This is a genomic window from Rhizobium sp. WSM1274 (assembly GCF_025200775.1).
GTDB classification, from domain to species: domain Bacteria; phylum Pseudomonadota; class Alphaproteobacteria; order Rhizobiales; family Rhizobiaceae; genus Rhizobium; species Rhizobium leguminosarum_I.
On record NZ_CP104139.1, the window covers coordinates 400927 to 458597 of the forward strand.

General features: G+C 60.1%; 27 protein-coding genes and 4 pseudogenes (2 of these 31 only partly in view). 12 read left to right on the top strand and 19 right to left on the bottom strand.

Going from position 1 to position 57671, the window contains the following annotated elements; translation table 11 throughout:
• The 7 genes and pseudogenes from N2600_RS26130 to ligD form a co-directional block, all read right to left on the bottom strand.
• On the bottom strand, positions 1–115 hold the 5' end (the start) of the coding sequence (locus N2600_RS26130) for an efflux RND transporter periplasmic adaptor subunit (RefSeq protein ID WP_260299341.1). It extends 1427 nt beyond the left edge of the window; 115 of the gene's 1542 nt are visible here — the first part of the coding sequence; it begins with the start codon at positions 113–115; the stop codon falls past the left edge of the window.
• Positions 116–531: 416 nt separating this feature from the next.
• A complete protein-coding gene (locus N2600_RS26135) occupies positions 532–1455 on the bottom strand; it encodes an efflux RND transporter periplasmic adaptor subunit (protein ID WP_260299342.1) in 924 nt (307 codons plus the stop codon).
• Entirely contained in the window at positions 1439–1819 is a 381-nt protein-coding gene (locus tag N2600_RS26140; protein WP_260299343.1) for a DUF3467 domain-containing protein, read from the bottom strand. Before N2600_RS26140 ends, N2600_RS26135 begins: the two co-directional genes overlap by 17 nt.
• A complete protein-coding gene (locus N2600_RS26145; RefSeq protein WP_260299344.1) occupies positions 1816–32040 on the bottom strand; it encodes an Ig-like domain-containing protein in 30225 nt (10074 codons plus the stop codon). Before N2600_RS26145 ends, N2600_RS26140 begins: the two co-directional genes overlap by 4 nt.
• Positions 32041–32169: 129 nt before the next feature.
• Positions 32170–32343, bottom strand: a pseudogene (locus N2600_RS34660) (LEPR-XLL domain-containing protein); the annotation flags it as partial.
• A 197-nt stretch (positions 32344–32540) separates the two neighbouring features.
• Positions 32541–33313 (bottom strand): annotated as a pseudogene (locus tag N2600_RS26150) (SOS response-associated peptidase family protein).
• A 63-nt stretch (positions 33314–33376) separates the two neighbouring features.
• Positions 33377–34441, bottom strand: a complete 1065-nt coding sequence (gene ligD, locus N2600_RS26155) for a non-homologous end-joining DNA ligase (RefSeq protein ID WP_260299345.1) — start codon at positions 34439–34441, stop codon at positions 33377–33379.
• Between ligD and N2600_RS26160 the strand changes: the two genes are divergently transcribed.
• The 4 genes from N2600_RS26160 to N2600_RS26175 all read left to right on the top strand — a co-directional run bounded on the left by N2600_RS26160 (position 34440) and on the right by N2600_RS26175 (position 40198).
• Entirely contained in the window at positions 34440–34631 is a 192-nt protein-coding gene (locus N2600_RS26160; protein WP_260299346.1) for a hypothetical protein, read from the top strand. The two genes, ligD and N2600_RS26160, sit on opposite strands and share 2 nt — an antisense overlap.
• A 92-nt stretch (positions 34632–34723) precedes the next feature.
• Positions 34724–35476, top strand: a complete 753-nt coding sequence (locus N2600_RS26165) for an ImuA family protein (RefSeq protein ID WP_260298940.1) — start codon at positions 34724–34726, stop codon at positions 35474–35476.
• Positions 35397–36908 (top strand): Y-family DNA polymerase, encoded by a 1512-nt coding sequence (locus N2600_RS26170; protein ID WP_260298941.1) that lies wholly within the window; start codon positions 35397–35399, stop codon positions 36906–36908. Before N2600_RS26165 ends, N2600_RS26170 begins: the two co-directional genes overlap by 80 nt.
• Positions 36905–40198, top strand: a complete 3294-nt coding sequence (locus N2600_RS26175) for an error-prone DNA polymerase (protein ID WP_260299347.1) — start codon at positions 36905–36907, stop codon at positions 40196–40198. The genes N2600_RS26170 and N2600_RS26175 overlap by 4 nt, the downstream gene beginning before the upstream one ends.
• 1060 nt (positions 40199–41258) lie before the next feature.
• On the opposite strand, the pseudogene N2600_RS26180 reads toward N2600_RS26175, so the two are convergent.
• From N2600_RS26180 to N2600_RS26190, 3 genes and pseudogenes are all read right to left on the bottom strand, one after another.
• Positions 41259–41422: pseudogene (locus tag N2600_RS26180) on the bottom strand (OmpA family protein); the annotation flags it as partial.
• Between the two features lie 3 nt (positions 41423–41425).
• The gene (locus N2600_RS26185) at positions 41426–42943 is read right to left on the bottom strand and encodes a DUF1254 domain-containing protein (protein WP_260299348.1); all 1518 of its coding nucleotides are present in this window, start codon (positions 42941–42943) and stop codon (positions 41426–41428) included.
• Between the two features lie 63 nt (positions 42944–43006).
• On the bottom strand, positions 43007–44437 hold the full coding sequence (locus N2600_RS26190; RefSeq protein ID WP_260299488.1) for a DUF1254 domain-containing protein: 1431 nt from the start codon (positions 44435–44437) through the stop codon (positions 43007–43009).
• Between the two features lie 178 nt (positions 44438–44615).
• Here N2600_RS26190 and N2600_RS26195 point away from each other — a divergent pair.
• A pseudogene (locus N2600_RS26195) lies at positions 44616–45179 on the top strand (hypothetical protein); the annotation flags it as partial.
• Positions 45180–45312: 133 nt separating this feature from the next.
• Here N2600_RS26195 and N2600_RS26200 read toward each other — a convergent pair.
• On the bottom strand, positions 45313–45579 hold the full coding sequence (locus N2600_RS26200; RefSeq protein ID WP_260299349.1) for a DUF982 domain-containing protein: 267 nt from the start codon (positions 45577–45579) through the stop codon (positions 45313–45315).
• A 237-nt stretch (positions 45580–45816) separates the two neighbouring features.
• On the bottom strand, positions 45817–46542 hold the full coding sequence (locus N2600_RS26205) for a DUF2726 domain-containing protein (RefSeq protein ID WP_260299350.1): 726 nt from the start codon (positions 46540–46542) through the stop codon (positions 45817–45819).
• A gap of 497 nt (positions 46543–47039) precedes the next feature.
• Here N2600_RS26205 and N2600_RS26210 point away from each other — a divergent pair, with 497 nt between their 5' ends.
• A complete protein-coding gene (locus tag N2600_RS26210) occupies positions 47040–47714 on the top strand; it encodes a transcriptional regulator (RefSeq protein ID WP_260299351.1) in 675 nt (224 codons plus the stop codon).
• A gap of 126 nt (positions 47715–47840) precedes the next feature.
• Complete coding sequence (locus N2600_RS26215; RefSeq protein ID WP_260299352.1) at positions 47841–48407, top strand: hypothetical protein; 567 nt, start codon at positions 47841–47843, stop codon at positions 48405–48407.
• Positions 48408–48646: 239 nt separating this feature from the next.
• Here N2600_RS26215 and N2600_RS26220 read toward each other — a convergent pair whose 3' ends face one another.
• Positions 48647–49828, bottom strand: a complete 1182-nt coding sequence (locus N2600_RS26220; RefSeq protein WP_260299353.1) for an FAD-binding domain — start codon at positions 49826–49828, stop codon at positions 48647–48649.
• A 256-nt stretch (positions 49829–50084) separates the two neighbouring features.
• Between N2600_RS26220 and N2600_RS26225 the strand changes: the two genes are divergently transcribed.
• Positions 50085–50342, top strand: a complete 258-nt coding sequence (locus N2600_RS26225; protein WP_260299354.1) for a DUF982 domain-containing protein — start codon at positions 50085–50087, stop codon at positions 50340–50342.
• Positions 50343–51035: 693 nt separating this feature from the next.
• Positions 51036–51515: a hypothetical protein gene (locus tag N2600_RS26230; RefSeq protein WP_260299355.1), complete on the top strand. Its 480-nt coding sequence runs from the start codon at positions 51036–51038 to the stop codon at positions 51513–51515.
• A gap of 232 nt (positions 51516–51747) precedes the next feature.
• Here the strand turns inward: N2600_RS26230 and N2600_RS26235 are convergent, their stop codons facing one another.
• Positions 51748–51957, bottom strand: coding sequence for a VanZ family protein (locus N2600_RS26235; RefSeq protein ID WP_260299356.1), 210 nt, complete (start codon positions 51955–51957; stop codon positions 51748–51750).
• A 560-nt stretch (positions 51958–52517) separates the two neighbouring features.
• Here N2600_RS26235 and N2600_RS26240 point away from each other — a divergent pair.
• Complete coding sequence (locus tag N2600_RS26240) at positions 52518–53006, top strand: invasion associated locus B family protein (RefSeq protein ID WP_260299357.1); 489 nt, start codon at positions 52518–52520, stop codon at positions 53004–53006.
• 239 nt (positions 53007–53245) lie between these two features.
• On the opposite strand, the gene N2600_RS26245 is transcribed toward N2600_RS26240, so the two are convergent.
• The gene (locus tag N2600_RS26245; protein WP_260299358.1) at positions 53246–53959 is read right to left on the bottom strand and encodes a glutaredoxin; all 714 of its coding nucleotides are present in this window, start codon (positions 53957–53959) and stop codon (positions 53246–53248) included.
• Between the two features lie 234 nt (positions 53960–54193).
• The gene (locus tag N2600_RS26250) at positions 54194–54322 is read right to left on the bottom strand and encodes a hypothetical protein (protein WP_260299359.1); all 129 of its coding nucleotides are present in this window, start codon (positions 54320–54322) and stop codon (positions 54194–54196) included.
• A 90-nt stretch (positions 54323–54412) separates the two neighbouring features.
• Between N2600_RS26250 and N2600_RS26255 the strand changes: the two genes are divergently transcribed.
• Entirely contained in the window at positions 54413–54814 is a 402-nt protein-coding gene (locus N2600_RS26255) for a response regulator (protein ID WP_260299360.1), read from the top strand.
• 21 nt (positions 54815–54835) lie between these two features.
• Complete coding sequence (locus N2600_RS26260; protein WP_260299361.1) at positions 54836–55144, top strand: hypothetical protein; 309 nt, start codon at positions 54836–54838, stop codon at positions 55142–55144.
• 72 nt (positions 55145–55216) lie between these two features.
• On the opposite strand, the gene N2600_RS26265 is transcribed toward N2600_RS26260, so the two are convergent.
• From N2600_RS26265 to N2600_RS26275, 3 genes are all read right to left on the bottom strand, one after another.
• Complete coding sequence (locus N2600_RS26265; RefSeq protein WP_260299362.1) at positions 55217–55633, bottom strand: hypothetical protein; 417 nt, start codon at positions 55631–55633, stop codon at positions 55217–55219.
• Between the two features lie 87 nt (positions 55634–55720).
• Entirely contained in the window at positions 55721–56086 is a 366-nt protein-coding gene (locus N2600_RS26270; RefSeq protein WP_260299363.1) for a MarR family winged helix-turn-helix transcriptional regulator, read from the bottom strand.
• Between the two features lie 573 nt (positions 56087–56659).
• Positions 56660–57671, bottom strand: the 3' portion of a protein-coding gene (locus tag N2600_RS26275; protein ID WP_260299364.1) for a chloride channel protein. 332 nt of this gene lie beyond the right edge of the window; 1012 of the gene's 1344 nt are visible here — the last part of the coding sequence; its start codon lies beyond the right edge, outside the window — the gene reads right to left on this strand; its stop codon occupies positions 56660–56662.

The following is a 57671-nucleotide window of genomic DNA, read 5'->3' on the forward strand; positions in this document are numbered from 1 at the left end:
CCCACTGCAATTGGCGAAACACTGCCTGCAGATCAAGCCCGGCATTGGAGGCGATATCGACGGCAACGACGCCGATGACACTCCCTTGGACGGCGATAGGAAAGGCGACGTGCATGCGCGCGGCTGCGCCGGTGCTTGCCAGGATAGAGCGGACTACGCCACGACCGTCGCAGACCGCTTGTTCCGCTCCCGGTGTCAGATAGGTAACATCGCTTTCGGCATCAGGCCAGATCGCAGCCGGCCGATAGGATCCGTCAGGGCTTTGGAGAAGCAGGAGCCCGGTGCTGCTGAATGGGATCTGACTGCATTGCAGGGCAAGCCAGGATGAACAGAACGCTCCTATACTGTCGGCGGTCGCAAACGACGCCCAAAGCGCAGCGTTGTCTGAGGTTGCCCCGACGCTGAAGTCTGGTGCACGTTTCCGCGCTGCCTTTGTTTCGGTTTGCTCGACGGAATCCATCGCTACTCTCACACCTGCATGCCATTGAGTGCGCCCGTCTTAAGGGGCGGCTGTATGAAATTACGCACCTGTCATTCCATCGTTTCTCGCATCACATTGACATAGGCGGCGCTATTGCCCTGCGACCCCTCGCCGGCAGGGCGGGCATGAAACTTCACGGTGCATTGAAGACCGGCCGGGATCTTTCCATCGGGGTTATCGAGCTTCAACCTGACGCCGAAGGTCGCGCTCGCTGCATCGATGAAGGGGTCGACCAGCAAGACGCTGGCAACGAACTGTCCAGCCACTTCTTTCGGAGCTACCTCAGCGAGATCGCCGAGCTGCACGTGGCCGAAGTGCTCCAGCGGCAGATAGACTTCCACGTAAAGCGGATCCACGCGAAGAATGCTGAGGACATGCGCCTGATCGTGAAGATACTCGCCAGGCGATAGCGACCGTTCAACGACAATCCCGTCGAAGGGGCTGCGAATGATGCGCTGCTCGACCAGCGTTTCGGACCGCGCGGCCTCAAGCTGCGCCATGTGGAGGTTAAGTTCGGCCTCGCGCACCGCCTGCACCGAAAGCTTGAGGTCCGTATCGGTTTCGTCGCGGCTCTCCTCCGGCGCTGCGGCTGCCTTGGCAAGCCGGGTCAGGCGTTTTGTCTTCCTGGAGAGAAATTCGAGCCGGGACGTGGTGGAGCGGATTTCGTGGTCGTTTTCGGCGCGGGCACGGGCGACAGCAAGCGCTGCGCGCTCGACGTCGGCATCAAGCTCGGCAACGATCTGACCGGTTTTCACTTGGCTGCCGCGGTCGACATAGACGTTTTTGACAAGTCCCGATACCGAGGCGCCGAGCTTGGCCTGCGCGCTCGCCTCGATGAGACACGACGCGTTGAAGGGGGCTTCGTCCTGCGCCAGAGCTGGGCCTGGCACAACATCAACGGCGGGCAGCGCCAGCGATGCCGCCATCGCCAAGCCGGAAATGCGCGAAGATCTGTATCTAGTGCAATTCTCCATAGCGCCTCTCGTGCTCGTCGATGAGTTTCGCCATGAGGTCCCTGAGGCGCTTGGCGGCGAACGGGCTCAAGACGATCCGGTGGTGCAGCTCGATTTCGAGATCCCGCCGGGGGCGATCCCAATTGTGATTTGCCCCGAAATTGAGAACGACCTCCTCTCGCGTGCTCGTCGCGTTGCAAACGTTGCAGTAAGTGCTTTTGAGGTTCGCCGTGTTCAAATGCACGGGCGGCGGCGCTTCCCCGGGTGTTGCTTGAGATTGCGCATGCGCTGCATTTCCTCTGCCTGCCGCCATCGTGACTTTCCCCATTTCCACGTCTGCAGCCTCGTTCGATAAAGGTTCCGGATTCTTCGCCAGACTGTTCATATTCGCCTCCTGTCCTGTTCCGAGGTCGACGCAATTCGGATCCCCGCGTTCGGGTTGTGAGCCGCAAGCGCGTTCACAACGAAAGGAAAGGCCCATTTCGGATCTGCCACGGGCGGCGTGCTTCCGGGTGCTGGTGCCGACATCGGGGCATTCAGCTCGATTTGCGGGCCACCTGCATCTGACGAGGGCGAGCCTCCGCCGCCAAACAGGCTCCAGCCGGGCATCGCGCCTGCGGCATCCGGGAGCGAAAGCTCGTCGGTATGCGGCGATGCCGCCTTGATGGCAGAACTGACCTCGGTGCCGACGGGCGCAACCGATTGTTGCGGGGGTGTTGAAGCGACGATCCCGACCGCACTGAGTTGCCCCGATGGGCTGGCATCTGTCACTGTGGGTGCGGAAATCTTGCCTGAAACATCGCTTCGGGCCAAGCCTTGTTCCACGGATGTCAGTCGTATCGTGTCGACGCTCGGAAACTGCACCTTCACCTTGCCGGGGATTGCCGGAATCTCGCGCTGATCACAGCCATCGATCTCAAGCTGCAGCGTATTCGCATCAGATTTCGTAATCGCGCCGCTGAGATCGAAATCGGCGATGGTCAGCGGATTGATCAATGGCCAGGCGGCAAATCCGCGCCCTCGGTTTGCTGCTTCGCCCGAGATGAGCTTCACGTCGGCTTTGGTGTAGGTCGCATCCCTGTTTGCGTCGCCGATATAGCCTACGACCTGCAGTGCGTCGTCGCCAATCACCTTGCCCTGCGAGCTGTTGACGCTTTCGACCGTCACATGCAGGAGCTGCGCTTCTCCGTAGAAGGCTGTGACCGGCACGTAGGCCGTCAGCGAGACGATCTCAAGCGAACCGCTCTTGAGAGCCTTTGTCGTCGAGATCGTGACACGGGCCTGCATCGTTCCATCCGCCTTCGGCTGGTCGCTAAAAGTAAGTTTCGAGCCCTTCGGCAGGTCGGTTCCAGAGGTGGCACCGGTGATCGTCAACAGCGCCGGATCGTAGTCGATCGCGAAAACGAGGGATTTCACGCCGCCGACACTGCTGAACGTGACCGGTAGGCCCATTTTGCGTCCTAGGATGTCGATGATCTGACCCGGACCGCGCATGAAGTCGCTGAGGCTGATGAAGCCGGTCGCCTTTTCCCGCTTGACTTCGAAGGTAGCGATGAAGCTGTCGCCGGGCGTACCGTCATGATTGCCGTCGAGGTTGCCGTAGCCGTCGTGCAAGGCGTTGGCGCCGCTGCGCAGCACGACGCGATAGCAATCTTCCTGCAATGGCCCGGATGGGTCGCAGGAGTAATCCAGGCCGCCGGTCTGGATGAAAACAAAGCCCGCGCCGTCCGCATCGACGACGATGGAGCCATCGATGGGCCCAGACCTTTGCCCAATCAGTTGGACATCGGCGGGACCAAGCGTCTTGCCTTCTCCGGGATAGAGGTTGAACGTCGACAGGTCGAAGGCATGGTTGAAGCGCACCTCAAATCCGGAGATGGTCGGCGTGAAGCGTTCGACCATCAGCCAGTCCGCCTCTGTCGTGACCTTCAGCACCGTTGGCGCCTTGAACGTTCCGTCTTCGTTGACGACACTGGCGCCAACCGAGAAGGTGCCGGCCCTGCGATAGACATGCGTCGCATTGGACGGGCTTTCATTCAGCGTTTCGATGAGGCCGTCACCCCAGTCGATCGTCCAGGAACGGATCGTGTCTTGCCCGGGATCAGATGCGGCAAGCGCGATCGTATACTGCTCACCGACGATCGCGCGGGCCGGGCCCGCAATCGTGATAACGGGCGCGACGTCGGCGACTTGGATGGAGAAGCTTTTCTCACTGGCAGCGCCCTTCGAGTCGATAACCCGAAGCGTGACGGCATGGGTGGCGTTGCCGTCGCGCGCCGCCCAGCGGAATGCGCCAGTCACGGCGTCGACCGTGGCGCCGTCCGGCCCGGTAACCAGCGAATAGGCGAACCTCTCTCCATGGTCGGGGTCGCTCACCGTCGGCATGAAGGCAATCGTATCGCCCTCCTTGACGCTGAGGTCTGGAAGGGGCCCGAATATCGGCCCGTCGTTCAGCCCATTGATCGTGATCGTCACGAGTGCGGTCGACATCGTGCCGGAGCGATCCTTGACTGAATAGGTGAAGCTGTCGGTCGCGATTTCGCCGGCGGCAAGGGCGGCAAAGGCGCCATTCGGATCGTAGGCATAGCTGCCATCGGCTGCCATGGTCAGCCGCGCCCCTGAGACCAGGACGATCGTCTGGCCGACGGCCTGGCCGGAACCATTGACGGCCACGACGGTCAGCGCATCGCCAATGTCGGTGTCCTTGTCATTGGAGAGAACCCCGTTTTGGGCTGACACTGCGAGGGCGGTGTTCTGGTCCGTCGAAGCACCGTCATCGGCGGCTTGAGGAGCATCGTTGCGGCCGTTGATCGTTACCGTCGCCATTGCGGTGGAGGCGGCACCTACGGCATCGCGGACGGTGTATCTGAAGACGTCCTGTGCCTTTGCACCCTCTGCAAGATGTTCGAAGGCACGGTTCGGGTCATAGCCGAAGGTCCCGTCGGCATTCAGCGTGACCATTCCTTTCGTTCCAGTCGTATCGATGTTGACGACGAGGCTCTCGCCGGGATCGACATCGGAATAGGAGGGCGTCAGCAGGACGGGCGGGCCATCTTCCGATACCTCGCCGGAGAGAGCCTGCACGACGGGCGCGTCGTTCACCGGTGTGATAGTGAGCCTGAATACGTCGAAGGCTGAGAACTCGCCGTCGCTTGCCGTCACCCTGATGTCCAGGAACCCGTTGAAATTAAGGGGCGGTAGGCCCGAGAAGGCCCTGGTAACGGGGTCAAATGAAAGCCAGGCCGGGAGCGAGTCTCCATTTGAAAGCGATGCCGCAAAGCTGAGAGCATCGCCGTCCGGGTCACTGAACACAGATGCAGGAAGGGCGAAGGTCCACGCGGTGTCTTCCGGCGAGGACTGGTCGGCGATCGCGGCCGCAACGACCGGCGCGCCGTTTGTCGACGTGACGTCGATGCGGACGGTCGCAATGTTGCTGACAGCCGTTCCGTCGCTGACGCGGTAGGTGAAACTGTCGTTTCCTGTGAAATTCGCGGACGCGGTATAGGTTACGGTGCCATCCGGATTGACAATCACCGTTCCCGAGGCGGGCCCGCTCATGATCGTGACTGCGAGCGCCGAACCTTCGGCGTCGCTATCGTTGGCGAGGATGGCAATGACCTTCGATCCGTTTTTCGCAACCGTTGCCGCGTCGTCGGCTGCAACCGGCGCGTCGTTGCGGCCGCGGACCGTGATCGTGACCTGTGCCGTCGATTGGGCACTGGCGGCATCCGCCATCGTATAGGCGAAGCTGTCGATTGCGGACTGGCCATCGCCGAGGACCTCGAAAGCATCATTGGGATCATAGGTAAAGCTGCCGTCGGCATTCAGGGTGAGTTTGGCGCCCGAGGTCAGCGTGACCGGCTGGCCGACTGCGGCGGCAATGCCGTTGACGGCGACGACGGCCTTGCCGTCGCCGGTATCGACGTCGAGATCATTGGCAAGCACACTGTCCGGCAGGGTGACCGAGAGAATACTATCCTCGTCAATCTCCGCGATATCGTTGACCGCGAGCGGCGAGTCATTCTGCCCGGTTATCGCGATCGTCACCACTCGGGTCGAGGAGAGGCCGCCTTGGTCGGTGACCGTATAGTGGAAGCTGTCGGTGGCGACGGCGCCCGTCTTGAGCGTTTCGAAGGCTTCGTTCGGATCATAGGTGAAGGTGCCGTCAGCGTTGAGAGAGACGCTGCCCTTCGTGCTGGCTGTACCAAGGCTGAGAGTGTGGACATCACCCGCATCGATATCGGTGAAGACCGGCGCCACGATTACCGCCGGGCCGTCCTCCATCGCATGTGCGCTCACATCTTCGGCGACCGGCGCATCGTTGACCGGCGTGACGGTCAGCGTCACGGTTGCAACGTTGCTCACGGCAATCCCGTCGCTAACCCGATAGGTGAAGCTTTCGGCGCCGAAGAAGTTTGCCTTCGGCACATAGGTGAAGGTGCCGTCTGCACCGAGTGTTAGTGTCCCGTTCGCCGGCCCTGTGACGAGCAACGGCGTCAGGCTGTTGCCGTCTGCATCCGTGTCGTTGACAAGAACCGGGATCGCAATACTGCTATCTTCAGCCACGGTAGCCGCGTCGTCTGTCGCAACAGGGGAGTGGTTTTCCGGGGCGTTGTCAGTGACGAACTCGACGTCGTCAATGACGATCTCACTGCCGACCGCCCCGAAACCGATCAGGTCGAAGTAGAGTTTCAGGGGGGTGTCTGTCGCGATTCCCGTGAGGTCGAACTCGACCGTGACGGGGCCGTCGGCAGGCACTCGACCATTCTGGTCAACGCCGGTCAAACGAATGCGCGAGGAGGCAAAGACGGTCCCGTCAGACTGGATGTTGAGGCTCGCATCGCTCTTCGAGAGGCTGTTGGCCGAAATGGGTTTTCCATCGGCGCCGATCAGGGCAAACTCAAAGGCGTCGCCAGGGTTGGCCTGGTTTGCGGTGAAGCTAGCGCTTTTCAGCGTGAAACGCAACGCCCGTGCATTTTGGGGAAGGGTAAACTCCTCTGTCGCCCGCGAACCTGTGCGATCGCCCTCCGTCAGTGTCAGTGCGCCTGACTGAATTGCTGCCGAGCCTGTGAGCGCCCAGCCAAAATCAGGCAGGGCAGCATTTGCTTCGGCGAACGACCCATTGACGAGGGCTTTGGGTTCCGCGTTGGCCGGGCCAACCAGCTCGGCGAGAAGCGTACTGAGATGATATTCGGCCCCGATCGCGTTGGCGATCACTTGCGGAGCGGCGGCGACTGCGGCCTTGAGTGCTGCTATGTCCGACGCCGACGGGAGGCGTCTGACGCCGATGGGAAGGATTGCTGCCATCACACTGTCGGGCGCCGACGAGTGGCCGAGGCCAAGAACGTGGCCGATTTCATGGATCGCAACGGTCAGTAGATCGATGTGCTTGGCTGCATCAGTTCCGGGTTTGGCTTGGAAGATGTTTGGATCAGCTGTTGCCTCGTACTCGCTGTTGTCCTCGGGGGTCTGATCCACGAACCAGCCGAGACCGCTAGCATTACCATCGAAGCTGATTGCGCCACCGAATGATTGTGCAAGACGGCCGGGCGCGAGATCTAGGACGTCAATATTGAGGCCTGCGCGAGGATCGGTGCGTGCCCAGGCGCGTTCTCCATTCGCGATGAGGTCGACCGCCCCAGCCACTGTGAGCACTGGCTGCTTATCGAGGTCCTGATTAGTATATTCCGAAGTCTGTACCGCGGAGCCACCCTCGATCGGCGGAGCACTTACCACGGTTCCTAGTTGAGGCGCGCTCAACGTCACGTGAATGTGGTCTTCGTGGTTTTTCAATTGATGATGACCGGCTGGCGACAGGGTGGAACCTGAATATCCGTAACCGATCTTCTCAAGTGCATCGTGTACTCTCCACAATGACTTAGAGTTAGGATCGTCCTTTGGACCTAAAACGTTACTTCCGAAATACAGCTGAACAACAGCGATTTTTCCACTCGCTTCATATACCGATAATACCTCTACAAGTAGCTGACGTTCCGATTTGGTTAGAAACCCGGATTTGAACTGATTAAGCTCCGTAAGGCCAAGGAAATTCTCAGGGTGCAAAAAATATTCAATCTTCTGAGCGTAGGAAGTGGGGACGTTATTCGGAATATACAATGCCGAATTTCGTCCATTGCTTAGCGTTATTAACTTGAGTTCATTCTGTATTTTTTGCCAGGGAATTCTGATATCTAGAGTCATCCCCGCGGTGTGTTCAGCATGAAGCGACGGTAACGTATCGCTAAACTTGTCACTCGCCGAGGTAATCTGAATTCCCTGTACCAAAGGCACAAAATCGGCATTGAACCGCGAATAATCTGGATCTGACGCTCTCGTGGATTTGCGGTACTCCTCGGCCAGCTGATTGTGTCTTTCCGCAACAGACCTTAGATACTCGACGCTCCAAGAAGTTGCATAATGCTCTGAACCGATTGTTCCCTCCGCTAGCCGTATTTTATCATCTTGTTCAGCCACACGCTCCAAATCCAACCATCTTGGAGCATTCGAAGCTCGTAGTCTCTGGTAGCTCTGATCGCCAATTGATAGGTCTGTAAAAATGACGCCAGAGTACTTTTCCATTGGGTGCCCAGCTGACGGATAAATTTTTCCAACTACCATCCGTGCGTACTTCGTATTGTATATATCAGCGTCTTTTGTATCGGCGAGGCGCTGATTGAATATGCTCGCCTGGAAAAGTCGAATGCTTTCAACTAACGATGATTCATAGTTGCGACCGGTAGTTGGGTCGACATTGCGAGGCACCGGATTTACCAACAATGTCCCACTCGCCCTTGGATTAATTGCGACTACAGGGCCTCGATTCTGAATAGCTCCGCTGACGATTAACTCAACTGCCGAAGCACTCGGACCTTTCGTTCCACTCTTGCTTTCGACGCTCCAGAAACTACCTCCCCATCCGGGATAGCCAAGGTATTTGAGACGTTGCGACACTTTGTATACATCAAGCGGATTGTTCTTGGCTCTTGCTGGGTCGCCTACACTTCCTGAGAGAATTAGATCATTGGTGGCGCCGCTATCAGATATGGCTATAGGCAGGACATACTTGACCCATTCATACCTGCCATTTACTATTTCCAGTGCGGCGAACCGTATCTCATCGAGATCGGTGAGGGCCTGTTTTCCTGATCTAAGCCGAACCAAATCACTGTTGTCATCTATTTTCGGAGCGTAATAAAGTTTATTGTTGGGAAGATAATTGTCGCCAAATTTTGTTTTAAGTACGTCTAGTGTCACCGAATCGTCGACGTATATCCTGGCTGATTTTCCGTCAATGCTTCTTTTAACCTGAGCAATACTTGTATTGTCTGTAATGATAAATATCTTTTCTGCATTCGGTACTATATTCCTGAAGTCGATGAGTTTGACGTCTCCCAACATAGTACTAAAAACTGGCAGAAGCTTGTCGCCTGGCTGGCCAAAAGGCGTACCACTCATTGCGGACTTTTTTGTCACAGCACTTCCAAGAAGTTGAGGAGCCTGCTGAGAGCCGGTCGTCGAAGCCAGAGGAATGCTTCGTACCGCCAGTACATCAATCGGTGTAGATGCGCGATCCGATGCTATGGATGCCTCGGCTGTCCCTATCAACTGGTCGACGTCGTACTCCCAGGTCTCGCCAGTTCCCCGCAGCTCTACAAACAGCGTCTTGCCGTCCGCGGATAGGGCCAGCGTGTTGGCGAAGCTGTCCTCGATCGCCTCCGTCGCGCCGAGATAGATCGGGTTAGGTCCGAACGGATCCTTGATGATGCCGATCTTCGAGCCGGCGATGCGTGTGTTCTCGTGGCCGGGGATGAAGACCGCGCCCGAGCCCGGCGAGAGGCCGCCGAAGGGATCGAGATTGGCGTCTGTACCTGGGTCTATCGTACCCGGCGTGCTGGCGCTCTGGTCAAGTGCCTGGATCGGCAGGTGCCAGTCGCTGACAAAGGCATAGGCACCGTCGTCGGAAATAACGATGCCGCGGGAATTGCGGATCATCAGGTCATAATGTTGGGTGTTAGTGCCGAGGCTGAGGCTGACGGCGGCATTCTTGATCGTCGCCTTGAAATTCAGGGGATCGTCGTTCGTGACTTCGATCGTGCCGAAGCCGCGGTTGATGTCGAGGAAATTGGTAAACGCCATCCGCTTCGGATCACCGGCGGCAACGATCGTGTTCGGCTGGATGCCGGCATCGAGTTCGCCGATCACCTGGTGCCATTTGCGTGGGTTGGCCTTGGTGACGTCGAAAGGCTCGTCGAACGGGTCGACATTGATGACGGCGATGCGGCCGGGTGTGCGCTCGCCGGCGAAATAGCCGCCGTACGTGGTCGTCTGCGGCTCGGCGACATAGAGCCGGGTGCCGTCGGAATTGACTGCCATGCCGAGCACACCCTTGGTGGCGTTCGGCAACTCGATCGTCGAGACGACCATGTCGAACGTCTTCGAGGTCGGGTTGACATCGATGACGTAGAGCTTGTTTGCCACCCCGCCGGCATAGAGATAATAGCCGTTAACGGCGACCGACGTGATGAGCGGCATCTCTCCACGGTCGACCGGCTTGCCGTCCTTGTCGAAGGCAATGATGCGGGTCAGGCGGTCAATCTCTGCCGTCGCCGGATTGAGGTCGACCTCGTGCAGGCCGACCGTGTCGATCACGGCCACGCCGCCGGTTGCGAGCGCCACAAAGGCGCGCGTTCCGTCTTCGGTGAGGGCGACGGGGTTCGGTGCTGCGGTCGTCAGGGCGCCGGCAAGCTCAATGCGCTTGACGATTTCCTGCTTTGCGGTGTCGTAGACGACGAAATGTACCGTGCCTCCCGTCGGATCGATCGAATACACGCGGTTCTGCGCGGTTTCGGCGAAGGTCGAGCCGCTCTCCAGTTCGATCGGCTCCGATCGGTCGATGCCGGCGGCATCGAATGCGAAGCCGTCGACCTTGCGCACGAGCGAGATGTCGGCAAGGCCGAGGATCACATTGCCCGGGACATCAGCTTTCGCAGTCCCGCCGGAAATTGTGGCCAGCACGTCGATCGGCTCGGCGTCTCCCATCACATAGCGGACATAGAGCTTGCCCGGTCCGTCGAGTTTTTCGGCGGTAACGACGACCTTGTCGTCGATGAACTGGACAGGGGTTGCGCCCATGACCGGCGTCTGCCCGTCGCCGAGTGGCGTAGGCGGTGTGACCGTAAGGGAGGCAGCGTTGGCGCCGGGCAGGGTTGTCAGCTCGGCGCTCTGAACGGAAATCGCCCCGCCATTATAGGTGATGATGTCGATTGGCCGGGCGCTGCCCGGATCGACGGGCATGGCAAGCGGCACGTCGCCCAAGAGCCGCATGCCGTAGGACGTGCCGCCGTCGTTGAAGATGGCGAAGGAGGCTGCATCCGAGCTCGACGTCAGCGACACGATGCTGTTCTGCGCTCCGCGCACCACAATATAGGTGCCGCCGAGAACGAGACCCGGATAGGGAGGCGAGTTGGTGCGGATAAAGCCATCCTCACCCACGGTGCCGAATTCGGCAAGCAGCCATAGAGACTTCGTGCCTCCATCCGGCAGCGGCAGCTGCGCATTGCGGAAGAAATAGACGGTCTCACCGGCGGTCGCCCCGCCAGGTGCCTGGACGGCGACCTGGACCGGCTCGTCGAGCGTGGCACTGCCGAGATCAAGGTTGAAGCCCGCCAGGAGGTTGAGCGCCGGTGGTACCGCCATCGGCAGGTTCGCAGCGGCGACGGCGTTGATCGATACCGTCCGCGGTTCGGACAACAGGCCTGGTCCAACGGTGACGAATGTTCCGCCTGATCCCGCGACGACCCCGCCTGCAGCCCCGACTGTCGTGGCGCCGCTCGTCGGCTCTTGCACGACGACGGGTATGTCGGTCTGGCCGCCCGCATTGATGATGCTGATGGTCGCCACGCCCACGGCTCTGCTTTGGACGAGGCCGTTCGTATCGACCGCGACGACATTGGCATTGCTCGTGAAATAAAGTGTTCCGTCTTCAGCCTGCGTAATGTCAAGGCCGTCTCCATCCCAGGCTTGCAACTGCCTGATGCCGGTCCCCGGCATGAACGCGATCGAGGCCGGGTAGGTGAGAATGGTCGGGACCTCGACGCCCTCATCCTCGCTGAGCGTCGGATCGAACACATTTGCTGCCCGCACGGCCGAGATGCCGTGGCTTACTGCGGCAATGACACTCCAGCCGTCCGAGACGCCGACGACGGTTCCCGACGCATCGACGGAGACGACTGAAGGATCGAGCGAGGTGAAGTTCAAGTATGAGGCATCGAGCCTGACACCCGTCTCGTCCGCGAAATCGCCGGTGATCTGCAGCTTTTGCCGAAGACCGGGCAGGAGCTCGATCGATGGAAGGTTGATGCGCACGAGCTTCGCGTCGGAAATATTGACGGTGAGCGTCGCAATGCCCGAAGAATTGTAGCCATCGTCCGCAATGATCTGGAAACTTGCCGAGCCGGTATAACCCGCCTCGGGTGTGAAGAGCACCGAGCGGCCGTCTGCCATCATCCGGGCGGTGCCGTGGGTTGCTCCCACGATCCGGTAGAAGGTCTGGTCGCCCTCTGGATCGGAGGCGACCGCGCCGACATCGGCCGCAAGCGTCAGATCCTGGTGGGTCTTGAAGGAGCCTACGGAAACGACCGGCCCCTGGTTCGGGCGGTATCCGAGGTTCTGGAAGAGCAGCTGGGTATCGGCGCTGTCGATCCTGCCGTCCTGGTTGGCGTCGGCGCTCGCGACATAGCCTGCCTGTCCGGCCGTCGTCCCCTTGGCTGCGAAGGCGAGGGCGGCATCGGTTCCGTCGACCTTGCCGTCGCGGTTGGTATCGCCGGCAACGAAGAGTTCCAGGCTGTAGGCATCCGCGCTTTGGGCATTCGCACCGCGTATGCTGAGAAGTTTGAGGCCGGCCTGGTCGATCTTGTAGAGCGCGAAGGCGCCGGCGGCATCGGTGCGGCTGGCGACCAAAGTGGCCCCCTGCAGCTCCGGCAGGGCGAATGCAGCTCCGCCGCCGGCGCTCGGTTTCAGGAGGACGCCGAGATAGAGGGAGCCGCCGTCGGTCGCATCGAGTTCGGACGGACGGATGTTGAAGGTCAGCCTGTCCGTGCCGCCTGGCGCGAGAACGCCGGAATGGGCGCCGGCAAGATAGCCGGTCGCAACACCGAGGTCGGCGGTGACGGGAAGGGACGTTCCTGATGCGTCGATCACGACGCCGGGGGTGCCGGTGCCGCCGATCAGCGCAAGCCGATGATCGCCATCGTAGCCATAGGTTCTCGACGTCGCCCCGATCAGGTCACGGACGAGCGTCAGGTTGCCCTCGCCATCGTAAAGATAGGCAAACGAGCGCCCGTCGGTCGTGACCGCACGCGTAATCCCGTGTTCGCCGCCGGTGAAGGCGATGCCCTGGCCGTCGGCGGCAAAGATGCCGCTATCGGCGACGTTCAGTCGCATGCCATCCGCGAACTCGATCGAGGTCACGCCCGCGGCACCATCGACGGCGTAGACCGTTCCGTCGGGGCCGGTGAGTTCAAAGTCGTCGCGACCGTCGAGTCCGGATGGGTTGAAAGGCCGCCCGCTTGCCAAATCATAGAAGCGGTCACCGACCCGCGAGAGTTCGCTGTTGGCCACCCGCAGGCTAAAAGCCACGCCGGCATCGGCGCGGAACGATGGCGTATAATATGTGAGGCCGGGGATGCGATGCTCCTCGGCCTCGAAGGTGAAGCCCACGCGTTCGCCGGTCGGCAGCGTGACATAGACGCGCGTTCCGTTGCGGAACGCGGCGGCAGGACCGGGACTCTGCTGGCTTGCAGGCGCCACGTCGGTATCGACGCGTACGTCCTTCAGTGCGAGATGCCAGCCATTCCCGAAACTGCCGGCCTCGTTGCGTCCCAGCGGATCATAGACGCGCGTCAGCGCGACCTGGTGGCCGGACAGCGTGATGGTGAGGTCGGTCTCGGCTCGGGGCAACGGTTTGACGCTGTTGATTTCGATCTGCGTTTCGACGCGCGCGGTGCGGCCGGCCATGTCGACCGCGGTGAGCCTCAGGCTGTAGGTGCCATTTGAAAACTGTGCAGGATCGAGCTGGGCAAGCGCGGAATTGGCAAGCGGGCCGCTTCCATCCGCGATGCTTCGCCAGTTGGCGGTCCCGAATTCTGCGATCTCGAGGCGCCAGCTGTCGAGGTTCGTATCGACGATGGAACCGAGAATATCTGCCTCGCTGTCAAACCGCTTGCCGGCGATCGTGGCGCCGAACGAAACCTGGGGCGCAACCATGTCAGCCGGATCGCGCACTCGAAGAATGGACGTGCGGGTCCCAACGAGGCCGTCGGCGTCAGTCGCGGTTGCGACGATCTCGCTCTGCCCAGGCAAGCCTGCCGTGATACGCGCACGCCCCTGGCTGTCGATCGCGAGCAGTTGTCCGTTGTGACGCAGCTCGAGCTTGGTGATGTCGGCAAATCCGGTGGCGATCACATGCACGAGGATGTCCTGGCCCGGAAGGGCCGGGAAGCTCGGCGTCTGTTCGATGACGATATGAGGCAGGTCTGGCATCGTCGTTGCGCGCAGGACAACCGGCTCCATCACGCTCGTCTGAGCGTCGGACAGGCTTGCAAGCACGAGATAGTCGCCGGCCTGGCCGGGTCCCGGCGTCCAGCGGATCTCGCCGGTCGCCGCATTGAGGGTTGCGCCTTCGGGGAGACCGGACGCGGCATAGGTCAGCGTGTTCTGGCTGTCCGGATCGGAACCCGAAAGATGGAAGACGAGTTCGCTGCCGAGCACGACCTGGTGGTCGGAGACCTTGAGCACCGGCGGGCGGTTAGTGTCTGCAATGCTGATCTCGACATCAAGGGTCGAAAGCGCGCCCGACGGGTCGGTGGCGCCGAAGCGGATCGTGTAGTCTCCGGCCTGGCTGTAACCCGGCGTCCAGGTGAACTTGCCGGTCTTGCGATCGAAGCGGGCGCCTTGCGGCAGGGGAGACAGGACGGAATAGACAGCCGGATCCTGGTCGATATCGCCCGACAGAATTGAAAACGCCATCTCGGCGCCTTCGCGGCCGGCCTGCGGGAACATTGGCACCAGTTCAGGCGCACGATTGACGTTTTCGACCTTGAACGTGATCGTCTCCGAACTCGATTTGTTGCCGTCGAAGGCGGTGATCACAATCCCCGCATAGTCACCGGCGGCAAGATAGTTCGGGGTCCATAACAGGAGGCCTGTCTTGGCGTCGAACGATGCTCCGCCCGGCAGATTGGTCACGGAGAAGGTGATCGCGTCATTATCCGGATCGATGGCCTTGAGTTGCAGGCTGAAGGCGCTGCCTTCGGTCAGTGATTGGCTCCCGACGGGCAGCAGCACGGGGGCGGCATTGGCGCTGCGCACGACGAGCCGGATCGCCTGCTCATCAAACAGTGGCGCATAGGCGCCGCCATTGCCGTCGTCGGTGATCCGGAACGTGACTGTGCGCTCGCCGATGTCGCCGGCCGACGGCGTCCAGTCGACCCTGGCGGTGCCGTAGGTGGCAAGGGGCGTGATCGACATGCCAGCGGGCATGTTGGCGCCGGAGAAGATCAGGCCTGCCTGATCGGGATCGCGCGCCCTGATCACGAAGCTGAGCGTCTGGCCGGCGACGGCGACCTTGTCGCCGATGACGTCGAACAATGGTCTCTCGTTGGGTGCGACGACGGAGGTTATGAAACTTGCCACTGTTGTTCGGATATCGGCCTTGCCCTCGACGCCGCCGTCGTCGGTTGCCCGAATAGTGACGAGATAGTTGCCGCGGTCGTGGTCGCCGGGCGCAAAGCGGATGACACCGTGGTTTCCCGCGGTCTTGACGAAGGTTGCCAGGCCTCCGACTGCCGTCAGTTCCACCGGGGTCGTATCGACTGCCGGTCCGCCTGCCGTCGGCTGGCGGCTGAGATAGACCGACCAGGTCAACGGGTCTCCGTCGGGGTCCGATACGTCGATCGGGATTTCGAGAATATCGCCGCGATTGACGCTCTGGTTGATCGGCGTCGGCACGACCGGTGCACGATTGGCATTGACGACATCGACAATGATATTGCGCACGGAGATAGCCGGCGCCAGGCCATCGCCGGTGTCGGTCGCCGTCAGACGTAAGGTGTAGCGCCCGGCCTGGGCATAACCGGGTGTCCAGCTGAAGAGACCGGTCACCGCATCGAAGCTTGCGCCTTGCGGCAGACCCTCGATGGCGTAGCTGACGGTCGGTGCGGTTCCGTCGAGAGGCGTCAGGCTGCCGTCGGTCTTGCGATCCTGCGGCACGAATCCCGGATTGTCCGGATCGAAGGCGAAGGCGCGGAAGGCCAGCGGTTGATTTTCGAGCAGGCGGAACGGTCCGAGCTCGTCAAAGACGGGGGCTCCATTGGCATTGACAACGGTAAAGGTCGTGGTGATCTCGGTGGTGTTCGTCCCGTCGCTGATGCTGAACGGTATGATATAGGTGCCGGCCTGCGTGAAGCTCGGCGTCCATTCGAAGGCGCCGGTCGCCGGATCGAGGAAGGCGCCGCCAGGGAGAAGGGCGCTGGAGAAGGTCAGCGCGTCGCCCTCTGCATCGTCGGCACGCAGGCGAATGCGGATCGGATCGCCTTCGCGCATAGTGCGGTCGGCGACCGGAGCGATGCTCGGCGCCTGGTTGCCCGGCTCGACCAGCAGTGTGAAACTGCGCAAGACGGTATTGACGCCATCGGTCACGCCGAAGACCACGCCGTCATAGGTGCCGGCCTGGTTCCAGCCCGGCGTCCATTGCAAAAGGCCCGTCTCAGCATTCAGCACCGCGCCCGGAGGAAGCCGGTCTGCAAAATAGTGCAGGCCGTCACCATCCGGATCAAACGCGTTCAGAGCCAGGGCAAAAGCCTCGCCTTCGCGAAGACGGATTTCGCCTGGAAGCTCCTGCACGACCGGCGCCTGATTGCCGCCGGCGACCTGGATCGCAAAGGCCTGCGTTGCATAGCTGCCGCGATTGTCATAGGCGCGCAGCACGACGCTGACCTGCGCGGGGCTGGCTGCCGTTGGCGACCAGGTCAGCAGGCCGGCGCTGTTCAGGCTCATTCCGTCCGGTCCGTCGAGGAGCAGATAGGTGACGGGATTTGCATCGGGATCGGCTGCTGCCAGTTGATAGGAATAGGCCTCACCGGCGGTCGCTGTCGTCACCGGCACCGAGGAGATGACGGGGGCGCGGTTGGCGGCGGGCATCGCAAAGACGCCGTGCCCGATCGACAGATGCTGCAGCTGGGCGTTGCCGATCGTGACCGTCTGGACCGTGGTCGACGCGCCGGGAGGCAGGCGCCCATTTGCCAGGGCCTCGCCGAGATTGATGAACCAGAGCCCGCCAGCCTGGGGCGAAGCGCCGATCGGCTGGCCCTGGAAATATTGCGATGGATCAAGGACGAGCGTGAGCGGCGCCAGGATGTCCGCATCACTAATATTGGTGATCCTGACGTCGTAGGAGACCGTGCCGTCAGCCCGGCTGGATCTGACCGTACCAAACTCGATCGACAGCAGTGCCGACAGGTCGCTGATGGCGGTGAACTCGCTTTCGAAGGCGGTGCCGAGTTCGCTACCTTGAATGCTCCTTACGTGCACGCCGACGCTCAGCGCGTAATCCCCGAAGTCGAGAGGGTTGATCGAGAGATGAACGGTGCGTGTGGCGACATCGTAGCCTGCACTCTTGATCACGACGGTGCCGCCCAGCGCTTTCGTCAAAGTATAGTTGGCAAGATTGAGGACGGAACCGGCGTCCGTGCCGTCTCCTGCCAACATGTCCTGGTCGAAGGTGACCGCAATCTCCGCAAAAGGCAGGGGGACAGCGGAGCCGTCCGCCGGGTTCGTGAACACCACTTTGGGCGCGACGATCGGGCTGATGACGTCGATCTGGTGGGATTGGGCGACGAGAATCCGGCCGTCGGAGGTGGTGGCGACTGTCTCGCCCCAGCTGCCGTTCAACGCGATCGTGACCTGCTGCAACGTGGCCAGATCGACCGCAATCAGCCTCGAACCGGATGTCTGGCCGTCGGCGAGATTGTTCGAAATGAATAGAAGCCCTTCGAGCGTCGTTCCCGTCTTGCCAAAGGCAATCGAATCCACTTCGGTTGAACGAGACAGGATCCGGGTGGCGCGTCCCTTCTGATTGAAAGTAACGACGTCGCCGCGGTCTGGCCAGGTGGTGCCCCAAAGCTTGCCGTCCGGCCCGAAGGCGAGATCGTCGACACGCACCGCGCTGAACGCCGTGAACGTGTGCTTGACGGGATCGAAGATTTCGATCCCGCGTCCCGACGAGACATAGATCTTGCCGGTCGCCGGGTCGATTGCCAGTGCCTGGGTGATGCCGTCGCCGAAGCGAGCCTGGATGGCTCCCGTCGAAGCATCGAGGAGCAGCAGCGCGCCGCCGCCAGTCGTTGCCCAGAGCTGGCCCTCTTCATCGAAGGCGAGGTCGAAGACCGGTTCATTGAGGATTGCAATCGGCTGCCCGGCCTCGCCCCCCGTGCGGCTGAACTTGTAGATAGAGCCTCGATTTGCGCCCCCGCTTGCAAAGATGCTTCCGTCCGGGGCAACGACGATGGCGAGCGCGCCTATGCCGGCGTGGCTTTGCGGGATGTTCGATGCAAAGACCTGCGCACTGAAGGGCCGGATTGCTGTCCCGAATTCGGAGGGATTTGCAATCGGCGGCGGCGCCGGAATGGCCTGCTGGGCCTGCAGGAAGAGCGGGTTCGTCGACGGGGTCGGGGACGGTGCCGGCGCCTCGCCGAGATCCTCGCTTGTGTTCCCGACGTCAGGCAGAGCACCAAGGTCGGGTCCGGACCCGTCGTCGGGCGCCAGCACGCCAAGCGGCGGCTTTTCGGTATTGCCGGCATTGTCGGTCGCTAGTGCGAGGAACTCGTACGCGTGGCCTACACGCCCCTGGAATATCGCGAACGACCCCGTCGTCTGGCGCTGCCAGATCTGGAAGTCCCCGCCATCTTCAGCGACATAGACGGTGACGTGCTTGACGCCGGACCCGCCGGCCTCGTCACTTGCGCTCCAGCGCACCTCGTAATTGGCTCCTTGGATGAGCTTTGCCGTCAGCGCCGTCTGTGGACCGGCGGCATCCAGGGTCTGGACAAGCTTCACCGTCTCCTGCGGCGCCATCGTGTTGAACAGAACCCGGGCCTGGGCCGCAATCGTCGTGCCGGTCGCCAGATCGTCCTTGGGGCGGACGGAATAGCTGACCGAGCCCAGTCCCGCGCCCTGCGCATTGTTGGCGGGCAGGAGCCCGCGCGACATATCCTGGATCACCTCTCCGGTTTCGGGGTCGATCGCCTGCAGCACCCATTTCGCCGTCGCAGCGCCGATATCGATGCCTGCGGAGACCCGCAAGATGAAACCCTTCGAACGGGTGAAGTCGAAATCTCCCTGGAAGAGGGATCGGTTGTCCGGGATATGGACGCTGATATCGCCGATCTTCAGGTCGCCGAGGCGGAACGAGTAGGGATCGAGATTGGGATCGAGTTTGGTGACGATGGTGATCTCGCCGGGATGGGCCGCGGCGTTCTGCGGATTTTCGAAGCGGATCGAATAGGGAAGGGCCGCGTCCGCCGGCAGAAACTGCTTGTCGCCGACCCCTTGCGGGCCGACAATAGTCGCCAGTTCGCCGACGGCTGCCGCCTGTTGGTAATAGCGAGAAAAATCAAGCGGTGTCAGTTCGTTCAAACCGGCCACCGAGCCGAAGTCCGGTAAGGCGATCGTGCTACCGCCTGCGCCCCGCTGCTCAAACCTTATCCACGGCACGAAGACGTTGAAGTTGTCGAAATAGGTCCTTTGGGAAAGGCCAAGGTCGAAGTCGGAATAGTTCGACAGCGCCGGAACCGGAACCTCGAGCGAGTAGACTTCGTTCTGGCGCAGCTCCCAGTGGTCGATTGGGGCAAGCGTGCCTGGCTTGTCGCCGTACCAGGTATGGACCTGCTCAAAAAATGAGACGAGATTGCCGTCGCTGCGGATTTCGTTGCCGGCCGCGCCAAACAGAACGCCGGTGGACAAGAGCGACAGCAGGCTCTGGACGGTCGGATCCTGGACGATCGCCGGAGCCTTATCGACAGGACCGAGGATGCCGGCAAGCTCGAGCGCCGCAAGGTAACCCGTCTCCCACGCCTTTGCGTCGCCAGCGAGATTGAGCAGGGCCGCATTGGCGGTTCGATCGGCAAGGATCTTCGTTCTAAGATCCGCCGCATCATACTTCTGCTGCGCGATGAATTCTTCCCGCGTCATCGGTGTTGCCGCGGCCACGACATTGAAGCGGAATGGAATGAACAACTCGCGAAGTTCGTCCGGAATGGAACCGAGCTTCGCATAGAGGTCGTAGAGCCCCTGATAGAGTTCATCGAGCGCCTGGGGACCGGCGTCGAGCTTTCCTTTCAATTCGGGCATCGTGGCGTAGATGCGCTCCTTGAATTCCTCCCATGCGCGGTCATGCATTTCGCGCAATCCCGGATAGGTCGCCACATTGAAGCTCAAGCCGGTGAAGGACCCGGCTGGCATGTTGTAGACATAGCCGGGCGCCAGGATCGAACCCGTGACGTTGGCCTGCGACTCCAGGTTTGCCCATGGCACGTCCTCGCCATTGCCGGGCTGGGTGCCGCCGCGCAGGTTGGTCTGGAACGCCACATAGGGAAGATTGTATATAACGGCATTCGTCTGCAGTTCCGGAATGCCATAGGTGAAGTACACATAGGGAGTGTCGACATTGGTCAGTGACTGGAACGAGATCCCGTAGGTACCCGTATCGCCTGCCAGTAGCACGCGGGGCCCACCGAGCCCGATGGTGACGTCCGGTTCCAGAGCCCGCTCGATCAGATAGCGATAGGGCTCGATCGCCGTTGATCCGTCGGGATTGATGATCTTGACGTCGTAGAGGCCATGTGGAGCTGCGGTGAAATCGAAGGTCGCCCTGATATGGGTTGAATCGATGATCTCATAGCGCGCGGGTTCGAATTCGGCGATGCCGGGCCGAACCAATTTTACGATGGCGTCCTTTGAGAATTTGGCGCCGTAGACGTCAAAGGTGACCCAGCGGCTGTCACCGCCTCTGTCGACCTCGACGCGGCTGATCGCGAAGGGTGCGATCTCGGCGAGCAGCGTGACCGCCGTGTCATTCTGCGGCTCGCTATGGCCACGAACCACGACATAGTATTCGCCGGCTTTGGTCGACGCGATGACTGCCGTCTGGTCGGCACGCAACGGATCCTGGTACATGGCATCGAAGAGGCTGCCGGTCGGCACGTCGCCGTAGCGAATGAACAGTTCGTTCGACGCGTTAGGATCGGATCCGGTCAATCGGACCTTCAGGGTTTCTCCCTGCGGAACGACGACGCGGAAGACGCGCACCTGATCTGTGCTGAGCGTCGTCTGCAAAGGCACGCCGACATGCATTTCATCAACGGTGACGGACAATGCATCGAGGGAGGGTGCGGTGTTGTTCTTCTCGGCGGCTGCGTTGAAGGGCCCTTCATACACTTCGTTGTAGATGTCCGTGCGGACGATCAGCCGGTATTGCCCGACCTTGCTTGCGGGCAATGCAGCCGTAAGGCTGGACGTATAGGTATCGTTCGTTAGAAGCGATCCCGTGAATGTCACGCGCCCGAGAAGCCGGTCGTTGATATCCCATACCCCATCCTCGGACAGATAGACGGCGTCTGTCCAGGATCCTTGCGCCGGATTGGAGCCCTGGTTGCGAACGCGCCAGCTGATCTCCAGTGCATCTCCCGCCTTCGCGGCCGACGGTGTCGCGACATTGCTGTCGACGACCAGATCCGATGGCGGCGGCAGCTCGAAGATGACCGGCTGGGCACTGGCCCTTGCATTGTTGGTTTCAAGCTTGCCCTCGAATACCGCGCTTCGACCCGTGGTGCTCGTCGGGTCGGTGACGACAAACACATAATATGGGCCCTCGAGACCGGCCGGTGCCTTGAGTTCTTTCGAAAGCGTGTAGCGCTGGCCGGCAGGCAGGCCGCCGGAATGGTCAAAAGCTGCGACAAAAAGATCGCTCTCCAGGTCCAGATGCTGGTCGCGGGAAAGATAGACGAGGTCCGACCACTGACCCTGGGAGGCACGCACGTCGCCGCGGCCGGCGTTTTCGACCGTGAAGGTCACCGTGAAGGACTGTCCGACGGTGACATGTTCAGGAGCTGAAACCGCCGAGACCGTCAGGTCGGGCGGATCTCGAAGATCGATCAGGAGCGGCTTTCCGGTGGCGTTATTGCCTTCGCCCTGAAACTCGGGGACGGACCCGCCGACCGGCACGAGACCTGGCAGGTCGGGTGCGATGGTGCTTGGAAATGCGTGTGAAAGATCCTGCGTGGACCGGGCGTCGGTTTCGACGATGATGTGGAAACTGCCCTCGATGAACTCCGGCAGGTCAACGTCCAGGAACGCGCTGTAACTGGCGCCGATGCTAAGCTTGCCTCTCCGCGCGAACGAGCCCAGCTCATAGTCACCAGTGTCGAGCGAGCCGTCGCGTGACAGGAAAACACGATCGATCCATTCACCCTCCCGGGTTTCGCGCGTCCCGGCATTTTCGACCTGCCAGGAAATTCTGATCGTATCGCCTGAGATCGCCGAAGCAGGGATCAAGAGGTTGCTGACCTTCAGGTCCGGTTCGCGATAGGTGACGGCAATGTCCTGCCGCGCAATGTTATTGGTGTTATTTGTCCCTTCGAAGACCGATTCGAGATAATGGACCCGCACCTGGTCATCACCGCCCTTTGCCTCATCGAACTCTTGACTAATTGCTGTTCCTGCAGGCGCCGCATCTGTCAACACATAGATATAGTAGGGTCCCTCTGTGCCGGGCGGCAGGACAACCTCCGCACTTTCAGTGTAGCTTGCACCCGAACGCAACCCGCTTACGTTGCTGTGGACATAGGTCGTCAGCAACTCTGCGCGCGGCGGTGTATTGGCGCCGGAGCTATCCTGGAGGGTCGGGTTCCAGACCGGATCGCGCGAAAACCAGACGGAATCAACCCAGTAGGCGGTATCCGGCCAGACATCTGCGCCCTCATTCGTGACGGTCCACTTGATGGTCGTCTTTTCTCCCGAGAAGTTCTCTGCCGGCACTTCGATCCGCGTGACCTTCAGATCGGCTGGATTGCGCGTGATCGTTGAGGAGGTGACGGCGCTGTTGTTGAGTTCGTTTGTCTCTGTGATGCGGCCGGTGCCGTCGGGATAACGGGCATCGACGTCGACGATCAGATACATGCCCTGGACGGCGGGAGACAGATTGTAGGTGCGTTCGGACGTTGCCGTTGCGCCGACCGCCAGTCCTCCGCTGCGCTCGAACGTTTCCAGCAGCCATTCCTTGGCGCCCGTCTCGCCGAGCGTCGGGCGGTCCGAAATCCAGACCCGCTCGCTCCAGCTCACTTCGCCGGTATCGCCCGGACCGGCGTTCCCGACCGTCCATTTGACGGTATACTGGCCGCCGGCATCGATCTGCGCCGGTCCTTCGAGCGATATCACTTTGAGGTCGGGCCGCTTCGCAACCGTCTCGGGGCCGAAGACCTGGATCTGGCGTGCCTTGTAATTGTTGTTGTCGAATTCGAAGGGATCGTCGGGATTGGTGTTGTTGGCGAGCGTATCCTCGAGGACAACGTCGTAGGCATCGCTCCAGGGCGTGATGAAGTAGAGGCCGGATGCAAGATCATCGGGGAGCTTGACCTTGATGATCTGATCGTAGCCTTGTCCGACGGGCAGCGCGCCCGTATGCGCCACCGTGCCCAGCAGGATGCCGCCATTCTTCGACGGGTTCGGGCGGGTGCGATCCTTGGTCAGCCAAACCGTATCGAACCAGCTGGCCTTGTCGGTCGTTGCCGAGCCATTGTTGGTGACTGTGAATCGCACCTCGATTTCCGAACCGGCGACGGCCTGGACCGGAGCGACAACGCCACCTGTCACGAGGTCCGAAAGCGGCTTTGGTTCGACAAAAAACGCAAAGGCGCGCTCATTGTTTGCGTCGTTCGGATATTCGTCGACTAGGTCCGTCGCATCGGTACGGACGATCAAATAGGCGTCGCGCCGGAATCGAATCGGTATTTCGATCGGTCCTGTGCTTGTCGTGTAGCGGCCGCCCGGATCAAGCGCCAACCCGTTGTCATAGGTGCCGACCAGCGTGTCGCCGGCGTCGATCTTGTTGTCCAGGGATAGATAGACCTGATCCTTCCATCGGCCCGCCGTCGGCACAGTCCCCTGGTTGACGATGGTGAATTGAATGGAGGCTGTTCCCCCCGCCGGCACGCGCGCTGGAACGATCGCAGCATCCACCTGCAGGTCGGCCCTCGGCTTGAGCTGAACCCTGATGGTGCCATCGTCGCCCGTGCTGTTGTTCGTCGCAGCCGCGCCGTTTTCGTAGAGGAAATAGGTTGGTTCGGGGATGGTTGCATCAGTGGGGACCAGCGCGTTGGTCACGACGAAGGCGCGGTAGCTGCCTTCGATCTTGTCCGGCAGGCGGAAACGCTCCGTTCGCGTGTAGGACTGACCAGCGCCAAGTTCACCGCTATAGGCAAACGTTCCAACCTGGATGTCAGGCAGGTTTGTGGCCGATAGCGGACGCAACACGATGCGGTCGCTCCAGGTGCCTTTGGCCACCCCCGGGCCAGTATTGGAAACCGTCCAGGAGATATCGATCATGTCGCCTTCGACAGCGAGTTCCGGGACCTTGACCTCGGTAATCGTCAGGTCTGGGCTCGGAGAAAGCGCGATATCGACGATATTGGATGTCTTCTCGTTGTTTGCGGTGTAGATGAATTCGTAGACACCGCCCGTCCGGGCAACGACCCTGTAGGGTCCAGAAAGCCCGTTTGGCAGGACGATCTCCGCCGACCTCGGGTAGCTGGCATCCTTCGCAAGGACACCGAGATGGACGAAGCGTGCCTCGGCGATCTCGTTGCCCGTATTATCAATCAATGTGATCGTGTCGACCCACTGGTCGTTGTCCGTGACGCCGATGCCCTGGTTCTTGACAGTCCAGCTGACCTTGAGCCTGCCTCCGCTTGTTGCCGTCGGCTCAACTTCCACGTCCGTGACGGTCAGGTCGGCATAGGGAATGGGCACGATGTCGACGGGATGTCCGGGCGTGGCTGCATTGTCGGCTTCCGATCCGTTCTCGAACACCGCTGAGCGGGCGTCGGTGCGCACAAACAACGTATAGCGTTGCGAAAGGTCGCCAGGCAGGACGATCACCTCGCTGCGGGCATAGTGATCACCGACCGTAAGTGCTCCGTCATGCTCGAACTCGGCCAGAACCACATCATCGCCGTTGCCGAGAACAGCATCCTGCGACGCGACGATCGCGTCATGCCAAGACAGCATCTGTCCGATGCCTGTACCATGGTTGGTGACCGTCCAACCGACCGTGATGCGCGCCGGATCACCGACTGTCAGGGTTGGCGCCGTGACATTGCTGACCGAAAGGTCGGCAAATGGCGCGAGCGTGACACTGAGCGGGCTGCTCGCGCTGTTATTGCCCTCGGCCTCGGGTTCACGCACGAGATTCTGCAGATCCGTGACCACCACCAGTCGGTAGGTGCCTGCAGCGGAAAGCGGCACCAGGACTGTGGCTTCACCGTCATACTGCTGCGAGATGCCCAGCCCGCCGGCATGGCTTATCTCGGCAAGCTTGATCGCATCCGCATTCAAGGTCTCGCCAGAGGAGAGATAGAGAGTGTCGGTCCAATTGCCGAGTGCCGGTCCAGTGCCGGCATTGCGCACATTCCAGCGGACCTGGATTATACTTCCCGAAACGATCGCGGCAGGGGCCTGAACGTTTGAAACAACAAGGTCAGGATGGGTGAGCGTGAATGCGGAGCTGCCCGCATTGTTGTCCTCCCTGTCGATCTCGTAGACCTCGCGCCCAGCGTCCGCGACGACCAGAATGCGATAGCCGCCATCTGTGGCATCGGGAAGGGTCGCCTCGATCGATGCAGTGTAGCTTGCGCCGCGGGCGAGATCGAAAGTGCGCCGCAGCTCGCCGATCAAGATGGCGTCCGACAAGGTTCCGGTCTTGGAAATATAGACCTGGTCGGTCCATGGCGAACGAGCATCGCCTTCACCATCATTGCGAACGGTCCATTCGATCTTCTGCCGCTCGCCCGGCACGCCCGCTGCCGGCGCGCTGACGCTTGTCACGGCGAGGTCGGCCACCGGCGTTGACGAGACGGCAATCGTCGATAGCGATCGGCCAATATTGTTTTCGGTCGCCTCGCGTTCATAGACTTGCGCCTGCGCGTCCGTGACGACGAACAAAAAGAAACTTCCCTGGATGCCGTCGGGCAGGCGCACGCTTGCCCGTCCTGCATAGGTGCCGTCTTTGGCGATTGCGCCGGTATGGGCTACATTGGCGAGGATACGATCGGAAGCATCGAGTGTGTCGTCAGCCGACAAGATGATCCGGTCGGTCCAGGCCGTCACATCGGTGGCATTTTCGCCCTGGTTGCGCACTCTCCACGAGATATCGATCAATTCGCCGCTGCGACCGGTGACCGGGGCGGATACCGCCTCGACGACGAGATCCGAGGCAGGGGACTGCAAATCAATCGAAACGGGAACGCCAGTGTTGTTGCTCAGCGTGTCAGGTTCGATGTTCGCGCCTGCGGTGTCAGTGCGCACCGTCAGGAGGTAGCCGCCGTCGCGGCGTGAAGGAAGCGTGATCGTCTCCTTGCGCGAATATTCTCCCTCGGGAGCGAGTCCTCCCGCCCTGTCAAAGCTTGCAATTACGGTGTCATCGTCATTTCCCCATATCGCATCGCGGCTGAGGATGACCGTGTCCTTCCAGGCCGTCGCGCCCGTGGCGACCGGTCCCTTGTTGGCTACGGTCCATTCCACCTCGATCTCTTGCCCTCCAATCCCGATAGCGGGGGCCGAAAGGCTGGTGACCGCGAGGTCGGGATAGAGCCTCGACTGCGACAACACTTCCACGAAAGCGTTGTTATTTGTCTCCGCGTTGGCCCCATCGGCTGCTTCGATGATACCACCGCTACCGTCCTGATTACGATCCGCCGTGACAGTGATGACGAGCGTGCCGGCGCCCTTTGATCCGTGCGGTAGTTGTATGCTCTGGCTGCGCAGTCGGCTCTGTCCGCTTGCCAGCGGGCCATTCCCTGCCGCGGCCGGATCGTAATATGCAAAAGTCGTCGACACCGTCTCGCCGGTCGCGGCATTGACCACAGCAATCTGCGTATACCAGCCTGTCGACACAGCGAGCGCGCCGCTGTTTATATCCTTCCATTCGATCGTGACCGCCCCGCCGGCCTGGACATCCGTGGTGATGACACGGAGATCGGCAATCCTCAGGTCCGGCGCCGATGCGATCGTCAGCTGCGCCAGGTTGTTGGCTTCGGCCGTTCCGGTCGAATTGGTCTCGGCAACCTGGTTGCCGGCATCCGCCGTGATCTCGAAGGAAAACTCGCCTGCGCTTGCCAATCCGGAGGGCCATGTCAGGCTGTGATGGCGCGTCTGGCTGGCACCGGCCGCAAGGCCGGCCTGGCTCTCGAACGCGACATTTTCGACAAGGACAGTCTGTCCTGTGGAGAGATTGCGAATGCGGATCTGATCTGCCCAAGCGTTGCCGGCGGGCAGATTGCCGGTGTTGCGGACGGTCCAGGTGAGATTGACCGTATCACCTGGACGCCAACCCGTAGGCGGATTGACCCCGATATCGTCAACGACGAGGTCCGCGCCGGGGCCGTCTCCTGATGAAGGAATGGGAGCAGGCGTCGTGTCGACGACCTTCTGGATGGCGAAGGTGACGTCGAGGGGACTGTCGGGATTGGAGACATAGCCTTCGACGGCAAGCGTATAGGTTCCCGACAGGGCAAGCGTCTCGACGTCGCGATCGCCGAAGCCTTGCGACCAGACGTCTCTGCCGAAGGGGTCGATGAGGCGCCAGTTGGCGGCGTTTGTGCCATTCCTCCAGTCGAAGAAGAAGCGCTCTCCGGCGGCAGCATCGAAACGGTAGAGCAGGGTCTCGCGGCCGGTCGCAAGATTGCCCTCGACCAGTTGGCCCGACGTGATCGGATTTGCGGCGGCAAGGTCAAGCAGGCGGAAATCGTAGGAGCCGGTGGCGTCGTAGTCGGCGTCGACGATGAGCGTGTAGGATCCGGCCAGCAGTTCCAGGATCGGGTTAGAAGGGCTGCCTGCATCCGAATTGGCGAGGGAGCGGGGGATGTCGAACTCCAGACCGCGTGGCCCGACGAGGCGCCATTGCAGGCTCGGAGCTTCCGTCAGGCTGTCGAAATAGAAGCGGCCAGCGGCTGCAAGGGAGAAGGTGAAGCGGTTCTGCTGACCGGCATGGGTGATCTCGCCGCTTGCCGGGGCACCGATCGCCATCGGCACGCTCGTATCGGTGACCTTCTGGATGGCGAAGGCGAGGTCGAGGGGACTGTCGGCATTGGAGACATAGCCTTCGACGGCAAGCGTATAGGTTCCCGACAGGGCAAGCGTCTCGACGTCGCGATCGCCGAAGCCTTGCGACCAGACCTCTTTGCCGAAGGGATCGATGAGGCGCCAGTTGATGGAGCCGGTGCCGTCCCGCCAGTCGAAGAAGAAGCGCTCTCCGGCGGCAGCATCGAAACGGTAGAGCAGGGTCTCGCGGCCGGTCGCAAGATTGCCCTCGACCAGTTGGCCCGACGTGATCGGATTTGCGGCGGCAAGATCGAGCAGGCGGAACGCGTAGGAGCCAACCGAGGGGCCATTGCCCTGCACCCGCAATCGATAGATGCCCGGTACCTTGAGCAGGAGGGTGGCATCACTTCCAATCGTCCATGCATCGGAATTGGCGAAGGAGCGGGAGGAGACTATGTCGCCTTGTGGACCGACAAGATCCCAGACCAGGTCGGGCGTGTTGCTCAGAGCATCGAAGAGGATTTGTTTTGGCTGGGTGACGTTGAAGACATAGTCGTCCTGTTCGCCCTCTGCGGTGATCTCTCCTTGTTTGGTCTCACCCAGGACGAGGTCTGCGCCGGTTGGCGCCGGCAGCTCGACATGGCCTTGCGAGCTGACGTTGAAAGTATATTGCAGCGCCCCGGTGGCATCGACCTGCCCTTCGAACAGAAGCGTATAGACACCGGTCAGAGGAAGGGTAAGGGTCGGGCTATCGTTGAAAGAGCCACCATAGACCTGGCCGCCATAGGGGTCGATCAAGCGCCAGTACGGATTGCCGGCGGTGAGGGCCTGCCGATTGAGCAGGATCTGGTCGCCGGCCTGAGCGCTGAAGCTGTAGATCGCTGTCTCGTTTCCCGAGGCGAGCGTCCCAGGAACCGGCTCGCCCCGGATAATCGGATTTGCGGCAGCAAGATCGAGCAGGCGGAAATCGTAGGAGCCGGTGGCGTCGGTCGATGCATCGACGATGAGCGTGTAGGATCCGGCCAAGAGTTCCAGCACCGGACTGCCGGAAAGGCTGGCGGCGTCCGAATTGGTGAAGGGACGGGCGTCGATCTCCACACCGCGCGGGCCGATGAGGCGCCATTGCAGGTTCGGATCATTTGTCAGGCTGTCGAAATAGAAGCGGCCAGCGGCTGCAAGGGAGAAGGTGAAGCGGTTCTGCTGACCGGCATGGGTGATCTCGCCGCTTGCCGGGGCACCGATCGCCATCGGCACGCTCGTATCGGTGACCTTCTGGATGGCGAAGGCGAGGTCGAGGGGACTGTCGGCATTGGAGACAGAGCCTTCGACGGCAAGCGTATAGGTTCCCGACAGGGCGAGCGTCTCGACGTCGCGATCGCCGAAGCCTTGCGACCAGACGTCTTTGCCGAAGGGGTCGATGAGGCGCCAGTTGGCGGCGTTTGTGCCATTCCTCCAGTCGAAGAAGAAGCGCTCTCCGGCGGCAGCATCGAAACGGTAGAGCAGGGTCTCGCGGCCGGTCGCAAGATTGCCCTCGACCAGCTGGCCCGATGTGATCGGATTTGCGGCGGCAAGATCGAGCAGGCGGAAATCGTAGGAGCCGGTGGCGTCGTTGTAGCCGTCGACGGTGAGCGTGTAGGCGCCGGCCAAGAGTTCGAGCACCGGGCTGCCGGAAAGGCTGGCGGCGTCCGAATTGGTGAAGGGACGGGCGTCGATCTCCACACCGCGCGGGCCGATGAGGCGCCATTGCAGGTTTGGATCGTTTGTCAGGCTGTCGAAATAGAAGCGGCCAGCGGCTGCAAGGGAGAAGGTGAAGCGGTTCTGCTGACCGGCATGGGTGATCTCGCCGCCTGCCGAGGCACCGATCGCCATCGGCTCGCTGGTGTCGACGACCTTCTGGATGGCGAAGGTGACGTCGAGGGGACTGTCGGCATTGGAGACAGAGCCTTCGACGGCAAGCGTATAGGTTCCCGACAGGGCAAGCGTCTCGACGTCGCGATCGCCGAAGCCTTGCGACCAGACGTCTTTGCCAAAGGGGTCGATGAGGCGCCAGTTGGCGGCGTTTGTGCCATTCCTCCAGTCGAAGAAGAAGCGCTCTCCGGCGGCAGCATCGAAACGGTAGAGCAGGGTCTCGCGGCCGGTCGCAAGATTGCCCTCGACCAGTTGGCCCGACGTGATCGGATTTGCGGCGGCAAGGTCAAGCAGGCGGAAATCGTAGGAGCCGGTGGCGTCGTTGTAGCCGTCGACGGTGAGCGTGTAGGCGCCGGCCAAGAGTTCGAGCACCGGGCTGCCGGAAAGGCTGGCGGCGTCCGAATTGGTGAAGGGACGGGCGTCGATCTCCACACCGCGCGGGCCGATGAGGCGCCATTGCAGGTTTGGAGCTTCCGTCAGGCTGTCGAAATAGAAGCGGCCAGCGGCTGCAAGGGAGAAGGTGAAGCGGTTCTGCTGACCGGCATGGGTGATCTCGCCGCCTGCCGAGGCACCGATCGCCATCGGCTCGCTGGTGTCGACGACCTTCTGGATGGCGAAGGTGACGTCGAGGGGACTGTCGGCATTGGAGACATAGCCTTCGACGGCAAGCGTATAGGTTCCCGACAGGGCAAGCGTCTCGACGTCGCGATCGCCGAAGCCTTGCGACCAGACCTCTTTGCCGAAGGGATCGATGAGGCGCCAGTTGATGGAGCCGGTGCCGTCCCGCCAGTCGAAGAAGAAGCGCTCTCCGGCGGCAGCATCGAAACGGTAGAGCAGGGTCTCGCGGCCGGTCGCAAGATTGCCCTCGACCAGTTGGCCCGACGTGATCGGATTTGCGGCGGCAAGATCGAGCAGGCGGAACGCGTAGGAGCCAACCGAGGGGCCATTGCCCTGCACCCGCAATCGATAGATGCCCGGTACCTTGAGCAGGAGGGTGGCATCACTTCCAATCGTCCATGCATCGGAATTGGCGAAGGAGCGGGAGGAGACTATGTCGCCTTGTGGACCGACAAGATCCCAGACCAGGTCGGGCGTGTTGCTCAGAGCATCGAAGAGGATTTGTTTTGGCTGGGTGACGTTGAAGACATAGTCGTCCTGTTCGCCCTCTGCGGTGATCTCTCCTTGTTTGGTCTCACCCAGGACGAGGTCTGCGCCGGTTGGCGCCGGCAGCTCGACATGGCCTTGCGAGCTGACGTTGAAAGTATATTGCAGCGCCCCGGTGGCATCGACCTGCCCTTCGAACAGAAGCGTATAGACACCGGTCAGAGGAAGGGTAAGGGTCGGGCTATCGTTGAAAGAGCCACCATAGACCTGGCCGCCATAGGGGTCGATCAAGCGCCAGTACGGATTGCCGGCGGTGAGGGCCTGCCGATTGAGCAGGATCTGGTCGCCGGCCTGAGCGCTGAAGCTGTAGATCGCTGTCTCGTTTCCCGAGGCGAGCGTCCCAGGAACCGGCTCGCCCCGGATAATCGGATTTGCGGCAGCAAGATCGAGCAGGCGGAAATCGTAGGAGCCGGTGGCGTCGGTCGATGCATCGACGATGAGCGTGTAGGATCCGGCCAAGAGTTCCAGCACCGGACTGCCGGAAAGGCTGGCGGCGTCCGAATTGGTGAAGGGACGGGCGTCGATCTCCACACCGCGCGGGCCGATGAGGCGCCATTGCAGGTTCGGATCATTTGTCAGGCTGTCGAAATAGAAGCGGCCAGCGGCTGCAAGGGAGAAGGTGAAGCGGTTCTGCTGACCGGCATGGGTGATCTCGCCGCTTGCCGGGGCACCGATCGCCATCGGCACGCTCGTATCGGTGACCTTCTGGATGGCGAAGGCGAGGTCGAGGGGACTGTCGGCATTGGAGACAGAGCCTTCGACGGCAAGCGTATAGGTTCCCGACAGGGCGAGCGTCTCGACGTCGCGATCGCCGAAGCCTTGCGACCAGACGTCTTTGCCAAAGGGGTCGATGAGGCGCCAGTTGGCGGCGTTTGTGCCATTCCTCCAGTCGAAGAAGAAGCGCTCTCCGGCGGCAGCATCGAAACGGTAGAGCAGGGTCTCGCGGCCGGTCGCAAGATTGCCCTCGACCAGCTGGCCCGATGTGATCGGATTTGCGGCGGCAAGATCGAGCAGGCGGAAATCGTAGGAGCCGGTGGCGTCGGCTGATCCACCGACGGTTAGAGTATAATCTCCGGCAACAAGATCGAGTAGTGTGGAACGAGAGGCGGAAGCCTCCGAGTCGATGAACGGACGGCCTGTTCCTTCGGAACCGCTCGGCCCCGTCAAGCTCCACGTCAAATCACTAATTTGTAGAGAGTCGAAGTAGAGCTGTGCGTGTTCAGCCAGGTGGAACGTGAATTTGTCGGTCTCACCGGGGGTATCTATCGACCCATGGACTGGCAAAAAATCAGCCGAAAGAAGCAGTCGTGGCTCAAGACTTTCGAATATGATGCCCGCAGTTTCGCGTGGCTCTGCTGCATCGTTTTTCTTTCTATTGTTTTCTTTCGATGAGGGCGAGTTGGAGGCTGACGACATGGCGTGCCCCGAACAACTGGTGCCCAAACGTTTAAGGCGAGTTGCAATATTCATTTACGCCCCCCGCACAATGAGATCGATACAACCACTCCGGCTCAAAATTACGTTACCGTATATTCTAGATATATATATTTCACCTTTAGAGGTACTAGGGGGGTTAGGCAGCGCTACCTTCTGATGCGAACAGCGCACGACGATGACGCAACCAAGGCTTGCCAAACGTCGACCTAATTTCACAAGCACCCGCTCGACTACAGCAAGCTGCCCTGCTCGATCGGTTCGCCAGATTTTGAAACGACCGATACCCGTACGGTTCGCGAGACGAAATGATCAGCGCATCATTGGGTAACGGCTTGGCCAGCTCCTTGGCTTCGTCCCATGGCGCCCGCATCCAAATGTCGGTCTCTTCCTTCGTCAGCAACAGGACTGGCATGGCCTTCTCATGGATCGGCTTCACAAGATCGTTGGGATCGGTGGTCATAAACCCATAGAGATCGTCGCTGGTCAGCCCGTCCCTGACTTTTCGGACGCTCTGCCATTGCGGCACATGGAGACCGGCAAAGAACATCAGCGGTTTGGTTGCGTCGCGGGCGAACCAGGCGTTCGGCACGTTGCCGCCATGCTGCTGTCTGGCCGGATCCGGTTCCGCGAAACTGGTGACCGGGACGAGGCATCTGTTTTCGACACCGAACCATCGCTTCCAGTGCGGAAAACTCAGCTTGCGCACGTTGGTCGTACCGCGGTCGGCCTCCATGCGGATCAGTTCTTCGAGATCGAAAGCCTTGCCCTTGGCCGCAAGTTTCTCGGCCTTGGCTTTGGCCGCCTTCTCAAGCGCGAAGCGTGGCGAGGGCAATCCCCAGCGCGCATGGACCAGTTGCTTCTTGCCGTCGGCGGTGTTGCGGACGATCGGCCCCATCTGATCGGGGTTCATCTGGTAGGCCGGCATCAGGTTAATCAGGCTTTCGGCGTCCTGGGCCCATTTTGCGACCCAGTCCTTGTCTTCCATGCGATAAAGATTGCACATTGTAGGCCATCTACTCCGCTTGAGCTCGAATGGCGGGCAATCTAACGGATGGCGCTGGTTTCGCTAGTCGAGCCGAAAGACGTCGGCATTGTCCTGGCGTTCTCGCATGCCCTTGTAGGATGGGTGGCGGAGTTTCCCGTCCGCCGTCCAGGCGCGAAACTCGATCTCGGCAATAAGCGTAGGCTGGACCCAGATAACATCGGCACTTCCGGAATAGGGCAGGGGCGGCTGCTTTCGCTTCCATCGCAGCGTGTCCAGCATCTTTCGCAATCTGATGGTCTCGGCCTCTTTGAAGCCCGTGCCGACGCTTCCGACGTGGACGAGATCGGCTCCGCGATAGGCGGCAAGCACCAACGAGCCGAAGCCGGCAGGCGATGTCGCCGACCTCTCATAACCGACGATGAAGAAGGCCTCGCTCTGGACGCATTTGACTTTCACCCAATCGCCGGTCCGGCCCGAGCGATAGGGCCGATCGAGGTGCTTGCCGACGATGCCTTCCAGGCCGAGGCGGCAGACATGCTCCAGCAGGACAGCTGGTTCGCCATCGAGTGTTTCCGAAAGCCTGACGGCGCCGAGCTGGTCATTCTTTGGACCGTTTAACGTGTCCTCGAGAAGATGTCGGCGCGAACGGTATTCGACACCGCGCAGGTCGTGCCCGTCCAGATAGATAAGATCGAAAGCGTAAAGGACGGCGTTGGAGGCACGGTTGCCCGCTTGTTTGCCGGATGCGCCCAGCGATTGCTGCAGCAGCCCGAAATCCGGGCGGCCCTCTTCGTCGAGAACAACGGCTTCGCCGTCGATGATCATCGTCGCCGGCCCGAGCGCTCGGGCGGCCTCTCCGATTGCCGGAAACCGATGCGTCCAGTCATGGCCGCCGCGGGTGAGGATCCTGATCCCCTGCGGCTCGATGTGAACGGTAAGGCGATAGCCATCCCATTTCAGCTCCCAGCTCCACTCGTTTCCCTTTGGCGGATGAGACTTCAATTGCGCCAGCGCAGGCTCGACGCGCTCAGGCATGGGATCAAACAGCAGCTGCGGTTGGGCTGGATTGCGCTTCCCGCGTGGCCGGGAACGGATCGGGGCCTCGGTGTCACGAAGGAGGGGTTTTGATCTCGGAGGCTTCGTCATGCCGATAGTTCAGCAGAAAAATCTTAAAGACACTGTGACGATGCCGACTTATCCCCGCAATTCACACAAAGGGAGTAGCGCTCGCAAACGCTCGGAAAAAAATCCGCGGGCCGCTATTCCGCTGATTCCCTTCGGTATTCTGCTGATTTCTAATGTTCAGGATAATATTCCTATCCCTCCGGTTGCTTGACTCTTTTATTGCCTCGGAACAGAAAGAGAACATCCGCATTTTGTTCGACATGATGTCGGCCGCCAACACGACCTTGAAGGGAGCCGTGAACGATGACTGCTGCCCGTCAAAGGGTGATTTCCGATTTGCGCGAGCGCATTGCCTCGCTGGAGGGCGTGTCAGCCAAAAAGGCTGGCTGTCTGTCCTTCGGCGTGCCGGAAATCGATTCAGTCCTGCCGGGCGGTGGTCTGGCCTATGGCGCCCTGCATGAATTTGCCGGCGGCGGGTCGGGTACGGTGGATGGTGCGGCGGCAGCCCTCTGTGCCGCAGGCATCGCGGCCCGCACCAAAGGCCCGATCGTCTGGTGCCTGACGCGGCCAGACCTGTTCTTTCCCGCGCTCGCTCAGGTCGGCCTCCATCCCGACCGGGTGATCTTTGTCGAATCCGACAGGGAGGAGGAGGTCCTCGCAAATATGGAGGAAGGGCTTTCCTTTGGTGGGCTCGGCGCCGTCGTCGGTGAACTCGTTCGCCTGCCGATGGTCGGCTCGCGCCGGCTGCAGCTGGCGGCTGAGCGAACGGGCACGATGGCACTTGCCGTCCGACGCTGGCGGCGGCAGACGGAGGCCAATGATTTCGGGCAGCCGACGGCGTCGACCACGCGGTGGCGGGTGAGCGTGATGCCGTCGGAGGAATTGCCGGTGCCGGGTGTCGGGAGGGCCCAATGGTTGCTGGAACTGATGCGCGTGAAAGCGGGTGAATGTGCTGAGTTTCTCGTGAGGGCGTGTGATGACAAGGGTTGTCTCGATCTATCTTCCGGATCTGCCGACGGATCGCATTCGTCGCGCCGATCCCTCCATTCCGCCTGAACAGGCGATCGCGGTGATCGCCAGGAGCGGCTCGAAACGCTGGGTGTCGGCGGCCGACGCGGCCGCGAGGAAAGCCGGGATGCATGTCGGCATGCCGGCGGCCAAAGCACAGGCGCTGTTCCGCGGCCTGATGCTGATCGATGCGGATCCTGCAAACGATGCCGAAGCACTTGAACGGATTACCCTTTGGGCGCTGACGCTCTATTCGCCGATCGTCGCCGTCGATGGGATCGACGGGATCGTCATGGACACCGAGGGTGCCGATCACCTGCAGGGCGGCGAGCTTTCCATGGTGACGAAGATCGCCAATCAGTTTCTGGGCAAGAAGCTCACTCCGCGGGTCGCTATCGCCGACACCTGGGGTGCGGCCAACGCCTGCGCCCGTGCTATCAGCCGTGAGACGGTTATCGTGCCTTCAGGCGAGACCGTCCGCGCCGTCGAAAAGCTGCCGATATCGTTGCTGCGCCTTCCCGGGAAGGTCGCGAGCGATCTGCGCACGCTTGGCTTCCAGACGATCGGCGAATTGGCCAACACGCCGCGCGCGCCACTGACGCTTCGTTTCGGTCCGGAGATCGGCCGGCGGCTCGACCAGATGTTCGGCCGCATCCCCGAACCGATCGATCCGATCCGCACCGCCGAGCTCGTTGAGGTGAGCCGCGCCTTTGCCGAACCGATCGGTGCTGCCGAGACCATCGACAAATATGTTGGCCTGCTGGTCGTGCAACTGATCGAGGAGCTGCAGAGGCGCGGCCTTGGTGTTCGGCGCGCCGACCTGATCGTCGAGAAGGTTGACGGGACGCGGCAGGCAATCCGCGCCGGCACGGTGAAGCCGGTGCGCGATGTCGCCTGGCTGACGAAGCTGTTTCGCGACCGGACGGAAAAGATCGAGCCCGGCTTCGGGATCGAGAAGCTGACCTTGGTTGCGGTGATGGCGGAGCCGCTGGAGGAGCGCCAGAGGTCGTCATCGCTGGTCGAGGAGGAAGTGAAGGACGTGACGCCATTGATCGATATCTACGGCAACCGCGGCCAGCGTGTTTATCGGGTGGCACCCGTTGCCTCCGATGTGCCCGAGCGCTCCGTCCAGCGGATCAGTCCTGCTGCCGATCCGGTCGAGGTCACCTGGGTCAGTCATTGGCGCCGGCCGGTCCGGCTGCTGGCCCGTCCCGAACTGATCGAGGCCATCGCCTTGCTGCCGGACCGGCCGCCGGTCTCGATCACCTGGCGCGGCAAGCGGCGAAAGGTCAAGCGCGCCGATGGTCCGGAACGGATCTTTGGCGAGTGGTGGCAGCGCGACGCCGAGATGGAGGCGGTGCGGGATTATTTCGTCATCGAAGACGAGGCCGGCGAGCGTCTCTGGGTGTTTCGCTCCGGTGATGGCATCGATCCTGAAACCGGAAGCCACCGCTGGTTCTGCCATGGGATCTTCGCATGAGCTATGCCGAGCTGCAGGTCACGACCCATTTTTCCTTCCTGCGCGGTGCAAGCTCGGCGCAGGAACTGTTCGAAACCGCCAAGGCTCTCGGCATCGAAGCCCTCGGCGTTGTCGATCGCAATTCGCTTGCCGGGATTGTCCGGGCGCTTGAAGCATCGCGCGCCACCGGCTTACGTCTCGTTGTCGGTTGCCGGCTCGATCTGCAAGACGGCATGTCGTTGCTGGTCTACCCGACCGATCGGGCTGCCTATTCCCGGCTGACCCGCCTCATCACGCTCGGCAAATCACGCGGCGGCAAGAACAACTGCATCCTGCATTGGGATGATGTCGTCGCGTACACCGACGGCATGATCGGCATTCTGGTGCCGGACCTGCCGGATGATGTCTGCGCGATCCAGCTGCGCAAGATGGCCGAGCTGTTTGGTGATCGGGCCTATGTCTCGCTTTGTCTGCGGCGCCGGCAGAACGACCAGTTGCGGCTGCATGAGATTTCCAATCTCGCCACCCGGTTCAAGGTGCGGACGGTCGTCACCAATGACGTCCTTTTCCACGAGCCAGGTCGCCGACAGTTGCAGGACATCGTCACCTGCATCCGGACCCGCACGACGATCGACGAGGTCGGTTTCGAGCGCGAGCGACACGCCGACCGCTATCTGAAGCCGCCGGAAGAAATGGAGCGCCTATTTCCACGATATCCCGAGGCCCTGGCACGAACCATGGAGATCGTCCGTCGCTGCACTTTCTCGCTCGAGGAACTCACCTACCAATATCCGGAGGAGGCGATCGTACCGGGCAAGGACGCTCAGGCTTCGCTGGAGCATTATGTCTGGCAATGCGTGCCCGATCGCTATCCCGAAGGTCTGCCGCCCGATGTGTTGAAGGTCGTGCGGCACGAACTCGATCTCATCCGCACCATGAAATACGCGCCCTATTTTCTGACCGTCTTCTCGATCGTGCGCTATGCGCGGTCTGAAGGTATTCTTTGCCAGGGCAGGGGCTCCGCCGCCAACAGTGCCGTCTGCTACATTCTCGGCATCACCAGTATCGATCCCTCGACAAACGATCTTCTGTTCGAGCGTTTTGTATCCCAGGAGCGCGACGAACCGCCGGATATCGATGTGGATTTCGAGCACGAGCGGCGCGAAGAAGTGATCCAGTGGATTTACCAGACCTATACCAGAGAAAAGGCAGCGCTCTGCGCCACCGTGACGCGCTACCGGGCGCGCGGCGCGATCCGCGATGTCGGCAAGGCGCTCGGCTTGCCGGAGGACGTGATCAAGGCCTTGTCGTCGGGCATGTGGGCCTGGTCGGAGGAGGTCTGCGATCGCAATGTCCGCGAGCTCAATCTCAATCCGGACGACCGGCGTCTTGTGCTGACCTTGAAGCTTGCGCAGCAATTGATGGGCGCGCCACGGCACCTCGGCCAACACCCCGGCGGGTTTGTCCTCACCCACGAACGGCTCGACGATCTCGTGCCGATCGAACCGGCGACGATGAAGGACCGTCAGATCATCGAATGGGACAAGGACGACGTCGAAGCCCTGAAATTCATGAAGGTGGACATTCTGGCGCTTGGAATGCTGACCTGCATGGCCAAGGCCTTCGATCTGATCCGCGAGCACAAGGACCGGGATCTTGATCTCTCGAAAATCGAGCAGGAGGATCCTGCGACCTATGCGATGATCCGCAAGGCCGATACGCTCGGCACCTTCCAGATCGAAAGCCGCGCGCAGATGGCGATGCTGCCGCGGCTGAAACCCCGGACCTTCTACGACCTCGTGGTGCAAGTCGCCATTGTCCGACCGGGTCCGATCCAGGGCGACATGGTGCATCCCTATCTGCGACGGCGTGAAGGCAAGGAGGCGGTCGAATACCCGACGCCCGAGCTTGAGGCGGTGCTCGGCAAGACGCTCGGCGTGCCGCTGTTTCAGGAGTCGGCGATGCGGGTGGCGATGGTCTGCGCCGGCTTTACCGGCGGCGAGGCCGACCAGCTGCGCAAGTCGATGGCGACTTTCAAGTTCACCGGCGGCGTCTCGCGGTTCAAGGACAAGCTCGTCTCCGGCATGGTGAGGAACGGCTACACCCCGGAATTTGCCGAAAAGACGTTCTCTCAACTCGAAGGCTTTGGCTCCTATGGTTTTCCGGAGAGCCATGCGGCTTCGTTCGCGCTGATCGCCTATGCGTCGAGCTATATCAAACACCATTATCCGGAAGCCTTCTGCGCGGCGCTCATCAATTCGCAGCCGATGGGTTTTTACGCGCCGGCGCAGATTGTCGGCGATGCGAGAGCCCACGGCGTCGAGGTGCGGCCGGTCTGCATCAATCGGTCCCGATGGGATTGCACGCTGGAGCGGATCGGCAATTCTGGCCGCCACGCTGTACGGCTCGGTTTCCGGCAGGTGAAAGGATTGGCGGTCGCTGACGCGGCGCGCATCGTCGCGGCACGAATGGACAATGCCTTTGCCTCGGTTGATGATATGTGGCGCCGATCCGGCGTGCCATCGGAGGCGCTCGTCCAGCTTGCCAAGGCGGATGCCTTTCTGCCGTCGCTGAAGCTTGAGCGCCGCGACGCGCTCTGGGCGATCAAGGCGCTGCGCGATGAACCACTGCCGCTGTTTGCGGCGGCTGCCGAACGGGAGATGGCTGCGATTGCCGAGCAGCAGGAGCCGGAGGTGGCACTTCGGCAGATGACGGACGGGCATAACGTCATCGAGGACTACAGCCATACCGGTCTGACATTGCGGCAGCATCCGATCGCCTTCCTGCGCAAGGATTTATCAGTGCGCAACATCATCACCTGTGCAGAGGCGATGAGTTCGAGGGACGGGCGTTGGGTCTACACCGCTGGTCTTGTGCTGGTGCGGCAAAAGCCCGGATCGGCGAAGGGCGTCATGTTCATCACCATCGAGGACGAGACCGGGCCGGCCAACCTCGTTGTCTGGCCGACGCTGTTTGAAAAACGCCGGCGGGTCGTTCTCGGGTCTTCGATGATGGCGATCAATGGCCGGATCCAGCGGGAAGGGGAGGTGGTGCATCTTGTCGCCCAGCAACTCTTCGACTTGTCTGGCGATCTTGTGGGCCTTGCCGATCGCGATGAAGAGTTCAGGCTGCCGGCAGGCCGTGGTGATGAGTTTGCGCGGGGAGGCGGACCCGATCCACGGGACAATCCGAAGCCGGTTATAGCCGCGCGCGACATGTTCGTGCCTTTATGCCGAATTCGGCATAAAGGCACTTATCCCGAGCCGGAGACTATGCCGAGCCCGTTCCCCAAAGCCCGAGATTTCAGGTAAAGCCGCCTGGCAAGCTCGGCATATTTTCAAGCACTGAAGGGCGGGATTCGGTTCAAAGCGGCCGTCGGCTCAATGCCACAATTGGGCTGACCCCGCATCACTGCTCGCAAACATATAGGCCAAGTCGATACCTTGAAAATCAACAGCCGAAACTTCCACTAGCTGTGCCGGACAGTCGCCGAAACTTAGAATGCAGACCGTTCGTTTTCGTGAAATTCAGCCGCATTGCGATGCCACTTCACGCCTCCACGTCACCACAGCGAACATCGGCGCATTCTGTTGAGGCATATTCAGGGGCGCACTTGTGAGCGTCAGGCTGTCGCCGGAATAAGTTGCAGTATCTGACTTGCTCCCTGCCGACCCAAGGCTCAAACCAAGCGATATCGACGTTTGTAATGAGGCGCCCGGAGTTTCCGATGCCAGAAACTATACCTATTTCTGAGAAAGTGCCACAATGCCCCTTTGGTGTGCGGACATAGGTTCGGCTGAAGTGTGGCGATGCGCTCGGCCCCTTCGAACACTAGTCTGGCCAACGCATTCGTTCGGGGTCATCGCGATAGGTTCATCCCGAGAACGAAACCCATAGGTTCGGCCGATGCCGGACAATAGTTGACAGCCCCGTATAATCGGTATTTCCTCTGCCCGCTAATATTGCGGCAAAAGGCGCGACCCTTGAGCACCAGGCAATGCGGGCGATCGCAGAGATAGTTTTTCGGGTCTGGTATTTTCTGGGCAAGAATGAGCGCCATTGCCGTGTCCCATGGTTCCGCGTTGGCTTCGGCAACTAAGGCGCCGACCATGATCGAAGCTCGTCTCGAGGACCTTGCTGACGTCGGTCAACAAATGCGACGCCCGCCTGCTCGCAAGAACGCGACAATGCAGTTGACGACGGCACAATCTCCCGAAGTGAATACACGTCCGACGCAGCATCATCAGTCGGTCAGGACCTGGAAGCGACCGCATCAGTCTTCAGGAGGAGAGTGAGCGCGAGAAGGTCCGTGAAGCCGAGCGACACCGCTTCTAAGCCTCTGCTTCCTCCCGTTTTTTCCACTGAGTGGCGTTATTTCAACAGTGCCAGATTGATCAGTTGCACACGTCGGTTGTCTTCCGACTTCGGCCGACCAGGGTCGATCGGCCATTCCTCGCCGGCTCCGACTGAAAAAAGGCGATCCGGCGAAACCGCAAAGTGGTCGACAGCGCTTCGTTGATCGCGTCGGCGCGTTTCCCCTATTGCACCAGTTCGATCTCACCCGGCTTCCAGGTCTTGTTGAACCACGGCTCCAACGGCCCGTAGAGGCGAAGGAGCATGAACCAGCCCTTGCCTGGGATCGTCTGCACCCAGTTGTTCTCCATTCCCGCCTGCGGTTTGGGTCCGAAGTAGACATCCGTCGAGCCATCCGCATTGACCCTGACGCCTTTGCTCTGGCTGCTGACGCTCGGGGCTTGCTGGTCGGTTTGGACCATCGAGCGGGTCTGGTTGTCGTAGACGATGACCGACCAGAAATCCTTGACCGGGATGTTGGGAGGCAGGCGCAGCTTATAGTCCTTGCCGCCATCGAAGGGATTGCCCTTCGCATCCTGCACCGACCAGGGATACTGCGAGCCCTGGCCCACCATCTTTTCCTCCATCGCCGGCGTCACCGCAATGGCAAAGTAATAAAAGAAGACGGCACCGTCCAAGTTGCTGACACCGGGCGCTGTCTCGAACTTGTAGCCGCCCAAAAACGGCAGGCGCCACGCACTATCCGGATAAAAATACGCATCCTTCGGGCGAATCTTGAAGGCGATCGTCCGTGCCGTCACGGCCCCGATGTTGGCGGCGTCGGCGAGGATCTTCTTCATCCGCTCGTCGGGTGCGAAGGGTTTGCCCTTTTCGATGCCGATCGAGGCGAACAGGCCCAAGGTGGTGGGATCGGAACCGCCCCCCGGCTCTTCCTGGATGACCTGGTTCAACAGGGTCCAGAACGAGTAGTCACCCGGTGAGACAAAGTTCGAAGGAATTCCAGAGGCATTGACGAATTTCATCGGCGGCGGGTTGGCGGCATCGGCCAGGGGATAGATCCGCAGGTTCTTCTTGACCGAATCGACCGCGGGTTGGGTGGAGCCGTCTACAAGGAAAGCGCGAAAGACGAAGTAGCTGCCAAAGGTGCTCGGCCGCAAAACGTGGTACCCGGCTGGTATGTCGCCCTTGAATCCAGGCGGCAACAGGAGGTACTTGCCGCCCTCGCCCTTGTCGGCCCCGGTGATGCCGATGTCGCCCACCCACTTGTACCAGAAGTCGTCGACCGTCCCGAGTACCTTGGGCGGAATCTCGGCCACCACCGGTCCCTTGCTCGTGTCGACCCACATGAAGTTGTAGATCGTGTTGTCGTTGCCAGTCAGCGCGACGGTCTTCGAATCCATCAGACTTTCCCAGATCACGTTGGTCTGGTTGTCTGGTCCGAACTTGCGCAGCGAGTCGCGCATGCCGGCCTGATTGACGATCGGGATTGCCAGCAGATAAGCCTGCAACGCACGCGAACGGTCCAGGTTGTCGTAGATTTTGTCGACCGTATCTTCCGATGGGTAGCCGTAATGGAGCTTCAGCGTCCCGATCGACGACTCGATCTTGTCCGGCACGGCGACGCCCGGTGCGATAGGCGTCGTCATCTTGTAGGACCGTGCGGCCGTCTCGGCGGAAGCGGTGCCCAGGCCCATCAACACCATCGCGGCGGTGGCGCAAATCAGTCGCGTCATGCGTATCATTGTTTTTCCCTCATCGACATCCGACACCAGGCCGGTCGAGATAATTCATGGTCTGTACTAATATTACGCCACATTGATACCGGGCGGCTGCCACGTCCCTTCGCCGGCCGGCAGTATCGAAGGCGCTTCGGTCTTCGGCCAGTACAGGCGCATCACCAGATAGATCGTGCCGTCCGGGGCCGGAAGCCAGTTGGCTTCCTTGTCCGCTCCGGGGCTGTCTTTCTGGATATAGAGGGTGAGCGAGCCGTCCTCGTTCTTCTTCATGCCCGGCAGCATCGGCGAGTTGATGAGATAGCGGTTGATCGGGTTCTTGATCAGTAGCTGGCTCTTGCCGTCATATATCGTCACCGACCAGAAGGAGTTCACCGGCGGGAGTTGCCCGGCCGGAAAGGTGAGAGTGTAGTTGTGCTTGCTGCCGTCGAGCGGCTCCCCGGTCGCATCCGTTCTGGTGAAAGGATACATGGCCTCTGCTGCATCGTTGCCATAGAGGCCTGCCTTCGCAGCTCCAGCCCGCAGCAACCAATCGCCGTTGTAGAAGGCTTCGTCGCCAAGAAGCGAGCTGACGTTCCAGCCGTTGATGGGTTTGTTTCCGCTGGCGAGCCATTTTTCGATCTTGTCGTCGCCTTGCTTCATGCCCACTAGAATTTCGGCCGTATGTTCGAGCGACAGATCCTTCAACTCGAAAGTCTTGCCCGGACCGATGCCGATCTTCGCCAGTTTCGCACGGATTTCCTTGTCCCTTGGCGTCTCGGGGACGTATTGCAGTGCCGCGTCGAGATATTGGAAGAAGTTGTCCTTGATTCCGGCAGTGGTGGCCGGCAGGAAATCGATCTTCGGCGCGGCCGGCAGGGCGGGTTGCTTCAGGAAAGCGGAAAGCGGCTGCGCCTTGTAGCCGGCCTGCACCTTTTCCACGTTCGGCATATCTTCGACGTTGATAAGCTGAGTCCGAAAATTGGCGAACACGAATGGGGTGGTCGAGGAAAAGACTTGGCTGATGCCGGCCGGTTTCTCGCCTTTCCAGTCGGGTCCGACAACCAGATAGGAACCCGGAACGTTGCCCGTAGCGCGGCTGCCGATATAGCCAAAGTTATAGGTGTTGCCGTCAATCAACTGCACCGAATAATAGCGCTCCTTCTCCACCGCCGACACGGAGATCACCATCGGCTCGGCGCGCAGATCCAGCCACAGAATGGAGTACGGCGTGTCGCTGTTCGGCGTGATGACCGCCGTATCTTCGTAGGTCGCCACGTGGTTGAGGTTGTCGATCTTATTGAACGGCGCCTTGAATTGGCTGGACTTCGGATCGACGGCGAACTCGTTCATGACCGCATAGTTCATCACCAGCGGCAGGCCGTAGATGAAGCCTTCCTCGGCGATGTTCTTGGCCTCGATGATGCCGGGGTAGCTCTGCGCCATCAGCCGGCTTGGCCTTGCAATCGCGGCGCCGACGGTGATCGCCGCGGCGGAGCGAAATAGATCCCGCTTCGTCAACATTTGCCGTACTCCTGTATTATTCGACGAGTTATCGAATCCCCTTCGGCAGCACTTCCGCCCTATTCGACCAAGGGTGCCTTCGACCGCGATCGTGGCCGAGCACTGTAAAAGCACAAGTATGTAACTGTAACATACCAGTATCGCGCCCGGCGGCGCGGACACGTCGCTCGGGTGATCAGGACCAGTACTCCACATATCTACCTGCAAAGATCTCGGAGACCGGCCGCAAGCTGCCCTTTATACGGCGGGGTTGACCGAGAAGCTTCTGACCGCCCTTCCTCGCTACAGGAAATCAGGGTTTTGGGTCGTGAGACATCGGAGTCTTTGCCCTCAGGCGTCGAGGCGTCCCAGGTGCGTGGCGAGCTGGGCGCCCGCTTCCTCCTTGCGGGCGGCGTTCGTGATTCGGGTGACCGCATTCGGGTGGACGTGCGGCAGTGCCTCGAAAGCGCCGTCGCCCGCTATCCATCCTTTGCCACTGCATGGGCGATGCTTTCCATCATCTATCTCGACGAGGACCGGTTCCGGTTCAACCCGAGCAACCAACGGGTCGGCTCCGATTGATCGCAGCCTGCAGGCGGCCCGTCGCGCTGTGCAACTGGATCCGGACAACACGCGCGCTCATCAGGCGCTGATGACGGCGTTGTTCTTCCATCAGGAGGTTTACGAAGCCCTCCACGTCGGCGAACAGGCACTGGCAACCAATCCAAACGATACCGAACTGCTTGGAGAGTTTGGTACGCAGCAATGCGCCTTCTTATTGGTCATCGTGGCAGTTGTTGCGTTAGCCCGAAGGCGGCCATAGCGTAGGTTTGACGTCGCTAGATCCATGCCCGACGCGCGGCTCAGCGTCTCCCACCGGTCGCTTCCTCCAGTTCTCATTGGTGAACGACAGATAACGTTGCGATGCCGGCCTCATCGGCCGCACGTAAAAACGCTTCCCTGAATTGCTCCGGAGCAATCTGACCGCTGATCGCATCCACGCAGGCCCTCACTGCGCCGACGTATTCCTCGCCATCATTGTAAGGCCAGTACTTGATCAGGATATACGCTGCGTCGCCGAGCGTGCGCACGACCTTATGGGCTGGCTGGTCGCGCAGGGCAAGTCTAATGGGTGTGAATGTCGACGATGTATTCCAGTTCATTGCCCTCGAACCCTCATGACACGGATGCTGGGATCCCAATTGGACTGTAAACGTGCATTCTAAAATTCTGAATTAAAAGATTAAAAGTTTGATCGCTCCGTGAGTGGCCGCAAACAGATTTCCACGAACTGCCTGAAATCGGAGCATTCCAGGTGTGCCTCAATTCCATCGAGGAAAGATGATTGTTTCTTCCTGTTGAAGAGGCTCGACCGTACATGCGTTCGTGATAAGATCGCTCTAGGTGACACTCGGCTTGTCCACCAGCTTCTCAACCAATCGTCTGAGGTCCGACGGTGTCGTTTGGCCGGCCACCACCTCGTAATAGCCGATCCCGGCGCGTCGCAGCGCCTCCTTTTTTACAGCGTCACGCGCGGCCGCGGTGCCTTGATGGTGCGCTCCACCCTGATATTCGATGACGTGCCGCGGTTGGCAATTGCCGTCCACGAGGAGCAAATCCACACGTTTGGAGTTGATGCAACTGTAGGCGTCCGTGTCGGTACTTCGGAGGATCTCGCCTAATGATACCTGAGCCATTACCTGCCAAGATGAATTGCATCCGATCACGACGCTGTCGAGTTCCCGAAACACCCGGGCTTCGCTCTTGTTCAGCAATGGTTGAATGGTAAAATTTGAACGCATCACGATACGCAGTTGATCTGTGGCGTCGACTGGTCGCAATGGTTCCGCAGCTCGCGTCTGAAGCCAGGATCCCGGTACGACACGCTCGTTCCTGCCCCGTTCCTCGCAGTGTGATCTGCTTCTCTCCCGCCACGCCCGTTTGCCCATCGAGCTTAGCAACTGCTCAACGGCCATGCCGATGACGATGCCGACAAACAGCGCGGCGACTAACAGTTCCGGCTTTTCGAAGTCTGCAATGGTGATACCGCTCGAAGCGCCTGCTGCCGCAGCTCCGATGATTAGCCAAGGTGCTGCAAACAGCACCGACCTTTCGCGATATTGCATGCGCCTCTCCGGATTTCCGGCAAAGATCGTACAACGCGTATACGATGCACGGAAAGTCATCCAAAAGAATGAGGTCGCGCACACGTGAAACTTCTTCCAGGCGATCGATTTCTTCACCCGAGGGGCCGATATTGGCTCCAGCGGCTATTCGACATCCGCTTCAGCCGGGATCTACCCCGCTGGCACGGTGAGAGCTTTAGCGTCAGTGCCAGGCTTGTTGCCACGGTGTTCACGTTCTGGGCGGAGAAGGTCGCATAATGGATCGTCGGGAACCTGTGAAACGTCTCGGGACGAACTGCTGGTGGCCGTTTCCGTTCGAGAGCGTTGAGCGTATAGATCGCCCTCAGCTCCCATTCGATTGGCCACAATTGTGCTCCCGGAATGGTGCGGTGGATCTGATATGAGCATGTCTATAGACTGGCAGTCCGCTAACCGTTATTGCGGGTATACCAGCATTTCACCAAACCATCCCGCAGATCCTCCAAGGCCCTCCTATATTGAAAAAAGTGCAACGCAGTTTTGCCGTCGAGTACAAAAGCGGCAGGCGAAAGCTTGATACCAGGTCGAACTCGATCTGGGGCAACATGGACCTAAAGTCCGTCGCTCGTGACCTGGAGGAAGAGGCATTGCCGTTTCTGTCGGGTAGCTCTCAGAGTGGCAAATCCAACAATGAGATGTCTTTACCGGAACCAGATCAAGCCGAGGCGTTGTTGACACCGCCTCTCGGGGCGTCAACAACAGCATCAGATACACAGGAGATGAGCATGGCCGACGAGACTGATACGGCAACCAGTGCCGATGCGCCGATCGTTGTTGAAACGCCTATTGCGCCGAAGAAACAGCGCAAACCCCGCGCCAAGAAAGCGGCGGCACTCGAGACCGCGTCAGCTGGCGCTATGGCAGAGCCAGCAGCTGCTCTGGCCGGTGCCGGTGGTGTGAAGAGGAGAGGGCGCAAGGCAAAGGTGATCGAAGCTGCGGCGAGCGCCAAACGCGCACCGGTGCGCCGTGCTCCAAACGCTGTGCAGACAGCGCCGGCCGCGCCGATGACGGCGATCGATGAGATGGCGGATCTCTTGCAGTTGGAAGAGGAAAATCAGCGGCTGCGCAAGCTTCTGGCTGAAAAGCTTCGCGCTGAAAATGCCGATCTGCGCAAACGGCTCAAGCTCGACTGATATAAGCAGCCGGTCAACCGCCGGCCGCTTTTCCATGCTCAAGAGATACAATTTGGTAACGGTGGATGCTGTTGCCGGAACTAAAACTTGCAGCCTGCTTGCGGGATAAAACGCGAGGTTGGATAGATGGCGTCTCCCTGGAAATTTCTTGCGCGACTGGTCTCACCGGGACGCGAACAAAAGCGAGAAAACGGCTCGACCGAGAAGGTTTCGCCGGAGGCGTTGCCTAGTTCTGGTTCGACTGAAACGCCTGCCGAGGACAGCCTGAATAGCGATGGTCGGCCGGCAGGCGAGGAGCTACCTCGTCACGGTCAACCCGGTGCAATTTCTCTCAAGCCTGTGCATTCCGAAGAAGCCGAAAACGACGTCCACGACAAGGTCGACGGCGAAGTCGCCGAAATCGTGGAGGTCGCTGATCCCGCTACATCCGGCGGTACCGGCATCGACGTCACCGCTGCACGTGAGGATGCTACGCAGATCAGGCGAACTGTCAAAGTCGCACCGCGCAAGCAAAGAAGTCGCGGCAAAGAAGCGGTGGCGATTTCGAACGGTTCCCAGGCTTCCCAGATCGTGCACGCTGCAGATGAAATGAACCTGGATGAAGAGATCAGGGTGCTCAGGGGTCAGCTGGCCGGAAAGCTGAAGCTGCAAAATGCGCGGTTAAGAAAACTGCTGGAGCGGTTTGAACGGTGAAAATGTTGCGGTGCTTTTGAGTCAAGGATCGACTACAAGCCTGTTGCAAGTGAACAATCTCAGATTTGAATAAGGTGTCGCCGGTTCGATTCTGTTCAAGAGCATAAGATCATCGCCGGCGCTTGATCAGCACTGTTAGGTGGGCGGCTAGGTGGCTACGCGCCTTCGCAGAGTAATGAGCGTAGAGCCGATGAGGACATGCGGGAAAAGTCTCTTAGGCCAGCACTCATGGTCGGCTACTAGCCGCGATCGTAGCGCGGGAGATCCAAATTGCTTCGTAATAGGCGGCCCAACAGAAAGTCTCCCACGACAGGAAAGCCGAAAAGAGAACTAATTATATTGCGCACGGTGATTCCGAATGTGGATTTCGGAACGAAGGATGAAGCAAAGCGTCTCGCGGCGCGCTGCCTATCCTGTAAGAATGGCATCATCCGCGTCTGATAATTCGCAAGACCGGCCAGCGGATTATTTTGGGCGCGCGCGAGCTCGCCCGCAAGCACAAACGCCTCGCTCATCGCCAGGCCCGAACCTTCGCCTGCTAACAGCGACACGCATGCTGCCGCGTCGCCGACAAGAGCCGTGCGGCCCTTGGTCCAACTGGGCATTTGGATCTGGCTGACGCGATCGAAATACATCTCCTCAGTATCGTCCATGCGCTTCAATATCTGCGGGCACTCCCACCCAGCATCGCTGAAGGCATCCCGCAGAGCCTTTTTGCGCCCGACGTGCGTCAGCGGTATGTCGCTATTTGGGTCCTTGTAGACAAGCAGGAAGAGCGTCCAACCATCCCCCATGGAAAATCGTGAGATTTGTCGGCCCGGTTCAGCATAGCTGACGTAGGTGCGTTCATCACGCAATGGATAGCCCTGCAGCTCAAAAGCTGCAGCCTTGTAGCCAAGATAAACCTCGAATTGATCCACCGGTCCAAATTGTAGCTCCCGGACACGTGAATGGAGGCCATCGGCGCCGACCACGAGATCGAAGGTTTCGTCGCCATGGCGATTGAAGCATACACGCACACCGGCAGAGCCTTCATCGATCATCGCGATGCTGTCATCGAAGATCGTTTCGACCTTCCCGTCTAGCGCTGCATAAATGACTGCCGCCAGATCACTTCGCTTCAAACTAACAAAACGTCCACCGAGCTTCCTTCGTATTGCGTCAGTGGAAAATGCACTACACTGCTGTCCTTCGCTGCCGACGAAACGCACTTGCTCGACGTCGTATCCGAGCTCGTGAAGACGTGGCCGAAGTCCCATCATCGATGCCACATCGTATCCCGCTCCCCAAAAGTCAACGACATAACCTCCGGACCTCAGCCGCGGAGCTTGCTCGACCAGCACGGGCTCATGACCGTAATGACGAAGCCAATACGCCAATGTCGGTCCTGCGATGCCGGCTCCGTTGATCCCTACTTTCATCAGACGGTCACTCCCTTTCTGATCTCGCGCAGAGGGCGCGGTGCCAAGAGCCTTGACGTTTTTGGCCGCTCGAGCGCCGCTCCGGCACATCCCTGTTCAATTTCCCACAAATCCGGAGCCTTGACTTAGAATCTGCTCTGTATTGAGAGCATTTGACGCAGAATCGACAGCGTTCAGACTGTGAGCTGTTGAACGAGCATCTGCGCATCTTATGTATATATTTACAAAGCGCTCCTTGGAAACATGGAGGTTTGGAATGTACCCAGACAACCACACGCACGAGCTTCGATGGACCGCGCCCGTCGCGATACGCATCGGAAGGCGCTCATCCGAATTCATTCACGGTCCTGCAGAGGCGATTGACTATCTGGAACACAGGTGGCCGGTTCTCGACGGGCCCTACCTCGACGCTGCAAGACACCGTTGTGTCGAGGCTATGAACAGTTTAACCCACATCGAAGTGGCCAGAGAGGCCTTTATATCTGCGGCGGCAGAAGCTAAAGTTTTAACCTAGCGTCGCATGTGTACAGCACTTATGCTTGTCAGCCATGATTGTGCTTGGCTTGCAAAAAAGTCGATGTCGGTAAGACGCACTTCCCGTCTCGATGGCTCATGTATCATCTATACTTGCTCTTCGTGGAAAGCGAGCATTGCGTCGACTGATGCTCCCGGTGCTCCATTATTGAATCGAGATTGGTGGCGCCGCGGTAGCGAGGGAGTAGCCGACGTGCTTCACCATGGGTTCGGATGCCTCGACGGCGGCGGGGTCAGTCACGAGGAAGAGCGAGTTCACCCTTCTTGGCCTCGTTACTGTCCTGGTGGATAAAAACGAGTGTGATCGAATCAGCGACTCAATGAGGTACGCGTTGCGCCTATCGCCATGTAGACGGATTTAGGTGCGGTGCGCGTGCAGCAGCCCGAATGCGGTCAGAGCTCTGTCACTTTGACTTATCTGCAAGGCGAGCGGCAGACGGTTCTCACGGAATACCTGAAACATGAGTGTTATCGGAAGCGCGATAAGTCCGGGAGTGCTGCACACCAACGGATGTAGCGCAATGACAGGCCAACGGCCGAAATGGCGCCGCTAATTGCTCCTGCGCCGCCGAAAGCAGCCAAAGCACGCCACCATCCGTCCCTTTGCCCGCCGTAACCCGGGCGGTAGTGCTGATAACTGCGATGCCCGCATACAGCCGAGACGATCGCGATCGTGATACTGCACCTGTTCAATCTGGCGCGATATCCGGGGCAAGGGAGCCATCAAAATCCCATCAGTGCCAGGGTAAGTCGCATCGGTGTTACCCCCGTAGCTGGCATTGTGGCGCCCACTATCGCGCCGGCTCTCGTCATTTCGAGCGTCACATATTTGCATCGCGCCAAATGTGCCGATATCATGACAGTGGAAGGGGCCAATACCATGTCGTTACTCATTTTGTTGACAACAGGAACAATCGCGTTTGCCGAGCCCGCCAGTCCGTCGCCAGTGCTTTTGGCAGAGGCACAGGCGCAGGTGGTTGATTGTACCGATGCTGCCGATCAGATTCTGATGAAAACGGAGGGACGCCTGCTGTCGATACGTCCCAATGCCGATCGGTGCACTGTGATTGTCTTGATCACCAGGGAGGGCGAACGACCCCAAAAGAAGATCTTTCGGGTCTCGCCTGTGACCGATCGGAGTGAGCCGCATTAGATGTCGGCGTTCGCACCGATTTTCCTCGGGAAGAACGGATGTGAGATCGAATAGACTTGAGAAGAATTGCTTTTGGACGGCCTCGCGGTGGTGTCACTTTCGATCGTGCTTGGCTTCTTCGTTTTGCTTTGCGAAACTAAGCCCCGGTAATGTTCCCCGTTAGAACATTGAAAGACGAAACGGACACAACGCCCTGAGGAGGAGCGGAGGCGTTGCTCGAAGCTCGTGGCGGTCAGTGACGTTCGAAAGAAATAAATGGCACGATGAGGGCGCCAATCAGGACGCCGGTCAGAGCGCCAAATGCCTTCAGCAGTACGTCGTTGATTTTTGGATGGCGCATCCGTGAAATGAGCTGTGAGAACTCTGGGCTACTCGATCGCAAGACGTACAGATTGGCTATAGGAGGTTCCGCGTGCGAGACGATTTCGTAATCGCCGATCATCTCGTGTTAAATCCCTCCCCAGCAAGGCCAGAGCAGTAGTGAGACGACCGTCACTCCGCTTGAGGAGGCGGGCCGAATAGTACGCGTCCGAATCTAACTCGCTGCGAACATGACATGTACTCCTTCAGGAGAGACATCTATCAAAATCGTGCCGATAGCCCTTTCGGCGCGACAAGGGGTTGAACCGCCGCGCCGGAATGAATTATATCACATCGTGATATTACTAAATCCCGAGCTCGACCTTCACCATGCCCGATGTTCCCAAACCCAACTCCTTGCTTTTCAGACGAAGTGCTTGCCGACCTTCTGGGCCTCACGACGAGAGACTTCAGCGAAATCGCACGCCAAAGCTCGTCACGGTTTCGTCCACCGCGCCTGTCTGCAAAGACGCGCCGGCTTCATGGTCACCTGCCAGCTTGGAACCGGGTCTGGGAAGGCCTCGTCATAAAGGGGGCTATCATCTTCGATGAGGTCATGTTCCTGCGCGGGAAACGCCGCGTCAAACCGACGGTAGGATCGAGCCGCGAGCGTTGATTTCGACACTTCAAGAAGGGAAAAAAATGAAGAAGCTTGCCAGCCTTATTATCGCTGCATCGATGCCATTGACCGCCCATGCCGCGGCCAGGATGATGTCTCAAAGCGGCGATTGGGGCGTCTATTCCTTTTCGAGAAACGGATCTCGGGTTTGCTACGCGCTTTCGGTCCCGAAGGAATCTGCTCCGGCAAATGTGGACCATGGAAAGAACTATTTCCTCATCGCGCCGGCGGAGAAAGGGGGCGGCAATGAACCTGAAGCCATCCTCGGATACGCGTTGAAGAGTGGTTCGACGGTAGAGGCTTCGATCGGAGAGCGGACATTCAAGATGTTCGTGAAGGGCAACAGCGCCTGGGTCTCCGACGCCGCACTCGAACCGGAATTCGTCAATACACTTCGGTCTGGCAGCCAGATGACGCTGCACGCGACGTCGGCGCGAGGCACTCATACAAGCTATACCTATTCACTGACAGGCGTGACGGCGGCGCTGGAGCGCGTTGCCCACTGCAAGTGAGGGCGATCAGCCAATTCCAAACGGAGCTCTCTGCTCGGGTGTCGCAAGTTCCTTCAGGCGATGCTTGGGAGTCCTCCCACGGGCTGAAAGGAGCAGATCCAATTCCTGCTTCGAGTTGCCAAACCGCTGTATAAGCCGCTCCGCCTCGTGCCGGCCGATGCCATAGCAGCGCCGTAGACTTCGAACGTCGTAGAAGGATTCGTCTTGTTCGGGCGGCATTTCAAAACCTTTCATCGTTGTCACAGCGCCACGGCTTTCGTGATCATCCACAATGCCATCGCCACCATCATAAGGTTTTCCGTAAGCGAGACGACGCCGAGCGGCACGTTGCTGTCGCCGCCAACGCAGGCGCACTTCAGTTCGCGCTTCTCAATGTAGACCGCTTGGTAAACAGACCAAGACCCCACGGCGCCGATAAAGAATGCGATCGGGGCAGAAAGCCAGACGAGTGCGCCGGCAACCATCAGCACGCCCGCGAGCGCCTCGCCGAAAGGATAGAGATAGGCGTAGCGGACCCAGCGCCGCGCGAGCAGATCATAGCCAAGGAACATATTGGAGAAGCTCTCGAGGTCTCGAAGTTTTAGAATGGCGAGCACGCACATGCTAAAAGCGATGAACCATTCGAAGACCCGGACGGTCATTATCGAGCCTGATGCCCAATTGGCGGCGACGGACATCAGCGCGGTCGTGAAGAACACTGTCAAGATTGGCCTATAGGACGTCGCCTGCGGGTCTCTGACGTCCTTGCCCAAAAACCGCCGCAGATCGTCGTTGCCGCCGATGCGGGCATCGTTGATGAATGTCTGCGGCGTGGTCTCGACCCCATGTTCTTTCTGAAAGGAATTCGTCTCTTCGCGCGTCCTCAGCCAATGGTCCTCGACCTCGTAGCCTTCGCGTTTCAACAGATCGAGGGACTTCAGCCCAAACGGGCAGATATGATCCTTCATCACCATGCGAGTGACTCCTTCGCAGGAGTAATGAGCGCCGCGCGCATCTGTTCCGATTCAAGCAGAAAATGTCACGTGATGATGTATTGGAGGGTCAGAGCTGCAAGAAGACGTAAACCACTCCGCCCCATATCGCCGCGACGAACAGTACGACGGCTGCTAGAAAGAGCTTGCCCTCAAGTGACATCATTGAGCTCCGACGCCGCAGTCATGGTTGAATTCGCCACGCTGCGCCGGAAATCAGTTCACCGCCTGTAGCTGTAGAGCCTGCGAGACCTCGGAAGGCGTCTCTCCGGGGATGGAAGCTATGGCGAACATGACCGCGACATAGCAGGCAAACACAGCGGAGAGGAAGGCGGTCTTGGTCATTGGCTCGCTCCTTATATCATGTGGTGACATTCTTTAACTGTTCGCCCATATTGTCAATCCTGAATGCAGCATGAACAAAAAGGCGGGCACATGGTTGGGGAGAAAATTCTGATCGTCGAAGACGACGTGCTGATCGCGGCTGATCTGGAGGATATTGTAACGACACTTGGCTATGAGATATCGGGGATAGCCGACAGCTTTGAGACAGCGCAGCAGCTCGCACCCTTCAGCACGATTGCTCTGGTGGACGTCAACCTGAGGGACGGAGCGACCGGTCCGCGGATCGGGCAATATCTTGCGAGCGATTTCGGCGTCGCGGTCGTCATGGTCACGGGAAGCCCCGAACTGATTGAAACCGATCTTTTAAAGGTTATCGGCCTGATATCGAAACCCGCCCACCCGAACTTGATCCGGGACGTTCTCGAATATCTGAGGACAATCCGCGAAGGCGAACGAGGCGTTCCGCCAGGAGGAATGCGGCTCTTCTTCTGAACGGGCTGGGGAGGGGACGAGATGATCGATAGACGCGCCGAACTCGGTCTCTGGATACCGCGGCTGGAAACCATTCTGATCAGTCGGGGAGTGTTGAGCGACGACGGCGAGCTCGTGGCCCAGGTCGGATCACGGTTTCCCAAGGATGTTGAAGACGCGCTGGACGGATTCATCGAGAACCCGATCGAGCTGATGGGCCTTCTGAAAATATGTCGGGACGCATGCGACGGCAGACCGTTGTCGCCTGCGGTGCTGATGGCCGCTCACCTCATGACAAGAGAGGTTCTGCAGGCACTGGAGGCTGCTGGCGCGATCGATTTCAAACATTAAAAATGGCCCGCCCGAAATCATTTCGGACGGGCCTCGCGAGGACCGGATAACTGATCACTTCCGGTCTGAACTCTAGCTGTCGGTGACTGCAGCGTCTCCTCCCGATTGCGGCAGTTCCTTCATCTTCACGAGCTGGTCGGCGCAGGCGTCCGCCGCGTTCGTGACAGTACCGTCGATCCCCGCGATCTTCGCCCAGCCTCCTTCGGTGATGAAGTCATCACGCTGCCATGACGATTTCGCCTGCAGCGTTTTTAAGTTCGCCTGCGCGTCACTCGCCGTCACGAAGTTATGGACGCAAATGCCAGCAACCAGATCCGCCTTTGCGTTACGGACGGCAATGTCGGTCATCACCCTGGCCCTTCCCGACGTCGTCCATCCTCCCCAGGTGAAGCCAAGCGCCATCGTCAATGCCGAGGCGCCGACGATAGACCAGGCCCAAAGGGTCTTGGACGGTCGGTAGTTGGACCAGCCAGCTTCGACACTTTGCATAACTGTTCTCCTCCGTTATATCACGCCATGATACAATAATGTGTTCGGAGGTCAAGCACGTGCCGATCAAGAAATGGTGAGTGACAGTCAGGCCAGTTCCGTCACCTGGCGTAGCCTGGACAAGGATTCAGCCAGCAACGGCTCGTGCGCAAGCATCGCTTCGACATGAACCTTCGCTAGGGACGCAAGCGTCCGCTCGCCGTTTGCGGTCAGGCCTATCAGCACGCTGCGCTTGTCGTCTTCCGCAGGTATCCGCTCGGCGAGACCTGCCGAGCACATCCGATCCACGAGCTGGACGGCACTGTTGTGGTGCATGAGCATCTGTTCGGCGAGATCGCGGAGCCTGATCTGCCAGCCTGGCGCCGTGCGCACTACTAGGAGAGCCTGATACTGCTGCGAGGTCACACCGGCCTCAGCAAGGGCCGCTTCGCTGAAGGACAGGAAGCGCCTCATGGCTAGCCGGAATCCCGCCAGCCCTTCGTAGACGTCGTCAGTCGGGCCAGAAGTCCGGCGTCCCGATCGAGGCATGCGAATAGTCCTTCTCAAATGTCATGATATGAACGGCGGAGCACGCTGGAAGAAAGGTCCCGAGCTGAGCCGATACGTTAGGTATTGGATAGCACAGGCATCGACGAATAGCTCACTCGCCATATTCACCCGATGTTGCTAAAAAGACTGTGTTAATTTCGTGACTGCGCGAGAAAATTCTATCATCGTTCGCCTGGGTCTGGAGCCCCGCCACCTGAGACAGATCAACCGAATGACGCCTTCAAAGGAACAGCGGCTGGCGGTGGAATACTGAACCTCGTACTGCCGAAGCAGAAGAGTGGTGGATTGTGGATTCGAGCGTTCTGGTGGTAGATCGGGCATGGCCTTGGGGCGCGAGACGCAGGACTGGTCAGGCCTTGCGTCGTCGACCCCACCGGTGGACGGATCGAGCGCAGCCCATCAGGCGTTTTTGGCGCCGGAAGCACACCTGGCCAGCCACAGAACTGCGCAGGATCGATGTGCGTGTGTCAAAGCACGCTACTGCGATTCCCTTTCGACAGCACGCCGCGCTCGGATAGCCGCGGCGATAAAGACGCGTGAGAGGCCGTGGTAGAGCGGCTCGCGCGAAAGAATGCGCGAAGTCACGTAGCCGATCATCGAAACGGCCATGATCGGAATGACCGCCTGGTGGTCGCCGGTCATTTCAAGGATGATGACGAAGGCCGTCATCGGCGCCTGCACGACGCCTGCGAAATAGCCTGCCATCCCGAGGATGGCCGCCAACGCGATGCTGGTGCCGAGCAGCGATCCGACCGTGCTGCCGAAACCGGCGCCGACCGCAAGCGATGGCGCAAAGATGCCGCCCGGAATGCCTGAGATCATCGACAGGAAGCTGGCGGCGAGTTTTTCGAGGAAGAAGAGCAGCGGAAGGGCGTTGCCTTCGATTGCGCTTCTCGCCTGCTCGTAGCCGGTGCCAAACGTCGTACCGCCAGCTGCGACGCCGATCACTGCGATCGCCAGCCCGCAAACACCGGCAAGCGCCAGCATGCGCTTCAGTGGCTGCGGTTGTGCCCAGCGGCGGATGCGCTGACCAAAATGCAGCGCAAAGCCGCTGAAAGCCGCCCCAAGAGCGCCGCCGCCGATGCCGCAGATCAGAACAAGTCCCCAGTCGCGAAACTCCGTCGGAGCCGCCGAGGCCATGCCAAAATAGTTGTAGCTGCCCGAAAGCCCGAGTGCCGCGAGGCCGGAGAGAATGACGGCGGTCAGCACCAGCCCGTTGGCGCGCGATTCATATGTCCGGCTCATCTCCTCGATGGCGAAGACAATGCCAGCCAGCGGCGTGTTGAATGCCGCCGCGATGCCTGCGGCAGAGCCCGCCAGGATCAGCCCGCGAGCCTGTGCCATCCCTCCAAAGCGAGCGACGGCCAGCATGATCGACGCACCGACCTGCACCGTCGGGCCTTCGCGGCCGATCGAGGCACCGGAAAACAGCCCGAGCACCGTGAGCACGATCTTGCCGAAGGCGATCTTCAGCGACAGCAGCGGCGTC

Bases quoted from the DNA above. Each gene is read 5' to 3' on its own strand.
- ligD (WP_260299345.1), bottom strand. From the start codon at position 34,441: ATGACGAAGCCTCCGAGATCAAAACCCCTCCTTCGTGACACCGAGGCC.
- N2600_RS26250 (WP_260299359.1), bottom strand. From the start codon at position 54,322: ATGACCAAGACCGCCTTCCTCTCCGCTGTGTTTGCCTGCTATGTCGCG.
- N2600_RS26245 (WP_260299358.1), bottom strand. From the start codon at position 53,959: ATGGTGATGAAGGATCATATCTGCCCGTTTGGGCTGAAGTCCCTCGAT.
- N2600_RS26205 (WP_260299350.1), bottom strand. From the start codon at position 46,542: ATGCAATATCGCGAAAGGTCGGTGCTGTTTGCAGCACCTTGGCTAATC.
- N2600_RS26135 (WP_260299342.1), bottom strand. From the start codon at position 1,455: ATGGAGAATTGCACTAGATACAGATCTTCGCGCATTTCCGGCTTGGCG.
- N2600_RS26175 (WP_260299347.1), top strand. From the start codon at position 36,905: ATGAGCTATGCCGAGCTGCAGGTCACGACCCATTTTTCCTTCCTGCGC.
- N2600_RS26225 (WP_260299354.1), top strand. From the start codon at position 50,085: ATGTACCCAGACAACCACACGCACGAGCTTCGATGGACCGCGCCCGTC.
- N2600_RS26240 (WP_260299357.1), top strand. From the start codon at position 52,518: ATGAAGAAGCTTGCCAGCCTTATTATCGCTGCATCGATGCCATTGACC.
- N2600_RS26190 (WP_260299488.1), bottom strand. From the start codon at position 44,437: ATGTTGACGAAGCGGGATCTATTTCGCTCCGCCGCGGCGATCACCGTC.
- N2600_RS26160 (WP_260299346.1), top strand. From the start codon at position 34,440: ATGCCGATAGTTCAGCAGAAAAATCTTAAAGACACTGTGACGATGCCG.
- N2600_RS26235 (WP_260299356.1), bottom strand. From the start codon at position 51,957: ATGATCGGCGATTACGAAATCGTCTCGCACGCGGAACCTCCTATAGCC.
- N2600_RS26170 (WP_260298941.1), top strand. From the start codon at position 35,397: ATGACAAGGGTTGTCTCGATCTATCTTCCGGATCTGCCGACGGATCGC.
- N2600_RS26165 (WP_260298940.1), top strand. From the start codon at position 34,724: ATGACTGCTGCCCGTCAAAGGGTGATTTCCGATTTGCGCGAGCGCATT.
- N2600_RS26265 (WP_260299362.1), bottom strand. From the start codon at position 55,633: ATGCAAAGTGTCGAAGCTGGCTGGTCCAACTACCGACCGTCCAAGACC.
- N2600_RS26260 (WP_260299361.1), top strand. From the start codon at position 54,836: ATGATCGATAGACGCGCCGAACTCGGTCTCTGGATACCGCGGCTGGAA.
- N2600_RS26255 (WP_260299360.1), top strand. From the start codon at position 54,413: ATGGTTGGGGAGAAAATTCTGATCGTCGAAGACGACGTGCTGATCGCG.
- N2600_RS26270 (WP_260299363.1), bottom strand. From the start codon at position 56,086: ATGAGGCGCTTCCTGTCCTTCAGCGAAGCGGCCCTTGCTGAGGCCGGT.
- N2600_RS26185 (WP_260299348.1), bottom strand. From the start codon at position 42,943: ATGATACGCATGACGCGACTGATTTGCGCCACCGCCGCGATGGTGTTG.
- N2600_RS26215 (WP_260299352.1), top strand. From the start codon at position 47,841: ATGGCGTCTCCCTGGAAATTTCTTGCGCGACTGGTCTCACCGGGACGC.
- N2600_RS26200 (WP_260299349.1), bottom strand. From the start codon at position 45,579: ATGAACTGGAATACATCGTCGACATTCACACCCATTAGACTTGCCCTG.
- N2600_RS26220 (WP_260299353.1), bottom strand. From the start codon at position 49,828: ATGAAAGTAGGGATCAACGGAGCCGGCATCGCAGGACCGACATTGGCG.
- N2600_RS26140 (WP_260299343.1), bottom strand. From the start codon at position 1,819: ATGAACAGTCTGGCGAAGAATCCGGAACCTTTATCGAACGAGGCTGCA.